The sequence below is a fragment of the Cryobacterium melibiosiphilum genome, assembly GCF_003602235.1.
Taxonomy (GTDB): domain Bacteria; phylum Actinomycetota; class Actinomycetes; order Actinomycetales; family Microbacteriaceae; genus Cryobacterium; species Cryobacterium melibiosiphilum.
Window position 1 is genome coordinate 1 of record NZ_QZVS01000086.1, and the last position, 57,671, is coordinate 57,671.

The following is a 57,671-nucleotide window of genomic DNA, read 5'->3' on the forward strand; positions in this document are numbered from 1 at the left end:
AGGTCGACCGCGCCGGCGGCCGCAGCACGACTCCCCAGCGCCCGGCCGGGCGCCTGCTCGGGCCGGCCCTGGCCGTGCTGCTGGTCGCCCCGGTCGCCGGAATCCTGGTGCCGGTGCTGGGACTGGGCAACCGGCTCGTCGAGGCGGCCACCTTGCGGGCCATCGACGTGCCGCGCCTGCTCGAGGCGATCGGCGCGACCCTCGCCCTGGCGCTCGGCGCTGCGCTGATCACCGCGTTGGTGGCCCTGCCGATTGCCGCGCTCGCTGCGCGGTACCGAGGCCGGCTGGTCGCCGCCATCGAAGCGGTCGGTTTTCTCGGCCACGCCCTCCCCGGCATCGTCGTGGGCCTCTCGCTCGTTTTCTTCGCCCTGGCCGCGGTGCCGGCGCTCTACCAAACCTCGGCCGTGCTGGTCTTCGCCTACGTCGTGCTGTTCATGCCCCGCGCGATCGGCAGCATGCGCAGCGGCATTGCCGCGGTGCCCGGCAGCCTCACCGACGTCTCGCGCATGCTCGGCTACTCGCCGCTCGCCACCTGGTTCAAGGTGACCGCACGCCTCGCGCTGCCCGGCATCGGCATCGGCACCCTGCTCGTGGCCATCTCGGTCATGAAAGAATTGCCCGCGACACTGTTGCTGCGCCCGACGGGCGTGTCCACGCTCGCCACCGAGCTGTGGAGCCGCACCGCGGTCTTCGAGTTCGGCGCCGCGGCGCCCTACGCGGCGGCCCTCGTGCTGCTCGCGGCCGTGCCCACGGTGCTGTTGTCGGGCATCCGCGGCGTGGCGAAAGAACAGCAGTGACGTCATCGATGCAAGGAGCGCCGTGAACACCCGAACCAGTGAGGGGCCCGCCGAGCGGGAGGCGGCATCCGTCGCCCGCAACGCCGCCGCCCGCGCTGTCGCCGCGCCGCCGGCCGCCGACTGGGTCACGATCGACGGCCTCGAGGTCTCCTACGGCGACACGACCGTGCTCGAAGGAGTCAGCTTCGGAATTCCGCGCGGCAGCCTGGTGGCCGTTCTCGGTCCGAGCGGATGCGGCAAAACGACCCTGCTGCGCGCGGTTGCCGGCCTGCTCCCCGCCTCAGCGGGAACCATCCGCGTGGGCACCCGGGTGGTGAGCTCAGCCTCGGTGCAGCTCGCCCCCGAAAAACGCGGCATGGGCTGGGTGCCGCAGGACGCCTCGCTCTTTCCGCACCTGTCCGTGGGGGAGAACATCGGCTTCGGCCTGCCGCGGGGCGGCCGAACCGGTGGAAAGGCCGCCCGGGCGGCGCGCATCGTGGACCTCGCCGAACTGGTTGGCTTGACCGGACTCGTCGACCGGTCGCCGGCGCAGCTCTCCGGCGGCCAGGCGCAGCGGGTGTCGCTGGCCCGCGCGCTCGCCGCCCGGCCCGACCTGATGCTGCTCGACGAGCCGTTCGCGGCCCTCGACCCGTTGCTGCGCGCGGCGCTGCGCATCGAGGTCGCCGCCCTGCTGCGCGACCAGAACAGCACCAGCCTGCTCGTCACCCACGACCAGGAAGAAGCGTTGTCGCTCGCCGACTACGTGGCGGTCATGCGCGGCGGGCGGCTGTTGCAGTGGGGCACCCCGGCCGAGGTCTACGAACACCCGGTCAGCCGCTGGGTCGCCGGGTTCGTGGGCGACACCGTCGAGCTCGACGGTCGCTGGGTCGGCGCGGGCACGGCGGTTGCGGCCGCGGCGACCGGCCGGGTCGAGTGTGCGCTCGGCGTGGTGCCGGCGCGCGCGTTCGACGGTGCGGCGCCCGTGGATGGCGCTGCCGTGCGCCTCATGCTGCGCCCGGAGTGGCTGCACCTCTCGCCCGCCATCACTCGGGTGATCGCGCCGGGCCCCGTGCAGCAGCCGGCCCGGCCCGTTTCGACCGCGGAGGGGGCTGCGACGCCGATCGCGCCGGCGTCTGCCGCTGCGGCGTCGGTCACGCTGGTCCAGTCGCGGCCGCGGGCCCGGCAGCTGCCCGGCCTCGGGCTGGCGCCCGCCGGAACCGAGCCCGTCGTCGCGCTCGTGACCGACATCGCCTACGCCGGCCACGATGCGCTGGTCAGCGTCGAGGTGGCTGACGGCACGGTCATCCGGGCCCGGGTCGCGGCCCCTGACCTGCCGCAGCGCGGCGACCGGGTGCGCGTGAGCATCCGTCGCCCGGCCCTCGCCTACCCCCTCGACTAGGCCGCCCGCCGCTTCCGTTCTCTCCCGCAGTCTCGAGGTCGGCTCGCGGGGTTTCGACCGCTCGTTCCTCGCGGCTCAACCAGCGGATTTCCGCTGGTTGAGCCTGCGCCCCAGCGGGGGCGGATCAGCGGGCGCCGACGACCATCCACGCGCTCGAGCGGGCGCGCAACGACAGCGTGACCGCGCGGGCCCCGAGGTAGCCGAGCGCGAACGCCGCCATCAGCCATGCGAGCCCGGCCGCGCCCTCCGGGGCGAACCAGTACACCGCGAGGGCGAGCGGCACGAACGCGGCCAGGTTCACGAGCCCGGTCAGCGCCAGATACCGGGCATCGCCGGCGCCGATCAGCACGCCATCGAGCACGAACACGAGCGCCCCCAGGGGAACGGATGCCCCGAGCACCACGAGCGTCGGCGGCAACAGCCGCAACACGGCCTCCGAACTCGTGAAGACCAGGGGGAGCACCCCGCTCGTGGCGATCACCAGCAGACCGAGCGGCACGCCGCCCAGAAACCCCCACTCGAGGCAGCGTCGCAGCACCTGCCGTACCTGCCCCACGTCGCTCGCGCCGAGTCCGCGCCCGACGAGGGCCTGCGCCGCGATCGCCAGGGCGTCGAGCGCGAAGGCCAGGGTGGCGAACAGCGTCATCGCGATCTGGAAGGCGGCGAGTTCGGGGGATCCCAGTCGGGTCGCGACGAACACCGCGAGCAGCATCGCCGCCCGCAGGCTCAGCGTGCGCAGAAACAACCAGCCGCCGCTCCGCGCCCCGAGCAGCACGCCGGCACGGTGCGGCCGCAGCGGCGCGTCATGCCGCCGCGCGTGCCGCACGACCACGACGAGGTAGACGGCGACCATGCCCCACTGCGCCACGACCGTGCCGAGCGCCGACCCCGCGATGCCGAGGTCGAGCCCGTAGATGAACACGAAGTTGAGCACGATGTTCAGCGCGAACCCCACGCCCGCAACATAAAGCGGAGTGCGGGTGTCCTGCAGGCCGCGCAGCAGCCCGGTCGCGGCGAACACGAGCAGCATGGCGGGTAGCCCGAACATCGACAGGCCGAGGTAGGTGACGGCCTGCACCGCGACATCCTCTTCGGCGCCGAACGCTGCGACGAGTGTCGGGGTGGCGAGAAAGCCGAGCACCGCGAGGCCCACCCCGAGCCCGAGCGCGAGCCAGAGCCCGTCGATGCCGACGCTGACCGCGCGACGGATGTCCCCCGCCCCGAGCCAGCGCGCCACCGCCGGGGTCGTACTGTAGGCCAAAAACACCATCAGGCCGATGATCGTCTGCAGCACCGCGCTCGCCAACCCCAGGCCGGCGAGCGGAATCGTGCCCAGGTGCCCGATCATGGCGGCGTCGGCGAGCAAAAACAACGGCTCGGCCACGAGCGCGCCGAGGGCCGGCAGCGCGAGCCGCCGAATGTCCCGGTCGATGGGCTGTGCCCGCAAAATGTTGATGGTTCGACTCTAGGACCGCCCCGGCGACGTGGATTCCGCGGCCCCGGTGGCGAATTCAGGAAAACCGGTCGCCGGCCTGGCTCGATCGGCCGGAACGGTGCGCGGCCATTCGGGCTGCCGCCCCGATTTTCTGGATTAGCCCCCGGCCGCCGCCGCAGCTGCGCCCACGATGGGGCAGCGCGGATGCCGCGCGGCATCCGCTAGTCTGTGTTCGATCCCGGGGGGGAAATTGGCCAGATCACCACAGTCTCTGCGGCCGCGGTGGCCGAGGTTGCCGGCCCTGACCCTGATCGGACTCCTGCTCGCGGGAGGTCCCGTCGCGGCCGCTTTCGCGGCCACCGGCAACGGCACTCTTGCGCTGACCGTGGCCGGGGTGGACCCACCCACCGGCAGCATCGACGTGTACGCCATCGATGGCGAGACGAGTGGGGCCTACGGCGTGGTGCTCGCCAATCTGGGCTCGGACCCCACCTGGGTGCGCAGCTACCCCGCCGACGTGGGCGCCGCCCTGAACGGCGGGCCGAGCGTCGGCGCCGAGGGCGCCCGCGCCTTTCCCGAAACGTCCTGGCTCGATTTCGACGCGCAAACCGACCCGCTCGGCGGCGACCAGCAGCTGCAGCGCGACTTCACTGTGACGGTTCCGCTCGAGACCCCGCGTGGAAAGTACATCGCCGCACTCGTGCTCGAGCAGACCGAGCCGCCGCTCGGGCGTGTCGCTGCGCCCGTCACCGAGCACCGGCCGGTCGTCTTCGTGAACATCCACGTCGGCGAAGGCGTCGAGCCGGCGTTCTCGTGGGCGGCTCCGGTCTACGCAGCGGACGCCGACGGCCCCTATCTAGAGTTCCAAGTCGCCAACACCGGCAGCTCGCACGTGAATCCGGCGGGAACCCTGACCGTGCGCGACGAGACCGATCAGTCTGTCGGCGATGTCGCGGCCCTGCTCGGAGAGGTCTACTCCCAACGCACCGCTCTGGCCCGGGTGAGCCTCGCCCAGAGCCTCGAACCCGGTGACTACACGCTGGCCGGCGAGCTGGCCGACCTGAACAGTGGAGTGACGGCCGTCGACACCGTCGCGTTCACGGTCACGGGCGATGTGCCGACGGATGTCCCGACGGCTCTCCCAACCGCGCGCCCTACGAGCCTCCCGCTGGCTCTTGTTTCGTCAGGGCCGGCCGAAGCGCCCGCCGACGGCGCTGCACCCGCCGGGCTCGCGGCATCCGCTGTCGCGCCGAGCGCAACACCGACCTCGACCCCGACGGCCAGGCCCACTCCGACGCCCACTCCGACTCCCACCGCGTCGCCCGCGCCCGCCCCGAATTCCACCCCGCCCCTCGCTGCCACCGACGACAGCAGCGCCTCGGCGTTCGAGTTCGACCTCGAGGTGCTGCTCGGCGCCACCTCGGCGACGGCGCGAGTGAGCGTCGACGGCTGGGGCCTCGAGCCCGGATCCGGCGTGCAGGTGTTCGCGTTCTCAACCCCGCAACTGGTCGCCGAAGGCTACGCGAGCGGTGACGGAACCTTCACCGCCAGCCAGAGCCTTCCGCTCGATCTGCCCGCAGGCGACCACACCCTGCTCGTGCTCGGCACCGGCGTGGCCGGGTCCGATGGCTCCGCCGGCGCCGCAATCGAGCAGCGCACCGGGTTCAGCATCTCCGCCGACGGCCGGGTGACGTCGGCGGCAGCGGATGCCCAGGCATCCGTCCCAGGCAGCATGCGCCGCATCAGGGTGCTCCCCTTCGCCGCCGTGACTCCCCTCGACAACCCGGCCGCGGTCATCGCGCTCACCGTCCCGGCGATGGCGCTGCTGTCGATGCTTGCCCTCGCCGGCGGAACCGTCTTCAACCGTCTGGGCCAGCGCTTGAACTCGCAGGACGCCTGGGAATCCGAGTCGACCCGGCGGATCGACGTGAAGTCGGGCAAGCTTCTGGCTTCGGATGCGGGCTGGGGCGACCGGCTGCCGATCTGGAACCGCCGGGCCTTCACCAGGTCCGACAGCGGTTTTCGCCGGGTCATCGCCGCCGCGGCCGGAAAATCGTCGCTCGCTGCTTCGGTGCTCGGCGACGCGAGTGCTCTGCGGGCCATGGCGGGCAGCCTCGCCCTCGTGCTGCCCCTTGCCGGAATACTGCTCGGGCTCGCGGCCGTCGTCGACGTCGACGGTCGCGCCATGCCGCCGGGGCTGGTGCTGTTCGCGCTCATCGTGGGCCTCGGCGCGATCGATGCGCTCGCCGGGGTGCTCGCGATGAGCGTGCTCTGGGCCGGCGTGCTGTTCTCGGGCGGCATCGTAGGCTCCGGCAGCGTGTTGACCCTGCTCGGCATGACGATCATCACCATCGTGCCGTCGCTGGTGGCGCAGTCGTTCCGCTCGATTCGGCGCCGGTCGCCGCGAACCCGGGCCGAGTGGTGGGAACGCGGTATCGACCTCGTCGTCGTACCCCTGGTCGGGGCGTGGGCGACGCAGAAGTTCGTCGGAGCGCTCGCCGGGCTCTCGGGCTACGACCTGCCGATCACGGCACACGCCGACAGCATCGCGATCCTGGTCGGCGGCATGCTCATGCTCAAGACCGTGGTCGAAGAGGTCGCCACCCGCTTTTTCCCGGGGCGGCTCGTGACAGTGGCGCCCCTGCACCTGCCGGCGGCGTCGCGGGCGCAGGTGGTGGCATCCGCTGTGCTGCAGTCCGGGCTCTTCGTGCTGGTGTCGAGCGCTTTCGTCGGGCTGGTGTGGCAGGTGCTGCTCGGGGCGCTCATGTTCGCCGCGGCGATCATCGCGCCGCTGTTCGAGACCCGTTTTCGCAATCGGCCGGCGGTCTGGCAGGCCCTGCCCACCGAGCTCGCCGTCGTGGCGATCAACCTGGTTTTCGGCATTCTCGTCACGTCCCTGCTGATCGACAGCTTCGGGGCCGGCGCCGACGTGGCCCGGATGGCGTTCGTGGTGCTGCCCCTCCCGATGATGGTGATCGCCGCGCTCAAGCTCACGGGGCGCGCGCCCGCGGTCGGTGAGCTCAAGTGGTTCCGGCGGCCCCACCTCGCGGCGGTCTACCGCCTGGGCGGGCTGGTGCTGCTCGCGGGCGCGGTCGGGCTGGCCGTCTCGACCTGAGTGCGGCGGCTGGCCCGGGCACCCGTGATTTATTGTCGAACACCTGCGGTCGGCGGCCGTAACCATAATTAATCTCAGAATTAATTGTATGCTGGCTCGGCAATGTGATTAATCCATAATTAAATCCAGGAACGACTGATGATTCATGTCGAGGAGTGTCTACCGTGACAATATTTGGCCTGACTCCCGTGCAGTCGGCCGTGCGGAGCGCGCTGGAAACGCTGCATGCGGGCAACCGGGTGGTCGAACGAAAGATCCTCGACCTCAAAGAGGAGTCCGGTCGGCGTGGTCCCGGCGGCCAGATTCTGGCGGGGCAGCCCACAAGTGATGCCGCCGTGGACAAACTGGCCCCGGAAGTGGCCTGCATGGCCAATACTCCCGGCGGCGGCGCGTTGCTGGTCGGAGTGGCCGATGACAGTACGATCATCGGCACCCAACTCGACGAGGAATGGCTGCGCGGCCGTCTCTACGACAAGCTCGATCGACGTGTCACGGTCGAGGCCTACCCGGTGGAGATTCGCGGGCAGCGGATCCTGGTGATCGTCATTCCCGAAGCCATCGAGCCGGTGCGTTACAACCACAAGCTCAACTGGCGGGTCAGCGATCGGTGCGTCGAGATCGACGCCTCGAGTTGGCACGAGCGCCGGCGCCGCCACCTGCAAGTCGACTGGTCTTCGCACGCGAGCACGCACTCGGCGGCGGATGCGCGGGCCGGCGCCGTCGAGGTGGCTCGCGATTTTCTCCGCGATTCGGCGGATTCGTCCGCCCAGGAGCTCGCCGACGTACCGACCGCTGATCTTCTGCGACGGCTCAACGCCGTGGATGGTGCGGGCATGCTCACCAACGCCGCTGCGCTACTCTTCGTGGGGAGGGCAGAGCCGGGCCTGGATTACCTCAGACGCGATGTCGCCGGCGGCGACAGCCTGGCCCGAGTTCGCCGGTCACACCGGTCGCTGCTCGAGCAGTTGCAGGAGGTGTTCACGACCTCGCGGGCGTACAACCCGATCACGCACGTCAACGGGGGGCTGGCCCAGGCTCAGGTGCGTCAGATACCCGAACGTGCGCTGCGCGAAGCGATCGTGAACGGCGTCGCCCACCGCGAATGGGCGATCACCGCGCCCACGGTGGTCGAGCACGTGGGTGGCCTGCTGCGGGTGACGAGCCCCGGCGGGTTCGTCTGGGGGGTGAGCCCGGAGAACATCATCAACCATCCCTCGTCGTCCCGCAACACGGCTCTGGTGGATCTCCTCGCCTCGCTGAGGGTGGCCGAACGGGAAGGGATCGGCATCGATCGCATGTTCGGCGACATGCTTCGCCTCGGCTACGGTCCACCGGACATTGCGGAGATCGACGGCCCCAGCGTGGTCACCCGCTTGATCGGCAACCACCCCAACACGGCATGGATCCAGTGGCTCAACCAACTCAGCAACCCGCTCGTCAGATCGGATCTGCGCTTGCTGATGAGCGTCTATTTTGCCGTCACCAACGGTTGGCTCGACGCCCGCGTGCTGGCACCGTATCTGCAGGTTTCCGAAGCTGAGGCGACAGACGCGATCACGACACTGGTCGATCTGACCATCGACGGTCATCCGGTGTTCGTCGAAGTCAGAGGTACGCCGGCCGGCACCCCCCGGGTCATGGCGCTGAGCGAGCAGGCCCGCACCTCTCTCACCGACCTCGAGCGAATTGCCAACATCCGTCGTTCGTGGCCCACCCGCGAGGACATCGCCCAGGCCTACGCTGCGGCCCGCGGTCGCATCAGCACGACCGAGCTGGGCGACCTCGTCGGCGCGCATGCCACGAACATCGGCTCGGTGCTCAACTCCCTCGCAGACCGGGGTGTTCTGGAGCCCTCACGAGAACGGCGCCGAGGGGCGGGCTTTCATTACCTCTACGTGCCCGACTAGCAGGCGCTCGCCTCGGCCCGCCCGACCGGTGTGGCACACTGGTCGCCGTGACCCCGCATCCTGAGCGCCGCATGCTGCTCGACACCGCCGGCCTGTATTTTCGCGCTTTCTACGGCGTTCCCGACACCGTGCGCGCCCCGAACGGCGAGCCGATCAACGCCGTGCGGGGCCTGCTCGACATGATCGCCCGGCTCGCCGCCGAGTTCGAGCCCACCGAGATCGTCGCCTGCTGGGACGACGACTGGCGCCCGCAGTGGCGCGTCGACCTGATTCCCACCTACAAGACCCACCGGGTCGCGGCCCCGGCGCCGACGGATGCCGGCCCCGACATCGAAGACGTTCCCGACTTCCTGAGTCCCCAGATCCCGATCATTCGCGCGGTGCTGGGCGGCCTCGTCATCCCCGTCGTCGGTGCCGCCCGGCACGAGGCCGACGACGTGATGGGTACCCTGGCCAGCCGCGCCGACATCCCCGTCGACGTCGTCACCGGCGACCGCGACCTGTTCCAGCTCGTCGACGACGCCCGCAGCGTGCGCGTGATCTACACCGGCCGCGGCATGAGCCACCTCGAGATTCTCACGGATGCCGCCCTCACCGCCAAGACCGGCGTCACCCCCGCGCAGTACGCGGACTTCGCCGCCCTGCGCGGTGACGCCTCCGACGGCCTGCCCGGGGTCGCCGGGGTCGGCGAGAAGACCGCCGCGACCCTGCTCGCCCAGTACGGGGATTTGCCCGGTATCGTCGCGGCCGCGGCCGACCCGGCCAGCCCGCTCGGGGCATCCGCTCGCACGAAGATTCTGGCCGCCGCCGACTACCTGCTGGTCGCCCCGACCGTGGTCAACGTGGTGCGCGACCTCGACCTGCCCGACGTCGACGCCCGCATCCGCGCCGAAACGCCGGACCGGGCCGCCGCGCTCGACGCGCTCGCGGCCGAGTGGGGCCTCGCCGGTTCGATGACCCGCGCCCGAGCCGCCCTCGCCGCCCGAGCCCGCCCGTAGTCGCTTGAACCCGGGCCCGAGGTCGGCTCACCCGGTCGATACGCGGGCGTACTTCGGCAGCCTCAGGCGCCCGCCCGCACGTGGTGTCGCCCGCTCGGCAGCACGAGCGGTTTGCCCGTCAGCGGATCCCCGATGACCCGGCTGTCGAGCCCGAACACCTCTTTCACCAGCACTTCGGTGATGACCTCTTCGGGGCTGCCGATCGCGTGTACCCGGCCGTTCAACACGGCGACGAGCTCGTCGGCGTAGCGGGCGGCGAGGTTGAGGTCGTGCAGCACCATCACGATCGTCGTGCCACGGTCCCGGTTGAGGTCGGTGAGCAGGTCGAGCACCTCGATCTGGTGGGCAACGTCGAGAAAGGTGGTCGGCTCGTCGAGCAGCAGAATATCGGTCTCCTGCGCGAGGGCCATCGCGATCCAGACGCGCTGCTGCTGCCCGCCCGACAGCTCGTCGACCGAGCGGTCGGCGAGGTCGGTGATCCCGGTCACGGCGAGGGCCTCCGCGACCGCTTCGTAGTCCTGCGGGCTCCAGCGGGCGAGCATGCGCTGGTGCGGGTGTCGTCCGCGTCCCACGAGATCGCTGACCGCGATGCCCTCCGGCGCCACCGGCCGCTGCGGCAGCAGCCCCAGCGTGCGGGCGATCTGCCTGGACGGCTGGTGCTGCAGCGAGGTGCCGTCGAGCATCACGCGGCCGGCCTTGGGCGGCAGCAGCCGGGCGAGGGCGCGCAGCAGTGTCGACTTGCCGCATCCATTCGCCCCGACAATCACGGTGATTCTGCCGGGCGCGAGGGCCAGGTCGAGCTGTTCGACCACGGTGCGGTCGCCGTAGGCGAGCGTGACCCCTTCGGCGGCGAGCTGGTGGGCGTGGGTCACAGGGAGCCTCCCGAGCGGTTCGATCGAACGAGCAGATACACGAGATAGGGGGCTCCGAGCACTCCGGTGATCACGCCGACCGGGTAGCGGTTGTCGAAGGCGAACTGGCCCACGAGGTCGGCGCAGAGCACGAGCAGCGCGCCGATGAGTCCGGCCGGCAGGGTGACGGATGCCCCGGGACCGACGATCCGAGCGGCAATCGGACCGGCCATGAAGGCGACGAAGGCGATCGGTCCGCTCGCGGCGGTGGCCACGGCGAGCAGCGCGACCGCGCCGACGATGAGCACGATGCGGGTGCGTTGCACGGGCACGCCGAGGGCCGCGGCCGAATCGTCGCCGAGGCGCAGCACACCGAGGTGACGTTCGTTGAGCAGCAGAACCGGAATCAGCACCGTGCAGACGAGGACGACCGGCACCACGCTGCGCCAGGTGGCGCCGTTCAGGCTGCCGGTGAGCCACTGCATCGCCATCTGCAGGTCCCACGACACCGCACGGGAGAGTACGTAGGACACCAGGCTGTCGAGCATTGCCGCCACGCCGATGCCGATCAAGATGAGTCGCGTGCCCGCGAAGCCGCGTCGGTTGGCGAGCAGGTAGATCGTGGCAGCGGCCAGCAGCGCGCCGCCGAGGGCGAGCAGAGAGACGACGGTCTCGGTGAATGAGAAGATCACCAGGCCGATCACCGCGGCGGCGCTGGCCCCCGAGCTGATGCCGATGATGTCGGGCGAGGCGAGCGGATTGCGCAGCATGGTCTGGAACGTGACGCCGGCGATGCCGAAGCAGAGTCCGCTGACCAGGCCGAGCGACGCGCGCGGCAGGCGTAGCTCGCCGACCGTAAAGGATGCCCCGGGAACCGTGTCGCCGAAGATGACCCTGACCACCGTGTCGAGGCCGTAGAAGGTGTTGCCGACCATGAGGGTGACCAGGAAGACGGCGATGACCGCGGATGCGAGCCCCGCGGTCAGCAGGGCTCGGCGCCGCATCCGCGCCCGGCGCCCGGCGATCAGGGTCGCGGTGCCCGCGGTCGTGGCGCGCAGGGTGGTGGCGTGCTCGGTCTGAGTGTTCACAGCTCACGCACCCTCTGGCGTCGCACGATCCAGATGAAGAAGGGCGCGCCGATGAAGGCCGTGATGATGCCGACCTCGATCTCGGACGGACGGGCGATGACGCGGCCCACGACATCCGCTGCCACCAGCAGGGCTGCGCCGACGACGGCCGAGAAGGGCAGCAGCCAGCGCAGGTCGGTGCCGACCAGCAGCCGGCAGAGGTGCGGAACGACGAGGCCGACGAAGCCGATCGGGCCGGCGATCGCGGTGGCGGCGCCGCAGAGCAGCACGGCGCCCGCCGCGGAGACCAGACGGGTGCGCAGCACGTTTTCGCCGAGGCCGGCAGCGAGGTCGTCGCCGAGGCCGAGCATGTTCATGCCGCGCGCGGCGAGCAGGCACACCAGAGCGCCGACGAGCAGAAATGGCAGGATCAGGCCGATCCGTTCCCAGGTTGCGCCGCCGACACCGCCGATCTGCCAGAACCGAAAGACGGTCAGCGCGTCAACGCGGGGGAGCAGGATCGCGCTGACGAGCGAGCTGAAGGTGGCCGAGATCGCGGCCCCGGCGAGGGCGAGTTTGAGCGGGGTCGCGCCGTCTCGGCCGAGGGAGCCGACGAAGTAGACGACCGCCGCGGCGACCGCCGCGCCGCCGATGGCGACCCAGATGTACCAGTAGGGGTCCGACATGCCGAAGAAAACGATGCCCGTCACGACGAAAAGGGCCGCTCCGCTCGAGACGCCGAGGATTCCCGGGTCGGCGAGCGGATTTCGCGTGACCGCCTGCATCGTGGTGCCGGAGACCGCGAGGGCCGCGCCGATCAGCATCGCGAGCACGGTGCGCGGAACACGTTTCACGACCGCGGCTTCGGCGATGCCGGCGGGGTCGCCGCTGAGCGCGCCGACGATCTCGGAGATCGACACGGCGCGGGCTCCGAACGAGATCGACAGGACGAACAACAGCGCGAGCACGACGAGGGCAGCGGCCAGCCAGAGCAGGCGCACCGTCGCCGAACGTCGCAGTCGGGCGACGTTCGGCGACGGCATGATCGTCAGTGAACGGCTCAACCGGCCGTCTGGAACGGCGCGGCCAGCAGGCCGAAGTACTCGTCGGCGCCCCATCCGATGGACAGCGGCGATGGGTTGGCGGAGGCCGCGAGCGGCGTCGCATCCTGCAGGATCACGATGGAGCCGTTCGCGATGGCAGGGATCTGCGACAGCAGCGGGTCGGCCTGCAGCTGGGCGATGATCGCGCCGTCGGAGTCGCCGTAGGTGACGAAGACGTCGACGTCGGCGAACCGGTCGGCTTCCTCCGAGCTGACCGAGACGTAGAACTCATCGGTGGCGGCGGACTCGTCTTCGACGATCGACGGCATCGGCAGGCCGTGGTCGGCGAGGAAGCCGGGACGAGTGTCGTGGCTCGTGTAGAAGCCGATCTGACTCAGGTCGGTGGGGTCCATGTAGGAGAACAGCACCTTCTTGCCGTCGAGTTCGGGGTTCTGCTCGAGTGCGGCATCGATCTCGGTCTCGAGGTCGGCGACCAGCTGCACACCCTCGTTCTCGAGGCCGATCGCCTTCGAGTTCATCAGGATCATGTCTTCGAGGGTCGTTCCCCACGCCACGTCGGGATAGGCGACGACCGGCGCGATCTTCGAGAGGGTGTCGTATTCTTCCTGGGTCAGGCCGGAGTAGGACGCGAGGATGACATCGGGCGCGGTGTCGGCGACGGCCTCGAAGTCGATACCGTCGGTCTCGTCGAAGAGCACCGGGGTCTCGGCGTCGAGGTCGGCGAGCGTGTCCTCGACCCAGGGCAGCACGCCGTTGTCGTTGTCGTCGCCCCAGGTGACCTTGCTCATACCCACGGGCACGATGCCGAGCGCGAGGGGAACCTCGTGGTTCGACCAGGCGACGGAGGCGACGCGTTCGGGCTGCGCCTCGATCGTCGTGGTGCCGAAGACGTGCTCGATCGTCACGGGGAACGCGCCGTCGCTGGCGACGGTTTCTGAGTCGTCGGCGGCCGGTGAACACGCGGTGAGGGAGAGGGCGACTGCGGCAACGGCGATAACACCGAGGGTGCGTAGGGGCTTCAAGCTGGTCCTTTTGTCGAGTGCTTAGTTATGTAAGGCTAACCTAACACTCTGAGCCAGAAGCGGATGCCATCAGTGCCGAGCCGGGAGCCCGCACGAACTCGGTCGGCGCGGCTATGCCCCAGGCCTGCGGTCGCACGGTGCCGAACCGTTCACGCGTCGAGAGCCTTCTTCAGCCTCAGCAGGTGGTCGCCGTCTTCCTTCTTCAATACCGCGGTCACGACCGGCAGCATCAGCCGTTTCGCTCCACTGGTGGTGACCGTGCAGACCAGGTCGACGCGTGTCCCGGTGGCTTCGGCGCGAAATGCGTAGTCGTAGACGGTGTCGAATCCCTCGGTCACATTCTTCACCGCGTACCGCCGATGCGGTTCGTAGCCGACGACCTCGAGCTCGGCGCGCTCCTCCTTGCCCCGCATCAGGCGGGTTTCTCGGTAGCGCGTGCCCACACGCAGGGGCCCCTCCGTGAGAGCGACCATGCTCTGCACGGATTCCATGACCTTCGGCGCGTTGTTCGGGTTGGTGATGAAGTCGAACACCTCGTTCGGCGCTCGAGCAATCCATTCACTCGTGCTGAATCCGGCCATGATTGCTCCCCTGTGTGGAAAACGGATGCTGCGCGGCGGCATCCGCTTCATTCTTATGGATATTTGTGCGATGTCAACGACGGACACCGTAGGTCAAGCTTCAGTCGCCCGCCGGCTACAGCGCCACGATCTGCACCATATGGGCGACCAACTCGAAGTCCTTCACGTTGTGTGTTGCCAGCCCGACCCCGAGCGAATAGGCGTGCCCGGCGATCATGATGTCCTTGTACCGGATCTATGCGCTTCTGGGCCTGGTCAAGGGCGAATAAGTCTCCCTCGAAGACGTCCACGATGCATGGTCCGTGTGGATGTCAGACATCAATCCGCAGCACCCGGCGCTCGTCCCGTTCGGCACCCTCGACGAGGAACAGCGGGAGCAGGATCGCCCTTACCGTGATGCCATCGCGCGCGCGGTCCAGAGCTCGATTCCAGCCGTGGCGCAACGTTAGTGGACCGCGCGCTTTTCAGATGACACGAGCCGGTTTGGAACGAATTGGCCTCGATCGGGAGCGGATAACGCCGCACCTTAAGCGCGGCATCTCAGTCGTCGAGGTCCCTAATCTCTTCGCCCGCGAGTGCCGGCTCCGAACCGGGGTCGCTGCTGGCAGGGCTCTTCGGTGTGCGGGCCTCCACTCACGGCTTCTCTACAGCGGACCGTACCAGGGATGACTGACATCGCGCAGAGCGTTGTGTAGACCTCAGCCCCGAACATCCGTTGCCGTGCAGGTGCGCGCTCCATGACCGCGCCCCAAACGGGCGCACGCTACGGCCGCTACCGTAGCGGGCACCCATATCGGCCGCGGTCGCGCGCCCGACCCGACCGCGGCATCCGCTCACCGAGACGGCCCGCAGCCATTCCTGTCAGCCCTCCCGGATAGGCTGGAGCCATGACTGACTCGGTGAGCGCATCCGGCATTAACCAAGACGAGCTCGACCCGGAGGTACGCCCGCAAGACGACCTCTTTCGGCACGTGAACGGCAAGTGGATCGCCCGCACCGAGATCCCGGCCGACAAAGCCCGCTGGGGCTCCTTCACGCTTCTCGCCGAAGAATCCGAGAAGGCCGTGCGCGACATCATCCTCGAGTCGCAGGCCGCCGAGCCGGGCACGCAGGAGCGCAAGGTGGGCGACCTCTACGCGAGCTTCCTCGACGAAGAGCGCATCGAAGCCCTCGGCGCCACGCCGCTGGCCGCCGACCTCGCCACGGTCGACACCATCACCAGCATCCCCGAACTGCTCAGCACCCTCGGCCGCCTCGAGCGCGCCGGGGTCAGCGGCGCCTTCGGCCTCTTCGTCGACAACGACCCGGGAAACCCCGAACGCTACCTCGTCATGCTGCAGCAGGGCGGCCTCAGCCTGCCCGACGAGTCGTACTACCGCGACGAGAAATTCGCCGACATTCGCGTCGCCTACCTGGCCTTTCTCGAGCGGATGTTCACCCTCGCCGGCCAGGACGACGCACCCGGGCGCGCACAGCGGGTCTTCGACCTCGAGACCGAGCTCGCCACCCACCACTGGGACAAGGTCGCCAGCCGCGACAGCGAGAAGTCGTACAACCTGCGCACCTGGGGGCAGGTATCCGCTCTCGCAGCCGGCGCCGACCTCGACCTGTGGCTCGACGCGCTCGACGTGCCGGCCGGTTCCTTCGACGAGGTCGTCGTGCGGCAGCCGAGCTTCATCGCGGGACTGGCCGAGTCCCTGACCGAGGACGCGCTCGAGTCGTGGACGGACTGGCTGCGCTGGCAGATCATTCGCTCGTCGTCGTCGTACCTGTCGGGCGAATTCGTAGAGGCCAACTTCGACTTCTACGGCCGCACCCTCAGCGGCACCCCGCAGCTGCGCGAGCGTTGGAAGCGCGGCGTCTCGCTCGTCGAGTCCGCGCTCGGCGAGGCCGTCGGCCGCATCTACGTGGAACGCCACTTCAAGCCCACCGCGAAGGAGAGCATGGACGTGCTCGTCGGCCACCTCGTCGAGGCCTACCGGCAGAGCATCCACGAGCTCGACTGGATGACCGAAGAGACCCGCGGCCGCGCCCTCGAGAAGCTGGAGAAGTTCACGCCGAAGATCGGCTACCCGGTGAAATGGCGCGACTACTCGTCGCTGCCGATCGTCGCCGACGACCTGCTCGCCAACGTGCAGGCCACCAACGACTACGAGTTCCACCGCGAACTCGGCAAGATCGGCAAGCCGCTCGACCGCGACGAGTGGTTCATGACCCCGCAGACCATCAACGCCTATTACAACCCCGGCTTCAACGAGATCGTGTTTCCCGCCGCGATCCTGCAGTTTCCGTTCTTCGACGAAGACCGCGACGCCGCCGCCAACTACGGCGCGATCGGCGCGGTCATCGGCCACGAGATCGGCCACGGCTTCGACGATCAGGGCTCGAAGTACGACGGCGACGGCCGCCTGCTCGACTGGTGGACCGAGGCCGACAAGACCGCGTTCGAAGAGCGCACCAAGGCCCTGATCGAGCAGTACAACGCGCTCCGCCCGGCGCAGATCCCCGACCACACCGTGAACGGCGCGCTCACGATCGGCGAGAACATCGGCGACCTCGGCGGGCTCTCCATCGCGTGGAAGGCGTACCTGCTCTCGCTGAACGGCGTGGAGCCGGCGGTCATCGACGGGCTCACCGGCGCCCAGCGATTCTTCTACAGCTGGGCGCAGGCGTGGCAGATGAAGCTGCGCGACGAGGAAGCCATCCGCCTGATCGCGATCGACCCGCACTCGCCGAACGAGTTCCGCTGCAACCAGATCGTGCGCAACATCGACGCCTTCTACACCGCCTTCGGCGTCACCGAAGCGGATGCCCTCTGGCTCGCCCCGGAACAGCGCGTCACCATCTGGTAGCACCGCTCGCTATGACCGCCCAGGATTCGCAGCGTCGCTCCCGCCATGTGGCGGCCCCGGTGGGCAAGCACCGGGGCACGGATGCGCCCGAAACCTTCGCGCGCGGATTCCACGCCCTCGGCGAACTCGCCATCGCCGGCGTGCAGGTGTCGGCGCGGGCGACCGACCTGGCGACGGGGCGGGTGCTGCTCTCGATCGACGACCACGTCGTGATGCCCACCGCGGGTGTCGGCACGGTGTTGCTGCTGGTCGAGGTTGCCGCGAAGCTGCGCGAGGCGGATTTCGGGGCGTACCCGATCCTCGACCGCAGCAACGATGACGCCGTCGGCCGGTCGGGAATCTGGCAGCACCTGCAGGCGCCGTCGCTGCCGGCGGCCGACCTCGCCGCCCTCGTGGGCGCGGGCAACGACAACCTCGCCACGAACGTGCTCATTCGAGCGGTCGGGCTCGCGGCGGTGCGCGCCCGCGCGGAGTCGCTGGGCCTGACCCGCAGCGGCCTGCTCGACCGGGTGCGCGACCACCGCGGCCCCGACGACGCCCCGCAGCTCTCGGTCGGCAGCGCGAAAGAGCTGACCTGGCTGCTGACCGCGCTGGCCCGCGGCGAGATCGTGGACGCCGACGTCAGCGCCCGGGTGCTCGGCTGGCTCTCACTCGGCACCGACCTGTCCTTGGTGGCCAGTGCCTTCGGACTCGACCCGCTCTCGCACCGGGAGCCCGACCACGGGCTGCTGCTCGTGAACAAGACGGGGGCGGATGCCGGCGTCCGCAGCGAGATCGGCCTGCTGCGCGGGCCCCGCGCCGGGGTGACCTATGCGGTCTCGATGTACTTCAGCGACACCACCCTGCACGCCCGCCTCGCGGTCGCCGACGGCTTCCGAGCCGTCGGCCTCGACCTGCTCGAGTACGTGCACTGACCCCGTTTCCCCATCCGCTGGTTGAGTAGCGGGCACGCCCCACGCCCGCGTATCGAAACCGGGCCGACCTCCAGACCGCGGGAGCGGCGGCACAGCACATCGCGGCACTCGTTCGGTCACGCGGCACTGGTTCTATCGAGTGCCGGCTCACGCAACGAGTGCCGTGACGGCCGACCCGCGGCATCCGCTGCCCGAAGAGCGCTAGTGCGGGTCGACCGGATGCTCCACGTAGCGCGGGCTCTTCGGGTTCATGACCGAATTGCGGCGGCCGTAGGCGAAGTAGATGACCAGGCCGATCACGAGCCAGATGCCGAAGCGCAGCCAGGTCTCCGGGTGAAGCTGCGTGATGAGAAAGAACGACGACAGCACGCCGAACGCGGGGATCCACGGCATCAGCGGCAGCCGGAACGTGCGCGGCACGTCGGGCCGGGTGCGGCGCAGCACGATCACGGCGACGCAGACCACGACGAACGCCGCGAGGATGCCGATGTTGGTGAGGTCGGCGATCAGCCGGATCGGAAAGACCCCGGCGAGGGCCGCGGCAGCGAGGCCGGCGATCCACGTGACGCGCGCCGGTGTGCCTTTCTTGTCGGTGCCCGAGAACCACGTGGGCAGCAGGCCGTCACGGCTCATCGAGAACCAGACCCGGCTGACGCCGAGCAAGAAGGTGAGCATCACGGTGAGGATCGAGATGACGGCGAACGCCGACAGCACGGTCGCGACCACCGGCAGCCCGACCGACTGGAACGCCACCGCGAAGGCCGCGGTCGGGTCGATGTCCTGCCAGTTCTGCATGCCCGTGAGCACGAGCGTCGCGAGCACGTAGAGCACCATGGCGATCGCGAGCGAGAGCAGAATCGCCTTGGGCATGTGCTTCTTGCCGTCTTTCGCCTCTTCGGCGGCGGTGCTCATGGCGTCGTAGCCGAACACCGCGAAGAAGACCGTGGCGGCGCCGGTGAAGACCGCGCCGAAGCCGTTCGGCAAGAACGGCACGTAGTTCTGGGTGTTGATGTAGAAGAAGCCCAGCACGATGATCGCGAGAATCAGAAACACCTTGAGCCCCACGGCGACGAGCTCGAAGCGGCCGAAGGTCTGGGTTCCGCGGCTCAAAATGAACGTGACGAGCACGCAGACCACGATCGCGGGCAGGTTGATCAGGCCGCCGTCGAGGGTGTCGGGGGTGCCCTGCATCCAGATCGGAACCTCGATGCCGATGCCGCCCATGAACTCGGTGAAGTAGCCCGAGATGCCGATCGCGACCACGGCGACGATCGCGATGTACTCGAGCAGCAGGTCCCAGCCGATGAACCAGCCCACGATTTCGCCGAGCGCGACATAGCCGTAGGTGTACGCCGAGCCGGCCCGCGGGATCATGCCCGCGAACTCGGCGTACGACAGGGCGGCGGCCGCGCTCGCGAGGCCGGCGATCAAAAACGAGATCAGCACGGCCGGCCCGGCACCCTCGCCGTCGGGTCCGCCGTTTGCCACGAGGCCGGCGAGGGTGAAGATACCGATTCCGATAATGCCGCCGACGCCGATTGCGGTCAGCTGCCAGAGTCCGAGGCTCTTGAACAGGCCGTTCTTGGTGGTTTCATCGCCGATATCGGTGATGGGCTTGCGCCGCATGATCGAAAACGGGCTGCGCTGTGCCGGGCCGTTGGCGGGTGTTGTGCGCTCTGACATCGTGCCTCCATCGGCAGCTTTCGACTCGAGGCCGAACCAATGGCCCTCAGGCGGGGGTCATGCATCGAGGGTGCCACAGAACCGCGATTTTGGGAACGAGCGGATGCGGGGGTGTCGGCCCTCGGGCATCCGCTCGCCCGCCGTCGCTAGGCTGAGAACACTGATGGGGAGGAGCTCGCTAGCCATGAATCGCGCGCGGCTGGCCGGCATCGCGGCGATCACGGTGACGTCGATCCTGTGGGGGACGACCGGAACGGCCGCGACCTTTGCGCCCGGCGTCGGGCCCCTCGCGATCGGTGCGGCCGCGCTCGGCGTCGGCGGACTGCTGCAGGCGGCCATCGCGGTGCCGGCGCTGAGGGCCGCGCGGCCGGCGTTGCGGGCGAACCGGGGCCTGATTGTGCTCGGCGCGGCGGCGGTGGCCATTTACCCGCTGGCGTTCTACAGCTCGATGCATCTCGCAGGGGTGGCGGTCGGTTCGGTCGTTTCCCTCGCGAGCGCGCCGCTGGCCTCAGGACTGCTGGAGCGCATCGTCGAGCGCCGGCGCTTGAGCCGCTGGTGGATGCTCGCGGCAGGCCTGGGCACGATCGGCGCCACCCTGCTGTGTCTCTCGAAACTGGCCGGGGGCGCCGGCACGGGCACGAGTGCGCTGTGGGGGATCGCCCTCGGGCTGGTCGCCGGAATCACCTATGCGTCCTACTCCTGGGTTGCCCACCGGCTGATCAACCGGGGAATCGACCGGGCGGCGTCGATGGGATCCGTCTTCGGACTCGGCGGCGCCCTGTTGCTGCCGGTGCTGGCCCTGACCGGCGCCCCGCTGCTCGCCTCGCCGGAGGCATTCGCGGTCGCGGCCTACATGGCGCTCGTGCCGATGTTCCTCGGCTACCTCTTATTCGGCTACGGGCTGACGACGGTGTCGGCCAGCACCGCGACCACGATCACCCTGACGGAGCCGGCGATCGCGACCGTGCTGGCCGTGCTGATCGTGGGCGAGCGACTCTCCGGCCTCGGCTGGATCGGGCTCGCTGTCATCGCGCTGGTGCTGGCCATTCTCGCGGTCGCGCCGAGCAACGACGACCGGCTGAGGCCCGCCCCACGCCTGTAGTTCGGCCGCGCGCGTGGCGAAAGGAGGACGCTGTGTCTGAAACCGGCCCAATCGTCCTCCCTACACCGACAGGGGAGTAAATCGTCCTCCCGTCGCCACGCGGCGCCACGGGCGGCTACGGGCGGCGCGGGCCGGTCCACTGGTTGGCGCGCTCGCCGGCCGCGGCCCGGGTTGCCGTCTCGAGAACGCGCTTCGCCCGGGTCGCCGGGGTCTTGGCCTGCACGATCCACTCGAGGATGCCGCGCCGCGCCGACCGCGGAAAGCCATCCCACCGGGCACGCGACCCGGGAAAGTCCTCGAAGGCCGCGGCCAGGTCGGGCGGCACGATCAGCTTCTCGACGTCGTCGAGAAGGGTCCACGACCCGTCGGCGACGGCGGCGGCGATGACCGCCTCGCCGGCCGGCATCATGAGGCCGGCCGCGCGCATCCGCTCGATGCGCAGCTTGTTCGGGGCGCTCCAGGCGCTGCCCCGCTTGCGGCGGGCGAAGTACAGCATGGTGCGGTTCTCGTCGATCTTGCCGCCCTTGCTGTCGACCCAGCCGAACGCGAGGGCCTCAGCGACGGCGTCATCGTAGCTGAGCATCGGCTTGCCGGCCGCTTTGCGCCACGTCACCAGCCAGACGGATGCCGCCACCTCGTGATTCTCGAGCAGCCACGCCCGCCAGGCGGCGCGGTCCTCGGGGTGCACCCGCTCAGCCTCCTCGCTCATGCCGCCGAGAATACCGCGCCGCGCGGTTCTAGGCTGAGGACATGGCCGAAACCTGCGTCTCCCGTGTGCCCGTCTTCTCCGGACTGTCTGCACACGACCAGGAACGGGTGGCCGGGGTGGCGCGCCCGACCCAGCTGCAGCGGGGCGAGGCCGCCTATGCCGCCGCCGACGATGTGGCGCAGCTGATCGTCGTGCACACCGGCCGGCTCAAGGTCTTTCGGGTCTCGGCTGACGGCTCGGAGCAACTCATCCGCGTTCTCGGCCCGGGCGATTTCACCGGCGAGACCTCGGTTTTCACGGGACAGCGGCCCGACGATTACGCCACCGCGCTCGAGGACTGCCGGCTCTGCGTGTTCCACCATGACGACCTGGAAGTCCTGATGATCACGCACCCTGGGATCGGCCTGCGGCTGCTCGCGACCGTGAGCGCACGCCTCGCCGACACGGAACACCGACTGAACGCGCTGACCTCGCGCGGGGTCGAAAGCCGCCTGGTCGACTACCTGCTCGGCCTGCCGAGCACCCGGCGCAGCGGCATCGCCACGGTGACCCTGCCGCTGGCCAAGAAAGACGTGGCCTCGCTGCTCGACACAACCCCCGAGAGCTTCAGTCGGGCCCTGAAAAGTCTCGCTGATCAGGGGCTGATTGAGATTGGTTCGGGCCGCGCGCTGTCGATCAGGCAACCCGGCCGGCTGCAGGATCTGGCCGACCCGGCCTGAGGCCTCGAACCCGGCCCGGGCCGAACAGGTGCCGGATGATGACCATGTCAATGCGCGCAGCCGAGACGAAGGGCTCGTCCCAGACCCGGGAGTCATCGGAGCCATTCGGGTTGTCGCCGGCCATGAAGTAGCCCTCGGCGGGCACGCGCCAGGTCTGGGTGTAGGCACCATGCAGCCGGGGGCATCCGTCGACGGACTGGCCGTTGACGAACAGGCGGCCGGCCTCGACCTCGACGAGGTCGCCCGGCACGCCGACCGCCCGTTTGATCAGCCGCAGCCCGCCATGGCGGAACACCGCGACGTCACCGCGCCGCACCCGTCCCGGGCTGACCGGTCGGGCGAGCAGCAGGTCCGAGTCGCGGTAGGTCGGGCTCATCGACTCACCGGCGACCCGCACCAGGCGGAACATGCCTCGGCCTAGTGTTCGTGGTGCGCGTGCTCGTGGTCTTCGCCCTCGGCGTAGGTGAAGAAGTCGACGTACGCGGCCAGGTAGCGACGGCCGGCGATCACGTCGTTCACGTCGAAGTCCTTCACGGCCAGCGCGGCCTGAAAGCGGGCGTCGAGTTCGGCGCGGCGCTCTTCGGGCGCCAGCGGCAGCAGGTGGGCGTCGGAGTTCAGCGCGAGGGCCTCGTCGGCGGCCGTGACAACCGGGTCGATCGCGGTGCCGACCGGCTGGATGCCGGTGAAACCGACGCCCTCACCCATACGGTGGATGCGCACGAGCGTCTCGAGAAAGTGTTGGTCGGCCAGGGCTGCGGCATCGGCCCCGAGGGTGCGCACGGTCAACGCCTGGGCGAAAACGCCCCGCAACTCGGCTTCACCCTCGGCGGGAATCCACTTGAGGGCGTAGTTGACGTTGCCCGTTTCGAGGGCCGTGCGGCCGTCTTTGACGGCCGGGCCGCCCGCGGTATCGCAGTGGGCCTCGGCGGTGACGGGGGCGAGTGCGGCCAGCTGTGCGGCGACGCGGGCGAGGATGCGGTTGATGAACAAGGTGTTCTCCTTTGCTTGAGTGGTTCCCAAGCTACGAGCATCCCGGCCCGACGTCCTTGACGCAGATCAAGTCGCGCCGAACAGGGCGAACTACGCGGGTGACGGATGCCCCGGGCCGGCCTGCACGGGCCGGCCCGGGGCATCCGTCGCAATGGTCAGACGATGACGAGTTCGGGGCCGGCGGCGCTCAGCCGGCGGGCCTGCCGCGGGTCGATGCCGCTGTCGGTGATGATCAGGTCGAACTCGTTCGCGTCGGCGACGTGGCAGAACGAGTTGGAGCCGATCTTGGTCGAGGTGATGGCGAGCACGCGGCGGCGTCCGCTGAGCATCATGGCGCGTTTCACCTCGGCCTCGTCGGGGATCGTGGTGGTGAGCCCGGCCTCGGCGGTCAGGCCGTTGCCGCCGACGAAGGCGACGTCGACGTTGAGCTGGCTGATGCGGGCGCGGGTCCACTCGTCGACGGCGCCCTGGGTGAGGCTGCGCACCCGGCCGGGCAGGGCGAGCACGGTCAGGCGGGGTTTCTGGCTGAGCAGGCGCACGGCCGGCAGGTTGTTGGTGACGACCATGAGCGAGCGGTCCTCGGGAAACATCGCGGCGATCACGAGGGTGAGCGCGCCCGAGTCGAGCAGCACGACGCCGTCGGCGGGAAGTTCTTCGAGCACGCGGCGGGCGATGCGCTGCTTCTCGGGGGCATCCTCGAGGCGGCGCTGGGCGAGGGCGATCTCGAACGGAGTGCTCTGGGTGAGCCGGGCGCCGCCGTGCTGGCGGCGAATCAGGCCCTGGCGTTCGAGCACGGCGAGGTCGCGGCGGATGGTTTCGCTCGTCACCTGCAGGGCCTCACTCGCGGCCGCGACGGCGATCTCACCGGTGCCGTGCTGCGCGAGCTTGATGATCGCGGCCTGGCGCTCTGCTGGGTACATCGATGTCTCCCGGGGGTCGGCGCTGCTGTGCGCTGACCCGAGACTATCAATTGCATGGGCCCGCGTGTGGGTTTGGCGGCCCAAAACCGACCATTCGGGCAAATTTGGTCACGCAAACATCACAAAGTCACAATTTGGGTTGCATAAACCACAGGTTCGGTTGATACTCGGTAAATACCAGTCCACAAGGACGTGTCGACGATGATGAGGTTTGAGATGACGAAGTCTTATTCCATGAAGAAGCGGGTACTGCTCAGCGCAGTGGCGTTCTCTTCGGTGGGTGTGCTTTTGGCCGGCTGTAGCGGAGCGGGCGCCGGCGGCGGCTCCGGACAAGCGGATGGCCCGGTCACTCTGACCCTCGCCACCGTGAACAACCCGCAGATGAAAGACATGGAGGAGCTCAAGGGCGCCTTCGAAGAATCCCACCCCGACATCACCGTCGACTTCGTGGCGATGGAAGAGAACGACCTGCGCGACGCCGTCACCAAAGACGTCGCCACCCAGGGCGGACAGTACGACATCGTGACCGTGGGCAGCTACGAAGTTCCGATCTGGGGCCAGAACGACTGGCTCGTCGACCTGGGCCCGCTCGCCGAGGCCGACGAAGCCTACGACGTCGACGACCTGCTGCCGCCCGTGCGCGAAGCGCTCACCGTCGATGACAGCCTCTACGCCGTTCCCTTCTATGGCGAGTCCTCCTTCCTCATGTACAACAAGGAGATGTTCGACGCGGCCGGCCTCACCATGCCGACCGAACCCACCTGGGACGAAGTTGCCGGCTTCGCCCGCACCCTCAAGACCGACGACGTCGCCGGCATCTGCCTGCGTGGCAAGCCCGGCTGGGGCGAGCTCTTCGCCCCGCTGACCACCGTGGTGCAGACCTTCGGCGGCAGCTGGTTCGACGAGGACTGGAACGCCACCGTCAACAGCCCCGAATTCACTGAGGCCGTCACCTTCTACACCGACCTGGTCGCGGATGCCGGCGAAGCCGACCCCGTCTCGACCGGCTTCACCGAGTGCCTCAACCTGTTCTCGCAGGGCAACGCGGCCATGTGGTACGACGCCACGAGCGCCGCCGGCCCCATCGAAGCGGATGATTCCGCTGTCGCCGGCAAGGTCGGCTACGTGCACGCCCCGGTGAAAGAAACCGAAGAGTCCGGCTGGCTCTGGGCCTGGAACCTCGCCATCCCGAACACCAGCACGCAGCAGGACGCCGCGTGGGAGTTCGTGAGCTGGGCCACCAGCACCGAGTACATCGACCTCGTCGGCACCACCCTCGGCTGGGAGCGCGTGCCCCCGGGATCGCGCATCTCGACCTACGAGAACGAAGAGTACCTCGCCGCGGCATCCGCTTTCGCGCCGATCACACAGGACATCATGCTCGCCGTCAACCCGACCCAGCCCGGCGTGAACCCGCAGCCGTGGGTCGGCATCCAGTACGTCACCGTTCCGGAGTTCCAGGACCTGGGTAACCAGGTCTCGCAGGACATCGCCGACGTCTTCGCCGGCCGCGACACGGTCGAGAGCGTGCTCGACAAGGGCCAGGAGCTGGCCACCGAGGTCGGCGACGCCCAGAAGTAGCTCCCGCACCTCGCACCTCCCGCACCACCAGCTCGACCCCGAGAGGGCCGTTCCCCCTGGCAACCCAACGGGAAACCAGGCGGAACGGCCCCTCCTCCCATCAGCATCGAGACGCTCCCATCAGCGTCATGAAAGTGACTTGAGACATGACCGCGACTGTGGCCCCATCCACAACGCCCCCGGGGGCTGAAGAGTCCACCCGGGCGATCCTCACCCGAAACGGCGGCACACGCGGCGGCGGCCGTCGCGGCCCGAAGCCCGAGCTCACCCCCGGCCAGAAGAAGGCCCTCAAGCTCGCCCGCGCGCTGGTCTGGCCCGCGATCGTCGTCGCGATCCTCGTGACGCAGATCCCGTTCCTGGTCACCATCTACTACTCGTTCCAGAACTGGAACCTGATGCGCCCCGGATCCCGCGGATTCGCCGGGTTCGACAACTACGTGACCGTCTTCACCGGCGGCGAGTTTCTGCAGTCACTGTCGGCCACCGTCGTCATCACGGGCTCCTCGATCGTGCTGTCGGTCATCTTCGGCCTCGGTATCGCCCTGCTGCTGAACCGCAAGTTCATCGGCCAGGGCCTGGCCCGCACGCTCGTGATCACCCCGTTCCTGATGATGCCGGCCGCGGCCGCGCTGATCTGGAAATGGTCCATGCTCGACGCCAACGTCGGCATGGTCAACTGGGGCCTCTCGGTCATCGGCATCGACCCCGTGCAGTGGAACACCGACAATCCGGCCCTGACCGTGATCATGGTGCTCACCTGGCAGTACACGCCGTTCATGATGCTGATCCTGCTGGCCGGGCTGCAAAGCCAGAGCCAGGAGACACTCGAGGCCGCATCCGTCGACGGAGCCGGCCCGATCCGCAGCTTCATCCACATGACCCTGCCGCACCTGCGCCAGTACATCGAACTGGCCGTGCTGCTCGGCGGCATCATGCTGCTGCAGGTCTTCGACCCGATCGCCATCATGACCCGCGGCACCGGCGGCACCAAGACCCTGTCCTACCTGCTCTACGAGCGGGCCTTCGTCGGCCTTGAAATCGGTGAGGCTGCCGCCTACGGCGTCGTCACCGTTCTGCTGACCATCATCGTCGCGAGCGTCGCCCTGCGCCTGCTCTTCAAGATCTTCTCCAGTGAAGGGGCCAAGTCATGACTTCTGCCACCGCTACCGCCACGCGCACCGTGCCCGCCCGCCGCCGCAACCGGCGCCTGCGCCACCGCGCCACGAGCACCGCCCTGACCGTCTTCACCTGGGTCGTCACCCTCGGCTTCTTTTTTCCCGTCGCGTGGATGGTCTTCACCGCCTTCAAGACCGAAGCGGCCGCGGCCACCAAGACCCCGACGATCTTCACGTCGCTCTCCTTCGACCGCTTCGCGGAGGTGCTCGACCGCGGCTTCGGTGTCTACCTGCTCAACTCCCTCACCGCGAGTGTCATGTCGACCGTCATCGTGCTGCTGCTCGCCATCCCGGCGGCTTACGGCCTGTCGATCCGCCCGATCATCAAGTCCCAAGACGCACTGTTCTTCTTCATCAGCACCCGCTTCATGCCGATTGCGGCCGCGATCATCCCGATCTACCTGCTGCTGCAGAACTTCGGCCTGCTCGACAACATCTCGGCGCTGAGCGTGCTCTATGTGGGCATGAACCTGCCGCTCGCGGTGTGGATGATGCGATCCTTCTTCAGCGAGGTGCCGCTCGAGATCGTGGAGGCCGCGCAGATCGACGGCGCGAACTTCTTCACCGAGCTCGTGCGGGTCGTGCTGCCGATCGTCGCCCCCGGCATCGCCGCGGCCGCGCTGATCTGCTTCATCTTCGCCTGGAACGAGTACTTCCTCGCCAACCTGCTCACCTCGACGATGGCCCGCACCACGCCGCCGTTCCTCGGCAGCTTCGTCGACGGCCGCGGACAGTTCCTCGCCGTGCTCTCGGCGGCCTCGACCCTCGCGGTGCTGCCGGTCGTGCTCGCTGGCTGGCTCGCCCAGAAGCGCCTCGTCACCGGCCTCGCCATGGGTGCTATCAAGTAGCACCCATCAGGCAACGCGCAATCCGCGCCATGATGAAGCAGCGCTGTGAACGCAGATGACGCAGGCAGGGGAGCCATGATGAGCAGAACTACAGAGGGCGAGCCGGTCGCCGGCGGGGCAGCGCCGGGCCGCCAGGCGCAGACCCGGCACGACCAGATCCTGGGCGTGCTCGCCCTCGCCGGTCGGGTCGACGTGCACGACCTGTCCGAATCCCTCGGCGTGGCCGAAGAAACGATTCGGCGCGACCTGCGCGTGCTCGAAGAGGCGGGGCACCTGCGCCGCGCCCATGGCGGGGCAATCCGGGCGGCAGACCCGGTGACGGACCCGTCGTTCATCACCGATCCCGAGCCATCCGCTCACCCGGTGGCCACCCTCGCCGCCCGGCTGCTGCCCGAACGAGGGGTGATCTTTCTCGACTCGGGGGAGATCGCCGAGGCACTCGCCGCCCTCGTGCCCGACGACGCCGAGCTCCAGCTCGTGACGCCGTCAATTCCGGTGGCGCTCATCGCCAGTCGCAATGGCGCACTCGTCGTCTACAACCTCGGCGGCACCGTCGACCCGGCCGACGATTCGCAGAGCGGGCAGTGGGCCCGGGAATCGCTCGAGCACATCCGCATCGATGTGGCCTTCATCACCGTGACCGGGGTGACGCGCGACGGCCACCTGTTGGCCGCCAATCCGAAGGCCGCGATCGTGAAGAGCGCGGCGATCGCGGCCGCCGAGCGCGTGGTGCTGATCGCCGACCGAGAGCACCTGGCCAGCATGGGGCTCGTGAAGTTCGCCCGGCTCGCCGATCTCGACCACGTCGTGGTCGACGACCGCACGACCGAGGCCGTGCTGGCCCTGGTAGCGGATGCCGGGGTGCCCGTGCTCATCGCCGCCAGCGCCGATCCTCACCACCTGAACGAGAACGACCAGCACCCGAACGACCTGCACCACACGGTGGACCCGACGCTCGTGGTCGACCTCAACCCGATGAACCCCTCGCTCGACTTCCCCAGCCCCGCCCACCAGAACCCCGCCCACCAGAAAGTGTGACCGCCATGACCGAGACGACCGAGACGACCGGCACGACCGCCGCTCCCCGCACGCTGAGCACCCTCGGCAACGAGACGCTCGCGGCCCTCGCGCCCGCCGCGCCCGAGGTGGCGCTGCCGGCCTACGACCGGGTCGGCCTGTCCGCCGGAATCGTGCACTTCGGCGTCGGCGGCTTCCACCGCGCGCACCAGGCCCTCATGATCGACGACCTGCTCGCGCAGGGCCTCGCCCGCGACTGGGCCATCTGCGGCGTCGGCGTCATGCCGAGCGACGTGCGCATGCGCGACGCGCTGCTCGATCAAGACGGGCTCTACACGCTCGTGGTCAAGCATCCCGATGGCCGCCTCGAGGCCCGCGTGATCGGCTCGATCATCGACTACATGTACGCGCCCGACGACGTGGAGGCCGTGATCGAACGCCTCGCCAGCCGCGAAGTGAAGATCGTCTCCCTCACCGTGACCGAGGGCGGCTACAACATTCACCCGGTCACCGGAGAATTCGAGCTCGACAGCCCGGCCGTCGCCGCCGACCTCGCGGCCGACGCCGTGCCGGCCACCGTGTTCGGCATCGTCGTCGAGGCCCTGCGCCGCCGACGCGCCCGCGGCGTCGTGCCGTTCACGATCATGTCCTGCGACAACCTGCAGGACAACGGCGGCGTCGCCCGCCGCGCCTTCGTCGCCTTCGCCACCGCGAAAGACGCCGACCTCGGCCTCTGGATCTCCGTCGCCGTGAGCTTTCCGAGCTCGATGGTCGACCGCATCACCCCCGTCACCACCGACAACGACCGCGCCCAGATCGCCGACACCTTCGGCCTCTCCGACCGCTGGCCCGTCGTCTGCGAACCGTTTTTGCAGTGGGTGCTCGAAGACCACTTCACCGATGGCCGGCCGCCCTACGAAAAGACGGCCGTGCAGCTCGTCGCGGATGTCGAACCCTACGAACTCATGAAGCTGCGGCTGCTCAACGCGAGCCACCAGGGGCTGTGCTACTTCGCACACTTGATGGGCTACCGGCTCGTGCACGACGCGGCCGCTGACCCGCTGATCGCCACCTTCCTGCGCGCCTACATGGACCGCGAGGGAACCCCCACCCTCAAGCCGGTGCCCGGCATCGACGTGGAGGACTACAAGACCCAGCTCATCGAGCGGTTCTCCAACCCCGGCGTGCGCGACACCGTCGCGCGGCTCTGCGCGGAGTCGTCGGACCGCATCCCGAAGTGGCTGCTGCCGGTGGTGCGCGAGCAGTCCGCCCGCGGCGGCGAGGTCGCCCTGTCGGCGGCCATCGTGGCCAGCTGGGCCCGCTACGCGGAGGGAACAGATGAACAGGGTCAGCCCATCGAGGTCGTCGATCGCATCAAGGACCGTGTCATGGCCAGTGCCGACGGCTACAGTAGCGACCCGCACTCCTTCCTGCGCGACGAGGATCTCTTCGGAGATTTGCTGAACGATGCCGCATTCGTGGCGGCCTACGATCGGGCGCTCGAGCTGCTGCACACGGTCGGCGCCCGGGCGACACTCGAAGAGCTCCTCAAGCCGTTAAACTGACCCGACAGTAGGGCGTCCACCAGCACGGGTTTCAAAGGGGAAAACAATGGCACCGAAGCGTCGAATCGTGGCGGGTGTCGACTCGTCGACCCAGAGCTGCAAGATCGTGACCGTGGACGCAGACTCGGGCGAGCTGCTGCAGCTGCGCAGCGCCCCGCATCCGGATGGCACGAGCGTCGATCCCGCCCACTGGTGGGACGCCTTCGTGGCCGCCGGCGGCACCGAGCTGGGCGACGCCCAGGCGCTCGGCGTCAGCGCGCAGCAGCACGGCATGGTCGCCCTCGACGAATCGGGCACCGCCGTGCACGATGCCCTGCTCTGGAACGACGTGCGCAGCGCCCCGCAGGCCGCCGCTCTGGTGAAGCAGTACGGCGCCGAGATGTGGGCCGACGAAATCGGCGTCGTGCCGGTCGCGTCGTTCACCATCACGAAGCTCGCGTGGCTGCACGAGAACCGGCCCGAACTCGCCGCGCGGGTCGAGCAGGTGCTGCTGCCGCACGACTGGCTGACCTGGAACATCCTCGGCCGCCCCTCCGAGGCCGTCACCGACCGCAGCGATGCTTCCGGCACCGGCTACTTCTCCGCCCACACCAACGAGTACCGGCCCGACCTGCTGCGCGCGGCGCTCGGCCGTGATGCCCGCCTGCCGCGGGTGCTGGCCCCGAACGAGCGTGCTGGTGTGACCCCGCAGGGCGTCATCGTCTCGGCCGGCGCCGGCGACAACGCCTCCGCCGCCCTCGGCCTGGGCATCGGCGAAGGCGACGTGGTCGTCTCGATCGGCACCAGCGGCACGGTCTTCGCGAGCACCGCCGCCCGCATCAGCGATCCGAGCGGCGCGGTCGCCGGTTTCGCGGATGCCGCCGGCGGCCAGCTCCCGCTGCTCGCCACCATCAACGGTGCGCGCACCCTCGTCGCGACCGCGCGCATGCTCGGGGTGGACATCGAGCGCTTCGGTGAGCTCGCCCTCGCGGCGCCGATCGACGCCGACGGCCTACTCATGCTGCCCTACCTCGACGGCGAGCGCACCCCGAACCTGCCCGACGCGACCGGGTCACTGACCGGCATGCGCCGGTCGACGATGACGCCGGAACACCTGGCGCAGGCATCCGTGCTCGGCTTGGTCTGCAGCCTCGCCGACGCGCTGGATTCCCTGCGCGGCCAGGGCGTCAGCGTGCAGCGCGTGATTTTGATCGGCGGCGGCTCGCAGTCGCCCGCCGTGCAGAAGATCGCCGCCGACGTGTTCGGCGTGCCCGTCGTGCTGCCGAAGCCCGGGGAGTACGTGGCGCTCGGCGCCGCTCGCCAGGCGGCCTGGGCGCTCGACGGCAGCCCCGACTTTCCGGCCTGGCCGCTCGAGATCGCCCGCGAACTCGAGCCCGCCGCCGGCGCCGCCGGGTCCGGCGGAGCAGACTGGGCCCTCGCCGTGCGCGCCAACTATGCCTCGAGCCGCGCCCACCTCTACGGCGTCTGACCCGCGCGAGCGGCGCCGCCGCGGGCGCAGCGTGCTCCTGTGACTAGACAGCCTCGCTAACTAGTGACACTATGTAGTGCATGGGAAGCACACCGAGATGACCGCGAAGCAATGGTCGAGTGACTGGATGCGCGCCGCCCTCGGGCTGTGCGTGCTGCGCACTCTCGCCGCTGGCCCGACCTACGGTTACGCCATCGCGGCCGCGCTCGAAGAGAGCGGGTTCGGCCAGGTCAAGGGGGGCACGCTGTATCCGCTGCTGACGCGCTTCGAAACAGCCGGCTGGATCGCCGTCGACTGGCGCGTCGGGGCGGGCGGCCCGGAGCGCAAATACCTGTCGCTGACGGATGCCGGACGCCGCGAATTCGAGGCCCAAACCATCGCCTGGCGTGATTTCACGGGCACGGTCTTCGCGCACCTTGACAGCATTGACCTGCCCAGCACCGCAGCACCGAAGGGGACGGACGAATCATGACCACTACCATCCGCGAGAACGAGAAGTGGCTCGAGATCCTCACCATCGAGCTGCGCCTCCTCGACGTCAATGGCACCCGCATCGGCGATGCCGTCGCGACGGCCCGGGAGTTTCTCGACGACTCGGGGGAGCGTGCCGAAGACTCTTTGGGCAGCCCGCAACACTATGCCGCTGAGCTGAACCTCCCCGCAACACCGGAGGCTGCGCAGGGCGTGCGCCGCGCCCTCGTGCGCAGCGGGTTCGGTGTGTTGGGTATGTTCGCGCTGGTCGAGTCGGTCGTTCCCCTCATGAACGATGAACCGGTCACTCTGGGCCCGGTGGTGCTCGCCATCTATCTAGTCGCACTGATCCTGATCGCGCTCCTGCCGAGCCTCGTCCCCGTCATGGCGAGGATGCGGCGGCGCGGCGTGATCATCGGAATCGTGACTGCGGCGCTGCTGGGCGGCACGATCCCCGCCCTGCTGGCGCTCTGGGCGGGCGATCGGGTGCTGCTCAGCCTGCCCGCCCTGCCGGTGGCGATCGTCGGCGCCGTGCTGCTGGTCGCGCCGGCCCTCTGGGGCCAGCTGCGGCACTCCGTCACCGATGACCCGATCATCGCCCCGGGCTCCACGCCGTCGCCACGCGCCGCGTTTCGCGCGCGGCTCTTCCTCGTCGTCACCAACTGGCTGCTCGTGCTCGGCGCCGTCGGGCTCTGTGCCATGCGGCTCCTGCTGGAGACGCTGACCCGCTGAGCCCACACCTGCAGAGCACCGTATGACCGAATGGAACGGACGAATCATGACCACCAACACCCGCGAAGCAGCGAACGAGGAGTGGCTGGAGAGCCTCATCATCGAGCTGCGCCTGCAGGGCGTCAACGGCACGCGCATCGGCGACGCGATCGCGAGTGCCCGGGAGTTCCTGGTCGACTCCGGGGCGGTCGCCGAAGACGCCTTCGGCAGCCCGAAGCAGTACGCCGCTGAGTTGAACCTTCCCGTCGAACCCGATGCCGACCAGGGCGGGCGTGGCGCCCTCGTGCGCGGCGCCATCGGCATGCTCGGCATGTTCTCGGTGGTCCAGGCGGTGATTCCGCTCGTCTACGGCGAAACGCTGACGGTCATCGCGCCGGTGCTCGCCATCATGGTCGTCGCGTTCATCGCCATCGCGTGCCTGCCGAGGCTCATGCCCGCCATGGCGCGGATGCGCAAGCGCAGCGTGTTCGTGACCTTCCTGCTGGGGGCGGCGCTGGGCCTGGTCACGACCGTTCCCGGTGTTCTGTTTGTGGTGTGGGCGGGCGACCGGATGGCCCTCAGCCTGCCGGCGCTTCCGGTCTTCATCGTCGGCGTCGTGTGCCTGATCGCCCCGGCGTTGTGGGGTCAGCTGCGGCACTCCATCACGGACGACCCGATCGTCGTGCCGGGTGTCACGCCGTCCGCCCGCAGCGCGCGCCGCACTCGCCTGTTCCTGGTTGTCATCAACTGGCTCCTCGTGCCCGTCACCGTCGCCCTGTGCGCGGTGGCCCTGTTGATGGACTCCTTCTCCCGCTGAGCGCGCCCAGTGAACCGGTTCAGCAGCAGCGACTCTGCGGGTTCCTGTCCTGGCGGTCGGTCTGGTCGCGCCAGAACTCCTTCTCGGTCATGACCTCATGGGCAGCGCACGACGGGTCGGCCGCGCGCGCGGCGTGGTGGGCGGCGTACTTCTCGTACGCATCCTCCCCGAGCATGCCCTTGAGATACCAGGCCACGCTCCGGGCGCCGCGCCGCACCGCGCCCACCACGCCGCTATTCATCAGTGCCCGGCCCGGGTGTACTTCTTCTCGGCCGGCAACGCGTCCCACTCGGCCTGCAGCTTCTTCTCCGGCGGGGTCACGAGGAGCCCGGCCGGCGCGAAGATCTGCGACTGCACCGCGGGGTCCTCGCTCGAGGAGTTCGCGTTGGTGCGATACGCCTTCCACGTCGCCTGAATCGCGGTGAAGATCACGATGATCGCGAGCGTGACGAACACGATCGAGAGCACGCCCTGCACCATCGTGTTGCGCACCACGGCTTCCATCGCCAAGACGGATGTCGCGGTGCCGAAGCTCGTCTCGCCCGCTTCGAGCGCCCCCGAGAAGGCCCGGTTCTGGGCGAAGTAGCCCACCGCGGGAACCGTGGAGAAGATCTTCAGGAACGAGGCCGAGATTGTGACGACGGCCGCGAACGCGAGCGGAAGCGCCACTACCCAGAGGTATCTGAACAGTCCACGCTTGGCGACGATCGCCATGCACACGGCCAGCGCGATTGCGGCGAGCAGCTGGTTGGCGATGCCGAACAGCGGGAAGAGCGTGTTGATGCCGCCGAGCGGGTCGGTGACGCCCATCAGCAGTACTGCGCCCCAGGCCGCGACCATGATCGCGGTGGCCGACCAGGCGCCGGGGCGCCACGAGGTGTTTTTGAACTTCGGGAAGAAGTTGCCGAGGCTGTCCTGCAGCATGAAACGAGCGACGCGGGTGCCGGCATCCACTGCCGTGAGAATGAAGAGTGCCTCGAACATGATCGCGAAGTGGTACCAGAAGCTCATCATCGCGGTGCCGCCGATGAGCTGCTGCATGATGTGGGCGAGGCCCACCGCGAGGGTCGGAGCGCCGCCGGTGCGCGAGACGATCGACTCTTCGCCGACGTCCTTCGCGGTCTGGGCGAGCAGGTCGGGCGTGATGTTGATGCCGGTCATGCCGAGCCCGTTGACGAAGGCCACGGCACCTTCGATGGTGCCGCCGGTCAGGGCGGGCGAAGAGTTCATGGCGAAGTAGAGGCCGCGGTCGATCGACAGCGCGGCGACCAGCGCCATGATCGCGACGAACGATTCCATGAGCATGCCGCCGTAGCCGATGAAGCGGGTCTGGCGTTCCTTTTCGATGAGTTTGGGGGTGGTGCCCGAGGCGATCAGGGCGTGGAAGCCCGAGAGAGCGCCACAGGCGATCGTGACGAAGAGGAACGGGAACAGCGTGCCGCTGACAACCGGACCGGTGCCGCTGGAGGCGAACTCGCTGACCGCCGGGGCACTGATCTCGGGACGAATGATGATGATGGCGACCGCGAGCATGCCGATCGTGCCGATCTTCATGAACGTCGAAAGGTAGTCGCGGGGGGCCAGCAACAGCCACACGGGCAGGATCGCGGCGATGAAACCGTAGATGATGATGCCCCAGGCGATGGTGACCTTGTCGAGCAGAAAGAAGGTCGAGCCCCACTCGGTGTCGGCGATCATGCCGCCGCCGATGATCGCGGCGATCAGCAACACGAAGCCGATGATCGAGATCTCGGTGATCTTGCCGGGCCGGAAGAAGCGCAGGTAGCAGCCCATGAACAGGGCGATCGGGATCGTCATGCCGACCGAGAAGACACCCCACGGGCTCTCGGCGAGGGCGTTCACGACGACGAGGGCGAGGATCGCGACGATGATGATCATGATCACGAGGGTCGCGATGAGGGCGGCGGTGCCGCCGACCACGCCGAGCTCGTCGCGGGCCATCTGGCCCAGCGACCGGCCGCCGCGGCGCATCGAGAAGTAGAGCACGAGGTAGTCCTGCACCGCGCCGGCGAGCACGACGCCGACGATGATCCAGATCGTGCCGGGCAGGTAACCCATCTGGGCGGCGAGCACGGGGCCGACGAGGGGGCCGGCGCCGGCAATCGCGGCGAAGTGGTGGCCGAACAGCACCCGGCGGTCGGTCGCGGCGAAGTCCTTGCCGTCGGCCTTGTACTCCGCGGGGGTCGCCCGGCGGTCGTCGGGCTTCAGCAGGTGCTTCTCGATGTAGTTCGAGTAGAAGCGGTAGCCGATGAGGTAGGTACAGATCGCGGCGAAGACGAACCAGATCGCGTTGACGGTCTCACCGCGCACGACGGCGAGCATGACCCAGCTGAGACCGCCGAGCAGCGAGATTCCCGCCCAGATCGCGATCTTCAGCGGGGTCCACTTACGGTCGTGGGCCTCGGTCTCGGCCGGGTCGACGGCGACCGCCAAGTCCCGAGGAATCTGCTTCAATACCAGTGAATCTCCGGTCGAACCTGTCGACCGATTGGACGTCGCGCCCATGTCTCCCCCTTGAGTGACCACGCAGTGCGGCCCTATTCCTGAGCCAACGTTAGTCCCGTGCCGCGGCGTGTGGGGGTTCGGGCGCGAATTCGTGACCGGGCAAGCGCGTAAAATAGAGAATCGCCATCCGGGCACTCGCCCTTCTCCCCTTCGACCATTGGAGCCACCGTGGCCGCGCCCACTCATCTTGATTCCGTCATCGCCCTCGCCCGCCACCGCGGCTTCGTCTTCCAGGCCGGTGAGATCTACGGCGGCTCGCGTTCCGCCTGGGACTACGGCCCCCTCGGCGTCGAACTCAAGGAAAACATCAAGAAGCAGTGGTGGCGCTCCATGGTCACCGGCCGCGACGACGTCGTCGGCCTGGACTCGAGCGTGATCCTGCCCCGCCAGGTCTGGGAAGCATCCGGTCACGTCGAGGTCTTCAGCGACCCGCTGATCGAGTGCACCAACTGCCACAAGCGTTTTCGCGCCGACCACCTCGAAGAAGAATATGAGGAGAAGAAGGGCCGCGCCCCCGAGAACGGCCTCGACGACATCGCCTGCCCCAACTGCGGCAACCGGCACACCTGGACCGAACCGCGCGCGTTCTCGGGCCTCTTGAAGACCTACCTCGGCCCGGTCGACGACGAGGCCGGCATGCACTACCTGCGCCCTGAAACCGCGCAGGGAATCTTCGTCAACTTCGCCAACGTGCTGCAGGCGTCGCGCTCGAAGCCCCCGTTCGGCATCGGCCAGATCGGCAAGAGCTTCCGCAACGAGATCACCCCCGGCAACTTCATCTTCCGCACCCGCGAGTTCGAGCAGATGGAGATGGAATTCTTCGTCGAACCGGGAACGGATGAGACGTGGCACCAGTACTGGATCGACACCCGCCTCGCCTGGTACACCGACCTCGGCATCAACCCCGAGAACCTGCGCCTCTTCGAACACCCGAAAGAGAAGCTGTCCCACTACTCCAAGCGCACCGTCGACATCGAGTACCGCTTCGGCTTCGCCGGCGGCGCCTTCGGCGAACTCGAAGGAGTGGCCAACCGCGGCGACTTCGACCTGTCGACGCACGCCAAAGCATCCGGTAAGGACCTGTCCTACTTCGACCAGACCAAGAACGAGCGCTGGGTGCCCTGGGTCATCGAGCCCGCAGCCGGCCTCACCCGCTCGCTGATGGCGTTCCTCGTCGACGCGTACCACGAAGAAGAAGTGCCCAACGCGAAGGGCGGCGTCGACAAGCGCACCGTGCTGAAGCTCGACCCGCGCCTCGCGCCGGTAAAGGCCGCCATTCTGCCGCTGTCGCGCAACGAGAAGCTGTCGCCGATGGCCCGTGAACTCGCAGCCCGCCTGCGCCAGTCGTGGAACGTGGACTTCGACGACGCCGGCGCCATCGGTCGCCGCTACCGCCGCCAAGACGAGATCGGCACCCCGTACTGCATCACGGTCGACTTCGACTCCCTCGATGACCAGGCCGTCACCGTGCGCGACCGCGACACCATGCTGCAGGAGCGCGTGCCGCTCGCCGAGCTCGACGCGTACCTCGCGGTGCGCCTGCGTGGCGCGTAGCCCGCTCTGAGTTACGGACAAAGCACCTTCATTGCGAGAATGAGGGTGCTTTTTCCGTACCTCAGCCGCCGGGCTTAGAGCGTCAGGTCGATCAGGGTCACGCCGCGGGGCGGCACGGCGGCGCTCATTCCGGCCAGGGCCTCGGGGGCGTCTTCCAGACGGATGCGCCGGGTCACCAGATCCTGCGGCCGCAGGGCCCCGCTCTGCACCAGGGCGAGAAGTTCGGGGTAGTCGTGGGCCGGCATCCCGTGGCTGCCGAGAATGGCCAGCTCGCCGGCGATGACGGCGCCGAGCGGAAGGCGGGGGTCTTCGGCGAGCAACCCGATCTGCACGTGCCGGCCGCGGGCCGCCAGCGACCTGATTGCGATGGCGACCGTGCTCTCCCGGCCGAGGGCTTCAACGCTCACCTGCGCGCCCGAACCTCCGGATGTCAGGGCCCGAACCTGCGCGATCACCTCGGCGTCGGTCAGCCCGGCCGAGTTGACGGTGTGTGCCGCACCGACCTTCGCCGCGGTTGCCAGGGCCTCGCCGCTGATGTCCACCGCGATCACGGTCCCGCCGAGCGCCGCCCCGATCATCACCGCGCTCAGGCCCACCCCGCCACAGCCGATCACCACGAGCGTTTCGCCGGCGGCGAGGTGCGCCTGGTGCACGAGCCCCCGGTAGGAGGTCGCGAATCGGCAGTCGAGCAGCGCGGCGGCCCCGGCGTCGAGGTCCTCGCCGATCGCGATCAGGTTCACGTCGGCGTTGTGCAGGGCGACTTTTTCGGCGTAGGAGCCCCAGTGGGTGAACCCGGGCTGGGTCTGGTTGCGGCAGACCTGCCCGTTGCCGCTCTCGCACTCCGGGCAGGCACCGCAGGCGCAGACGAAGGGCACGGTCACCCGCTGCCCGACACGAAAGCGGCGGACCTGTGCCCCCACCGACTCGATCACGCCAACCAGCTCGTGCCCGGGCACGTGCGGCAGGGCGATGTCTGAGTCGTGGCCCAGCCAGCCGTGCCAGTCGCTGCGGCAGAGCCCGGTCGCCTCGACCCGCACCACGACCCCCGCGGCACTCGCGACCGGGTCGGGCACTTCGCGCACAGTGGGGAGCACTCCGAACTCGTCAAACCAGACAGCCTTCATGGTCCCAGTCTGCCCGACCCGCGAGCGGCCCCACTCCGCGCGTCATGCTCTCGGCCTGAGGTGCGGACTTCGTGCCCTCCGCCCGTCAACGAGGGCACGTTTTCCGTACCTGAAATGGGGTGGCGGCTGTGCGTCAGCGGATGTCCAGGCTCAGCCTTGCTGAGGTACGGACTTCGTGCCTTCATCCCGCCAGCGAGGGCACGTTCTCCGCACCTCAGGCCTGAGCGGGCCGCGGGGCGCTGGGTTAGGAGGCGGCGGAACCTTCGCGGCCCGCGGCATCCGTTGCCGACGACGTGGACGCGCCGGCGGCCGGCAGCTCCACGTCGAGGTCGAACAGGGCCGACAGCCCCGTCAAAAAGTCGTCTTGGTCACCGCGGCGGGCAAGCTCGCGGGCCCGCACCATCGGGGTGTGCAGCAGCACGCCGGTCAGGTGGCGCAGGGCCGCTTCGGTGGCTTCGCTCGAGTCGCCGCGGCTGCGGGCCCGGGCGATCTCGGCGTCGCGCAGCTCGAACATGTAGTTGCGCAGCGCCACGACGGCCGGGGCGAGGCTCTGCTCTTCGGCGACGGCGCTGAACTTACGGGCCGCGCGTCCCACGATCTCGCGGGCCTCATCGTGCGCGTTGAGCTCTTCGAGTGGGGCATGGATGCTGATGGTCTCGAGGTCGAGCAGCTCGACTCCCGGCACCTCGATCACGTCGGGAGCCACGTTGCGGGGCAGGCCGAGGTCGATGATGAGCTGCGGCGGGGCCTCGGGGGAGGCATCCGCGGGGCAGAGCTTGGCGGCGGCGAGGCCGAGCGTCGTTTCGGGGGCGTCGGGGTTCAGACCGACCTGGGCGCGGCCGGCGCGGATGATGGCGGCGTCGATGACGTGGTCTTCGCGCAGCGTGCAGGTGACCACAACGTTGGCGCTCGCGACGGCGGCCGCGAACCCGTCGACGGGTACGGCCTGGATCCCGTGCGAGGCGGCGAAGCCGAGGGCGCGTCCCGAGGGGGAGTACACGCGCACGTTTTCGGCGCCGCGGTCGCGCAGGGCCGCGAGCGACGCGCCGGCGTAGCGGCCGGTGCCCACGAGCAGGATCTCGGCCTTCGACCAGTCGATGACCCGGCTTTCGGCCAGTTCGAGGGCGAGGCGCACGATCGAGCGCCCGGCGGAGCCGATGCCGGTGCGGTTCTTCACGCCTCGGGAGGTCTGCGAGGCCCGCTGGAAGAGACGCTCGAGTTCGGGGCTCGTGGTGCCGTCGGCGCGGGCCTGTTCGAGGGCGCGCCGCACCTGGCCGGCGATTTCGCCCTCACCGACGACGACGGATTCGAGGCCGCTCGTGACGGCGAAGAGGTGTTCGGCGACGTGGTTGCCGTGCACGAGCTCGAGGTTGTCGCGCAGGGTGTCGGCGCCGACGCCGGTGTTCGCGCTCACGGCGTCGATCGCGGCGAAGACGGCGGGCAGCGGCGACACGCCGAAGGGCTCATCGAGGTCGAGGTAAGCCTCAAAACGGTTGCAGGTGGCGACGATCACGGCGCCGCTCAGGCGGGCGTGCTCCTCAACCATGCGTGCGGCGGTGGCGCCGGCGCCCACAGAAAGCTTCTCCAGCACATCGAAGGTGGAGTTCTTGTGGCTCGCGGACAGACAAATCAGCACCATTCGATTCTACGACCCGTAGAGCCACCGATCGAGCCGATGCATCGGTGAACGTCGATGCAGTGCGGCGAATTCACCGCGAATCGTCGCATTCAGGGAAGTTTGGCAGAATCAAGCACGTGAACCTTGATGCGCAGCACCCCCTCAATACCGGACTCACCGCCGACTCCCGCCTCATTCAGGCCTACCAGGGCACGCGCCCCGCGGTCACCCCGGTCTGGTTCATGCGCCAGGCCGGTCGCAGCCTGCCCGAGTACCGCGACCTGCGCGTCGGCACCCGCATGCTCGACGTCTGCCTCGACCCCGAGCTCGCGGCCGAGATCACCCTGCAGCCCGTGCGACGCCACCACGTCGACGCCGGCATTTTCTTCAGCGACATCGTCGTTCCCCTGAAACTCGTCGGCGTCGACGTAGAGATCGTGCCGGGCAAGGGTCCCGTTCTCGGCAAGGCCGTGCGCACCGCAGCGGATGTCGCCGAACTCACCGCCCTCGACCCGGCCCAGCTCGACACCGCCCTCGCGCCGATCACCCTCGCGGTCAGGCGTGCGGTCGCCGAACTCGGCAGCACCCCGCTGATCGGCTTCGCCGGGGCCCCCTTCACCCTCGCTGCCTACCTCGTCGAGGGTGGCCCGTCGAAGGATCACATCCACGCCCGCACGCTCATGCAGGCCGATCCCGACGCCTGGGATGCCCTGATGAGCTGGACTGCCGACGTCACCGGCCGATTCCTGCGCGCCCAGGTCATGGCTGGCGCGAGCGCGGCGCAGCTCTTCGACTCCTGGGCCGGCGCGCTCTCGCTGCAGGACTATTCCCGCTTCGTCGCCCCCGCCTCGACCAAGGCGATCGCCCACGTGCGCGACCTCAGCTACGGCCTCGCGCCGGCAGCCGATGCGGCGACGGATGCCCCCCTCACCCACCGCAACGTGCCCATCGTGCACTTTGGCGTGGGCACCGGCGAAATCTTGAAAGAGATGCACAACATCGGCGCTGACGTCGTGGGCGTGGACTACCGCGTGCCCCTCGACGAGGCCAACCGTCGTCTCGGCGGAACGGTGCCGATCCAGGGCAACGTCGACCCGGCCCTGCTCGCCGCCCCCTGGCCCGTGCTCGAGGCCCACGTGCGCGATGTCATGAAGCGGGGCGAGTCCGCGCCCTCCCACGTCGTCAACCTCGGTCACGGCGTGCCGCCGGAGACCGATCCCGACGTGCTCGGCCGCATCGTCGAGCTCGTGCACACGGTCAGCGCCGGCGAATAGCCCATGTCTTCCTCCTTTTCGACCGGTGCCCGCGAAGGCCGCGGTATAACTCCTGCAGATTTTGGCGCGTCGGCGAAACGGCCGCGTCCTCGCGGGGGAGTCGTGGCCGACAAGATTTTTCTGCAGGAGTTATGCCGCCGACCCCGAGTTGAACGGGCAGGAAACCTCTCGTGACGACCCCTCCGGTTGACGTCATCGTGATCGGTGGCGGCGTCGCCGGCCTCGTCGCGGCCCGCGAATGCGCTCACGTCGGCCTCAGCGTCACCGTCATCGAGGCGACGGATGCCCTCGGCGGCCCGGTCGCCGGCCACGAGCTGGCCGGCCTCCACCTCGACAGCGGTGCCGAGAGTTTCGCCGTGCGCGGCGGAACCGTCAGCGCCTTCGTCGACGGCCTCGGCCTGACCGACCAGATCGTCGCCCCGAACCCGGCCGGAGCCTGGCTGCACCTGCCCTCCACCCCCTACTGCAAGGGCCCCACGACCGGCCCGGCCGCCGGGTCGGTGAGCGTGCCACTGCCCAAGGCCGGCGTGCTCGGCATCCCCGGCTCCCCGCTCGCCGACGACGTGCGCCGCGTGATCGGCTGGCGCGGAGCCCTCACGGCCTACCTCGACCGCATCAAGCCGGTGCTCACCATCGGCCGCGAGCACAGCCTCGGTGAACTCGTGCTCAAACGCATGGGCCCGCGGGTGCTCGAGCGCCTCGTCGAACCGGTCGCCTCCGGGGTCTACACGGCCTCGTCGAACGACCTCGACATCGATGTCGTCGCACCCGGCCTCAACAACGCGCTCACCACCGCCGGCTCGCTCTCCGGTGCCGTCTCGATGCTGCGCGGCGGCGCGGCCGCCGGATCCTCGGTCGGCGGCCTGCTCGGCGGCATGTCGACCCTTGTCGCGGCCCTCCGCGCCGACCTCGAGCTTTACGGCGTGGAGATCCTTACCGGAACCCGCGTCGAGCACCTCGCCCGCATCGACCCGGCAGCGTCTGCCACGACTGCGGCACCGGCCGCCGACCCGGCAGCGGTGTCCGCATCACCCGTGGCCTGGACCGTGACGCTCGCGGCCCCGGCCGCCGCCGGGGAGCCGGCCGGGGCATCCGTCGACGTCGCCTCTGCTGACGCCACCGACGCGGCCGGCCCCCCGGCCGCGCGCACCGCCCGCTACGTGATCGTGGCAACACAGGGCGCTCAGGCCCTGAAACTCATTGCCCCGCTCGACGGCGCGCACGCGGCGCTCAGCGACCTGGATTGGCCCGCCCCCACCGCCGTCACCCTGACGAGCCTCGTGCTCGACGCGCCCGCTCTCGACGCGCATCCGCGCGGCACCGGCGTGCTCGTCGCCGTTGATGCCCCCGGCGTCACGGCCAAAGCCCTCACCCACGTCACCGCGAAGTGGCCGTGGGTCGCGGCGGCCGCCGGCCCCGGAGTGCACGTCGTGCGCCTCTCCTATGGCCGTGCCGACGAGCCCAACCCCACCGACAATCTCGACGACGAGACCCTGCAGGCCCTCGCCCTGACAGACGCCGCGACGCTGCTCGGCGTTACCCTCGAGGCCGGCCAGGTGCGCGGTTTCGCCCGCACCGAGTGGCGCGACGCGCTCTCCCCGGCCACGATCGGCGCGCGCGAACGGGCCTTCCGGGTGCGCGAGGTCGTCAACGCCGCGCCCGACCTGGCAATCGCGGGTGCCTGGCTGTCGGGCACTGGGCTGGCGTCGGTGATACCGGATGCGATGGCTGCGGCCGCGCGCATCCGTCACGCCGCCCTCGGACTCGCCTAAACCCGCGCAAAGGGCCGGTCGGGGCGCATTCCATATAGCGCATATTCATGACAGTTACGTCGTGCGCCTTCAGGTGGTTCGGGGCTACTCTGTGGAGACGTGAACTCGAGGAATGGAGTGACAATGCGGGGAAAGCTTCTCTTTATCACCGGCGGACTTGTCGGCTACGTGCTCGGAGCTCGCGCCGGGCGCAAGCGTTACGAGCAGATCGCCTCCACCGCGAACAGCGTGTGGAACGCCCAGCCCGTGCAGCGCCGGGTCAACGAGGTGCGCGACTTCGCCCTCGAACTCGTCGGCGACGTGCCCTCGGTGCTCCTGACGGCGGGCAAGAAAGTCGTCAACAAGGCCACGAGTCCCAAGGCCGCGGCGACCAAGCCCGCAAAGCCGGCCACGCCCGACAAGGCGCCGCGCCCCACCCCCACGACCTCGTTCCCGGCGGCGCAGTTTCCGCCCGACGAGGCCGACCTGCCCAGCACGAACTAACCCGGGTTCGACCGAGTTACGCAGTCAGATCAACCCGCCACCGTATCGACGACACCGGAAGGGGAATCCGTGACTGGATTCAACCCCAAGAGCAGGCAATCCCTGTTTGCCCTGATCGGGGAGCTGCCCGGCCAGATCAGCGACCTTGTCAAGGCCGAACTCGACGCCTTCAAGGCCGAGTTCGCCAGCAAGGCGAAAAACATCGGCCTCGGCGCGGGGCTGTTCATCGTGGCTGGCGTGTTCGCGTTCTTCGCGACCGGCGTGTTCCTGGCCCTCGCGATTATCCTGCTCGCACTCGTGCTGCCGCTGTGGCTGGCCACCCTCATCGTGCTGGTGGTGCTCCTGCTGCTCGCGGCGGTGCTCGTGCTGGTCGGGGTCAACCGGGTGAAGGCGGCGACCGCACCCGACCCGGGCGGCGTGCACGCCAGCATCCGTCACGATGTCGACGCTTTTAAGGGAGTGGGCGAATATGAAAAATAGCAAAGCGGTAACACGCCGCACCGACGGTGTCGACCAGGTGCAGAGCTACACGAGCGGCGACGAGTCGCACTCGAGCAAGGCCGAGCTGCGGGCGAAGTCCGTCGAAGCCCGGGCCGCGCTGGCGAGCACGCTCGACGCGATCGAGTACAAGTTCAACATTCCCAAACAGCTGCGCATCACGCGCCGTCGACTCAGCCGATCCCTGCACGAGCTCGGCGAAGAGAACGGACTGGCCCTGATCGGCATCGCCCTGACGGCCGCAACGGTCGTCGGCACGGTCGTCTGGTTCGGCGCCAACGCCATCGTCACGGCCCGCGAGAAATAGCCTGTAAAACTGCCGCGAAACAGCCCCTTTCCACCCCCGGACGGGTCGAAACGCGGCCCGTATTTTGGTGCGCGGGCCAAATCGGAGCAGACTAGGGATTATGACTCACCCGGCTGCCGGAGAGGCAGTAAACACCATTCAGCCCGCCACCCCCATCGATAGCGAGACTCCCGAGGTTTCGCCGCAGGGATTCACCCTGTTCACCGTGTTACGCAAGGATCCGCGCAATCCCGACGACCTGGATGGCCGGGATGTCCCGCACGCGGTCAACGAACTTGATGATGTCATTGCCCTCATCGAGGCGGAAGGTGTCACGGTTCGTGGCTTCTACGACGTCTCCGGCCTGAAGGCCGATGCCGACGTCATGATCTGGACCCACGCCGACAACGCCGAGACCCTGCAGTGGGCCAACCGCGAGCTGCGCCGCAGCCGCTTGCTCAAGAGCCTGCTGCCCACGTGGAACGCCATGGGCGTGCACCGCGAAGCCGAGTTCAACAAACACCACGTGCCCGGATTCCTGCGCGGCGTCGAGCCCAAGGCCTGGCTGACCATCTACCCCTTCGTGCGCAGCTATGAGTGGTACCTGCTGCCGGAGGCCGAGCGCAGCACCATGCTCGCCGACCACGGCCGCAAGGGTGCCGCGTATAAGGGCGCCATCGCGAACACCGTGTCGTCGTTCGCCCTCGGCGACTACGAGTGGCTGCTGCCGATCGAGAGCGACGAACTCACCGAGCTCGTCGACCTCATGCGGGGCCTGCGCGACACCGAGGCCCGCCGCCACGTGCGCGAAGAGGTACCGTTCTTCACCGGCCGTCGCATCACGACCGCCGAACTGGTCGAGGTGCTGCAGTAATGGCCGAGTACGACGCAATCCTGCTCGCCGGTTTCGGAGGCCCTGAGGGCCAGGACGACGTGATTCCGTTCCTCCGCAACGTCACCGGTGGCCGCGGAATCCCCGAGGCCCGCCTCGAAGAGGTCGCCACCCACTACCGCCACTTCGGCGGCGTGAGCCCGATCAACGACCAGAACCGCGTGCTCAAGGCCGCGCTGCAGGTCGAACTCGACCGCCGCGGCATCAATCTGCCCGTGATCTGGGGCAACCGCAACTGGGCCCCGTACCTGCGCGACACGATCAGTGACGCCCACGACGCTGGCCAGGACCGCCTGCTCGCCATCGCCACGAGCGCCTACAGCTCCTACAGCGGATGCCGCCAGTACCGCGAAGACTTCGCCGCGGCACTGACCGACAAGGGACTGAACGATGTTGTGCACATCGACAAGATCCGCCAGTTTTTCGACCACCCCGGCTTCGTCACGCCCTTCATCACCGGTGTCACCCAAGGGCTGAAGGATGTCGCCGCGGCGATGCCCGGCATCGACGTCGACACCGAGGTCGAGATCCTGTTCTCGACCCACTCGATCCCGATGACCGACGCCAACAAGAGCGGCCCCGCCGAGCGCGGGTTCGGCGAGGGTGGCGCCTACGAGGCCCAGCACCGCGCCGTCGCCCAGGTCGTCATGGACGCCTTGGTCGAGCCCGGTGATTCGACGGCTCCCCTCAAGACGCAGTGGCAGCTGGTCTATCAGTCCCGCAGCGGCCCCCCGAGCATGCCGTGGCTCGAGCCCGACATCAACGATGCGATCGCCCTGCTGCCGGCCCGGGGCATCCGTGCCGTCATCATCGTGCCGCTCGGTTTCGTGAGCGACCACATGGAGGTCATGTGGGACCTCGACAACGAGGCGATGGAGACGAGCGAGAAGTTCGGCATCCACGCCGTGCGCGTGCCGACCCCCGGAGTCTCGCCCGACTTCGTGAACGGCCTCGTCGACCTGATCGAGGAACGTCTGAACGACACCCCCGACGCCGACCGCCCGCGGGCAACGAACCTCGGGCCGTGGTACGACGTGTGCCGCCCCGGCTGCTGTGAGAATGTGCGCCTCGGCTTCAAGCCCGCGCTCGCGGGGATGGCCCCGTGAGCGTAATCCGAGTGGGCACGCGCGGAAGCGCTCTCGCCCTTGCCCAGACCCAGACCATCGCCAACCGCATCGCGGCCTCCGCGGGCGTCGAGGTCGAGATCGTGCCGATCGAGACCCACGGCGACGTCTCGACCGAGTCGCTGGCAAGCCTGGGTGGCACCGGGGTCTTCGCGAGTGCCCTGCGCGAAGCCCTCGTGCGCGGCGATTGCGACGTCGTCGTGCACTCCCTGAAAGACCTGCCGACCGACCCTTTCCCGGGTCTCGTCATCGGGGCCACGCCCAAGCGAGCGGATGCCCGCGACGCGCTCTGCGCGCGCGCCGGCTTCACGCTCGAGTCGCTTCCCGACGGCGCCCGCGTGGGCACCGGCTCGCCGCGCCGCATGGCGCAGCTGCGCAAGGCCCGCCCCGACCTCGAGATCGTCGACCTGCGCGGAAACATCGACACCCGCCTCGGCCGCGTCGCGGAGGGTGACCTCGATGCCGTTGTGCTCGCCGCCGCCGGCCTCGGCCGGTTGGGACGCCTCGACGACGCGTCGACCGAGCTGCTCTCGCTCTCGGACTGGCCGACCGCACCCGGGCAGGGCGCGCTCGCCCTCGAGGTACGCGACGAAAAACTCGATCGCCTGCTGCACACGGCCCTCGCCGCGATCAACCACGGCACCACCGAGGGCGCCACGACCGCCGAACGGCTGGTGCTCGCGCACCTCGAAGCCGGCTGCGCCGCCCCCATCGGGGCGACCGCGGTCATCGACGACGGACTGCTCTTTCTCACGGCGACGGTCTACAGCCCCGATGGGCTGCGGTCCGTCACGAGTTCGCACGCCGCGACACCCGATTCCCATTCCGCGCTCCATCTCGTCGAGGCCGCGCGTGACGTGGCCGGGCGAGTCGCCACCGATCTTCTGGCCGGTGGCGCCGCCGAATTCGCACCGCTGAAGGTAAGTAAGTGACCGCTCGATTGCAGCCCAAAACCGTTCTCGCCAAGCCGCTCGCCGGCTGGAAAGTACTCGTGCCGCGCGGTGGTCCCTGGGGAGACCAGGTCGCCGCCAACCTGCGCGCCCGCGGCGCACAGCCGATCGTGGCCCCGATGATCAATTTTGCGCCCACGGATGATGCCCCCGCCCTTGAAGCGGCCCTCGCCCGGCTTGCGGCCGGCGACTTCGACTGGATGACCGTGACCAGCGCCACCACCGTCGACGTGCTGCAGTCGCACCGCGCGGTCGTCGCCCCCGGAACCCGCATCGCCGCGGTCGGCGAGACCACCGCCGCCGCACTCATCGCGGCCGGCTACCACGTGGACATCGTGCCGAGCGAGGACAACTCGGCCCGCGGCCTGCTGCTCGAGTGGGAGACCGCCACCCAGGGCGTCATCCCGCTCCGCGTGCTGACACTGCGCAGCGAGATTGCCAAGCCGCTGCTCAGCGAGGGCCTGCGCCGCGTCGGCCACGAGGTCGAATCCGTCGTCGCCTACCGCACCGTGGGCGTGGCCGTCAGCGACACCGTGATCGCCAACGTGAAGGCCGGCCTCGTACAGGCCGTGCTCGTCACGTCCGGCAGCGTCGCTCAGCAGGTCTTCGACCAGCTCGGCCCCATTCCCGAGCAGACCCTGGTGGCCTGCATCGGCCCGCGCACCGCGAAGGACGCGCGAGCGATCGGCCTGCGCGTCGACGTGATCGCCGACGAGCGCAGCGCCGAGTCCCTCATCGAATCGCTCGTGACCGCCGCGGAGGCGCACGCGCTCGCCGACCTCAGCTAGCAGGTGCGGGCATCCGCCTGTTCAAGCGGATTCCCGCGAAGCCGACTGACAGCCGCGCCCCAGCCACCGGGAGTATTTTGCGGGGATGACCGAGCAGCAGCCCTACCGTGTTGTGCGCGAATTCGACGATTTCGAGCTCCGCGAGTACCCCGCGCACCTGTTGGCCGAGGTCGTGACGGATGGCCCGTTCACGGACGCCGGCAACCGCGCCTTCCGACCGCTCTTCGCGTACATCAGCGGGCAAAACCAGTCCAGCCAGAAAGTCGCCATGACGGCGCCGGTGGTTCAGGCGGATGTGGCGGGTGGCTCCGAGAAGATCGCGATGACCGCACCCGTTGTTCAGCAGGCCGTGCAGAATGCGGCGGATGCGGCATCCGCTGAACGATACCGGGTCGCGTTCGTGCTGCCCGAGGGCATGACGATCGACACGGCGCCGCGCCCGACCGGCCCCGAGGTCACCCTGCGCACGGTGCCCGCGAGCACCGTGGGTGCGATCCGCTTCAGCGGCCGATGGACCGAGACCAGCTTCCAGGAGCACCTCGACCGATTGGCCGCGGCTGTCGGTGCGGCCGGGTTCACGATTGTCGGGCCACCGCGGTATGCCCGCTTCGACCCGCCGTTCAAGCCCTGGTTCCTGCGCCGCAACGAGGTGCTGCTCGACGTCGAGCCCGCCGACTGACCGGGAGTCACACGGGGGTGAGGTGCGGACTTCGTGCCCTCGCGGAGCGGACGAGGGCACGAAGTCCGTGCCTCAGGGCTGGCACTCGGGACAGCCGCACAGCCGCGCGGCGTAGTCTCTGAGAGTGACGAATCCCGTAATTCGCCCGCGACGACTGCGCACCACACCCGCGCTGCGTCGCCTGGCGAGCGAAACCCGTGTCCACCCGTCCGAGCTGGTTCTGCCGATGTTCGTGCGGGAGGGCAGCGAGACGGTTGCGATCACCTCGATGCCCGGCGTGGTGCAGCACAGCATCGACAGCGCGCGTCGCGCGGTCGTCGAAGCGGCCGAGGCCGGCATCGGCGGGGTCATGCTCTTCGGCGTGCCCGACGTGCGCGACGCGATCGGCTCCGGCGCGACCGACCCGAACGGCATCCTGAACCTCGCCGCCCGGGCCCTCGTCGACGAGGTCGGCGGCGCCCTGACGGTGCAGACCGACCTGTGCCTCGACGAATTCACCGACCACGGCCACTGTGGTGTGCTCGCCGCCGACGGCCGCATCGACAACGATGCCACCCTCATCCGCTACCAGGACATGGCCCTCGCCCAGGCCCGCGCCGGCTCCGACCTGCTCGGCCTGAGCGGCATGATGGACGGCCAGGTCGCCGCCGTGCGCAGCGCCCTCGACGCCGAAGGCTTCCAAGACGCCGCCGTGCTCAGCTACTCGGCCAAGTACGCCTCCGCTTTCTACGGCCCGTTCCGCGAAGCCGTGGCCAGCACCCTGGTCGGCAACCGCCGCACCTACCAGCTCGACCCCGCCAACGGCCGCGAGGGTGTGCGCGAAAGCCGCCTCGACATCGCCGAGGGCGCCGACATCGTCATGGTCAAGCCCGCCGGCAGCTACCTCGACGTGCTCGCCGCGGTCGCCGCCATGAGCGAGGTTCCCGTCTGGGCGTACCAGGTCAGCGGTGAATACGCCATGATCGAGGCCGCCGCCGCGCAGGGCTGGATCGACCGCCGCCGCGCCGTCGAAGAGTCGGTGCTCGGCATCCGTCGCGCCGGCGCCGACGCCGTGCTCACCTACTGGGCCGTCGAGCTCGCCACCTGGCTGAAAGAGGACCGCGCATGACCCCCACGCTCACCCACAACGACGAACTCTTCGACCGCGCCCAGCGCTCGATTCCGGGCGGCGTGAACTCGCCCGTGCGGGCCTTCCGCTCGGTCGGGGGCACCCCGCTGTTCCTGGTGAAGGCCCAGGGCGCCTACGTAACGGATGCCGACGGCCGCGACTACGTGGACCTCGTCAGTTCCTGGGGCCCCGCGATCCTCGGCCACGCCCACCCCGGTGTCGTCAAGGCCGTGCAGGACGCCGCCGCCCTCGGCCTGTCGTTCGGTGCGTCGACGCCCGGCGAGACCGTACTCGCCGAGCTCGTCAAGGGCCGCGTCGCTGCGGTCGAGAAGCTGCGCCTGGTCTCGACCGGCACCGAGGCGACGATGACCGCCATCCGCCTCGCCCGCGGCTTCACCGGTCGTGAGCTGCTGATCAAGTTCGCCGGCCATTACCACGGACACTCCGACGGCCTGCTGGCCCAGGCCGGATCGGGCCTGGCGACCCTCGCCCTGCCCGGATCGGCCGGCGTCACCGCCGCGACCGCCGCGCAGACCCTCGTGCTGCCCTACAACGATCTCGCCGCCGTTCAGGCCGCCTTCGACAAGCACCCCGGCCAGATCGCCGCCGTCATCACCGAGGCCGCCGCCGCCAACATGGGCGTCGTCGCTCCCGACCCGGGCTTCAACGCGGGCCTTGCCGCACTCGTGCACGCCGAGGGCGCGCTGCTCATCATGGACGAGGTGCTCACCGGCTTCCGCGTCAACCCCGGTGGCTACTGGGGGCTCGAGACGGAGGCCGGCGAGACCTACCGCCCCGACCTGCTCACCTACGGCAAGATCATCGGCGGTGGCCTGCCTGTGGCCGCCCTCGGCGGTCGCGCCGACGTGATGGACTACCTCGCGCCGCTCGGCCCGGTGTACCAGGCCGGAACCCTCTCGGGAAACCCGGTCGCCGTCGCCGCGGGCATCGCAACGCTGAACGCGCTCGACGCGGCCGTGTACGCGCACGTGGATGCGACATCCGCCCTGCTCTCCAACGCCGTGTCCGAAGCGTTGACGGCCGAGGGCGTGGCGCACAGCGTGCAGCGTGCCGGCAGCCTGTTCAGCTTCGTCTTCGGCCCGGAGGCGGCCGCGCAGGCGCCCCGCACCTACGCCGAGGTGCAGCGCCAGGAGGCCTTTCGCTACGGGCCGTTCTTCCACGCCATGCTCGACGCCGGGGTGTCGCTGCCGCCGTCGGTCTTCGAGGCCTGGTTCGTCTCGAACGCGCACGACGAAGAGGCCGTCGGCCGCATTCTCGAGGCTGTGCCGGGCGCCGCACGGGCCGCAGCCCGGGCCACGGCCGACTGATTCCCCCGGCGGTTCGCTCGTCGGAGCCCGCACCCTGCACGACTTCCACACCCGGGTCGTTACGGCTTTGTGAGGTTCCGACGAGCGGAAAGTCGGGCGACCGGGCAGACTAGAAGAATGGCTTCCCTGAGCGTGCACTCCGATCGGCTCGAGATCCGCCTGACGCGCGCCGAAAGGGCGTTATCGCGTCGCAAAGAGGACATCGTCGTCAATCGTGAGAACATCCGATCGGTGATCATCACGGAAGATCCGTGGATCTGGCTGCGCGGCATCCGCGCCCCCGGATCGATCGTGCCGGGTGTCGTCGCGGCCGGAACCTGGTCGTTCCACGGCGGCAAGGACTTCGTCGCCATCAAGCGCCAGCGCATGGCGGTGGTCATCGACCTCGCCGACGAAGAATTCTCGAGGGTCATCCTGACCAGCCAGTACGCGCCCGACCTGATCGCCTCGTTGAAACTCGAGCCGCGCGAAACCGCGTAAGGCAGGCCCGGCTAGGCGCGCACGTCGACGATGGTGCGGCCGTGGTGCTGGCCGGCCAGGATCTGCTGGGCCGCCAAGAGCGAATCGCCCAACGGTAGGGTCGTGGTCAGCCCGTCGAGCACGTCGAGGTCGAGGTCGCGGGCGAGTCGCGCCCAGGCCTGCTCGCGCAGCTCGCGTGACGCATCGACCGAGTTGATCCCGATCAGGCTCACGCCCCGCAGAATGAAGGGCATCACCGAGGTTGGCAGGTCGGCGCCCTGTGCCAGGCCGCAGGCGGCAACCACGCCGTTGGCGTGCATCTGCGCCAGGACGGATGCGAGGGAGCTGCTTCCCAGCGAATCGATCGCCCCGGCCCAACGCTGCTTCTGCAGGGGCCGTCCGGTGGTGGCGAGCACGCGGCGCTCGACGATCTCGGTCGCGCCGAGGCCGTGCAGGTAGGCGCCGAGCGCTTCGGGGCGCCCGGTGGTGGCGTGCACCTCGTAGCCGAGCCGGGCGAGCAGGCTGATGGCGATGCTGCCGACCCCGCCGGTGCCCCCGGTGACCAGCACCGGGCCGCTCGCGGGGGTCAGGCCGTTTGCGGGGGTCAGGCCGCCGTGTTCGAGGGCGAGCACCGCGAGCTGGGCCGTGAATCCGGCGGTGCCGATGGCGGCGGCCTGCACAGCGCTCAGACTGTCGGGCAGGCGCACGAGCGCGTCGCCGGCGACCCGGGCACGCTCGGCGAGGCCGCCGTGGTGGTTCTCGCCACTGCCGGCGCCGGTCAGGATCACCCGGTCACCCGGATTCCAGCGCACGTCGGCGCTGGCCTCGACGGTGCCGACGAGGTCGACGCCGGCGATCAGCGGCCAGACCCGGGCCACGCCCGGGCGCCCCATCAGGGCGAGGGCGTCCTTGTAGTTGAGGCTGGAATACTCCACGGCGATCGTCACGTCGCCCGGCATCAGGAAACCGTCACCGACCACGCGCAGTGCGGCGGTCTGCCGGGCGTTGCCCGCGGCATCCGTTGCCTTGTCGACGACGATGGCTCGAAATTGCGTCTCTGCACCCATGCCCCGTAGCCTACGGGCTGAGCCGCCTCGACAAAAGGCTAGGTCACGTCTCGTTTCCAGCTGGCGAAGTAGCCGCCGAGGGTCGCGACGAGGGCGTAGGCGAGCAGCACCAGGCCGCCCTGCCACCAGTCGAGGGCCGCCGCGGCGCCGCCGGTCGGGGAGGCCATGGTGAACACGCTCGCGCCGACGAGGGCGTCACTGGCCGCGCCCGGCAGAAAATTGCCGATGCGCGCGGTGACCTCGAGAAAGCTGGCCGCGAGCCGCAGCAGGGGTTCGACGAACTGGGTGAAGGCGAGCACGATCACGATCGAGGCGACCTGATTCGGCACGAGCACGCCGAGGCCGACGCCGATGATCGCCCACAGCCCCATCGCCAGCACCGTGCGGGCGATCAGGGCCCAGGTGGCGCTGTCGGTGAGCAGCGGGTCGACGTCGAAGGCGTTCATCACCGGGGCGCCGAGGCCGACGGATGCCGCGAGCGCCACGATCCCGAACACCGCGCCGACCACGAACAGCGCGATGACCTTCGCGCCGAGCACCTGGCCCCGCCGGGGTGAGGCGAGGAAGGTGGGGGTGAGGGTCTGGTGGCGAAACTCGCCGGTGGTGGCGAGGGCGCCGATCAGCACGGGGAACACGTAGCCGACCGAGCTCGCGAAGCTGTAGATGAGCGGGGGCAGGGTGCCGAAATCGGGAAGGCCGCCGCTGCCGCTCGAGCCGGCGGCGTCGGGGCTGATCGCGCCGGACGAGATGCCGGCGAAGAGCGCCGCGAGGCCGCCGGCGAGCAGGCCGATGTAGCCGAAGAGCACGAGCGCGAGAATCCACCACAGACGGGTGGTCAGCAGCTTGGCGAATTCGGCGGCGATGGTGTTGCCCAGGGTCGTCACAGCGTGTGTCCTTCCCCGACGAGGGCGAGGAACGAGTCTTCGAGGCCCGCCTTCTGCCGGTGCAGCGCGCTGACTTCGACTCCGGCGGCAAAAGCGAGGTGCCCGACCGAGCCAGGGTCGGCTGCGGCCACGAGCAGCCCGGTCCGGCCCACGCTGTAGGTGAGGCCCGCCGCGGTCAGCGCGGCGCCGAGGGCCTCGCGATCGGGGGAGTCCACGACGATCTGGGGGGCGGCATCCGTTTCGAGGCTCGCGAGCGGTCCGAGGTGCACGAGCGCGCCACGGGCGATGATGACGACGTCGTCCACGCTCTGCTGCACCTCGCTGAGCAGGTGCGAGCTGACCAGCACGGTGCGGCCCTCGGCGGCCATGGCCCGCAGAAAGCCGCGGATCCACTTGATGCCTTCGGGGTCGAGGCCGTTGATCGGTTCGTCCAGAACGAGAACGCCCGGGTCGCCGAGCAGGGCGTAGGCCAGGCCGAGGCGCTGGCGCATGCCGAGCGAATACCCGCCGACTCGCTGGTCGGCGTGGGCACCGAGGCCGACCTGCTCGAGCACCGCCATCACCCGGGTGCGCGGCAGACCGGCGGCGGTCGTGTACACGCCGAGGTGGTTGCGCGCCGAACGCCCGGGGTGAAAGCTGGCCGCTTCGAGGGCGGCGCCCACGGTGTGCAGCGGCTGCGGCAGGTCACGGTAGCGGATGCCGCCGAACGTCGCGGTTCCGCTCGTCGGCGCGACGAGGCCCAGCAGCATGCGCAGGCTCGTGGTCTTGCCGGCGCCGTTCGGGCCGAGGAACCCGGTCACCCGCCCCGGTTCCACCGTGAACGACAGGTCATTGACGGCGGTGGTCGCGCCGAAACTCTTGTGGATGTGGCTGAACTCGATGGTCGTGCCGGTGGGCATGCGGTCCCCTCTCGCCGAACCCCAGCCTATTGCTGGCAATGTCGGTGGCGCGAACTAGCATGTGCGGCATGACACGCACACGAGGCGCAGCAGTGGGGCGGGCGACTGGGCCCGCCCGCACGCGGGCACCGGGGCGGCCGGATTCCGGACCGGCGCCGCCGGACAAAGTCGCGGCAGCGGGTATCCGGGTGTCGTCGTCGACCGCGCTCGACGGGTTCTTCTTCGTCTTCGCGGGGTTGGCCGCGCTGTGGCTCGCGGTGCTGCTGCTCACCGAGAACTTCGTCTGGGGGTGGGGCACGATCTGGTTCGCGGTGGTCTTCTGGCTGCTGCTGGCCTACCTCGTACTGCCGCGCCTGCACCGCATCCTGACCTACATCTACGTTCCCGACTACTTCATCGGGCGGGCCCGCACGAGCGACGGACTGCTCGGCGACCCGGTCAACCTCGCGGTCAACGGCCCCGAACGTCAACTCCACGCGGTGATGACCGCGGCCGGGTGGATTCGCGCCGACGATGTGACGCTCCGCTCCGGCGTGAACATCGTGCGGGCAACGCTGACCCGCCGCAGCTATGCGCGCGCCCCGGTCAGCCCGCTGCTGTTGTTCGGCCGGGTGCAGGACTTCGCCTACCAGCAGGAGGTCGCGGACAACCCCGCCAAACGGCACCACGTGCGGTTCTGGCGCTGCCCCGACGGCTGGTTGCTGCCCGGCGGTCACGGCGTCGACTGGCTCGCCGCGGGCACGTTCGACCGCTCGGTCGGGTTTTCCCTGTTCACGTTCCAGATCACCCACAAGATCGACGCCAACACCGACATCGAGCGCGACCACATCGTCGCCACGGTGCGTGCGGGCAGCCCCGAGACCCGGGTCGAGCTCATCCGGGATTTCTCCACCGGCTACCACTCCCGCAACGGCGGCGGTGACAGCATCGAAACGGATGGCGACCTGCCGGTGCTGAGCCTGCCCGGCGCACGTCGACGGCGTGCCGGCCGAAGCCGCACGGGTCGAAGCCGTGTAGACCAACGCCGTGCAGGTCGGAGGCGGGCTGGCCGCCACCCCGCTGATCCGGGCGGTGTCGGTCGCCGCCGGGGCGGGGAGCAGTCCCGGCGCAGCCGCCGCGGCCCCCGCCCGCCCGCGATCATCGGCGGGGCGTTGCTGATTCTCACCCGGGTCGCGGCGGGCGTATTCACGATCGTCACCCTGCGACCCCAGAGTCTCACCGTTGACACCGGCCCGGACCCGCGGGCGGCCGAGGCGGTGCTGATCGTGTTCCTGAGCGGATACGGGGCGGTGCTGCAGGTTCAGCTGCTGTGTGTCTGGCTGGTGCTGCGCGGCACGAACTGGGCTCGGGTGCTGGCGATGGTCACGGCCACTCTGAGCATCGGGGCGTCGTTTCTGGACTACTGGAACGATGGCGCCCCGATCACTCTGGCAACGTCCCTCCCCGCGGTGACCGTGGACATCCTGATCCTCCTGGCCCTGTCGAGCACCGCCGCGCGCCGGTATGCGCGCCCCGATTCCGCGTGGACGGATGTCGGTGGCACGACGTAACATTTCGTAACAGAGGAACTTCTCGTTTTCGAGTCGGGACATCCGGCGGCGGGAAATCCGGGACGGATGCACCGAAATGATGAGCATGACCGCGAAAATGATGGACACCTCCATGACCATGAAGGGCATGCAGGCAATGGATGCCCCGGCCATGGGCGCCCTGGTCGAGGCCTGTTCTGCCTGTGAACAGGCCTGTACCATCTGTGCCGACAGCATGATGTCGATGGACATGATGGGCGCCGACATGATGCAGTGCCTGTCGATGTGCCTGGACTGCGCCGACATGAGCAACACGATGATGCGCCTGATGCTGCGGCCGTCGGGTTATGACATGCCGAGCATGATGGCCATGATGACGGCCTGCAAGACCATGGCCACCGCCTGCGCCGACTGCTGCACGATGCACGCCGAGATGAGCGAACAGTGCGCCCTGTGCGCCCAGGCGTGCATGCAGCTGGCCGAGGCATGCGAGGGCATGATGACCGCCATGAAGGCGATGTCCTGACCCGGCCGAGGGCCCACAGCTGAGCTGGCGGGCCCGGCGCCCGTCAGTCGATCGAGGGGTGGCCGGTGGCCACCAGAACGTTGAGGCGACCGGTCCCGCGGGCAAGCACGTGGTACACCCCGTGCACGGCCACGGGATCGCCTGCGCTCAGCACCTCGGCGAGGTCCTCGTGGTGCCAGACCCAGAGGGCGACGTCATCCTCGAGGGTGCGCAGGGCGACCCAGCCGTCGTGCGTGACATGCTCGACCAGCGCGTCGCGCCACTGGCTCGGCGTCGCGGCCGCGACCCGCTCCTGCAGAAAGCTGATGGCGTGGCCGGGCGCGGCCACGGCACAGGGCATGCCCGGTGCGTGGTCGCACTGGATCTGGCTCTGTGTGGTGGTGTTCAGCTCGGTCATCACATTCTCCGTGTTCGTCGTCTCGGGCGTCCGGTGTCGGGCATCCGCCGTGAATTTTCCTCAGCCTAGGTCGGTCGTGCGCCGATCGACAGGGAGCCTGTCACGCAAGGAAACATAGCCGGGCGTTCTCTTACGCCATGTTGCGGTGC

53 protein-coding genes and 1 pseudogene are annotated in these 57,671 nt (G+C 69.2%); 35 read left to right on the top strand and 19 right to left on the bottom strand.

From position 1 onward, the window contains the following. Together D6T64_RS12270 and D6T64_RS12275 are read left to right on the top strand one after the other, a co-directional pair. Positions 1-797, top strand: a 797-nt coding sequence (locus D6T64_RS12270; protein WP_147364552.1) for an ABC transporter permease, incomplete at its 5' end; no start/stop codon positions are given. Positions 798-819: 22 nt separating this feature from the next. Then, positions 820-2,175, top strand: coding sequence for an ABC transporter ATP-binding protein (locus D6T64_RS12275; RefSeq protein ID WP_119974972.1), 1,356 nt, complete (start codon positions 820-822; stop codon positions 2,173-2,175). 124 nt (positions 2,176-2,299) lie between these two features. On the opposite strand, the gene D6T64_RS12280 is transcribed toward D6T64_RS12275, so the two are convergent. After that, positions 2,300-3,622: an MATE family efflux transporter gene (locus D6T64_RS12280; protein ID WP_119974973.1), complete on the bottom strand. Its 1,323-nt coding sequence runs from the start codon at positions 3,620-3,622 to the stop codon at positions 2,300-2,302. A 280-nt stretch (positions 3,623-3,902) separates the two neighbouring features. Between D6T64_RS12280 and D6T64_RS12285 the strand changes: the two genes are divergently transcribed. The 3 genes from D6T64_RS12285 (at position 3,903) to D6T64_RS12295 (ending at position 9,630) form a co-directional block, all read left to right on the top strand. Next, positions 3,903-6,725: a hypothetical protein gene (locus D6T64_RS12285; protein ID WP_119974974.1), complete on the top strand. Its 2,823-nt coding sequence runs from the start codon at positions 3,903-3,905 to the stop codon at positions 6,723-6,725. 164 nt (positions 6,726-6,889) lie between these two features. Next, positions 6,890-8,632, top strand: coding sequence for an RNA-binding domain-containing protein (locus tag D6T64_RS12290; RefSeq protein WP_147364553.1), 1,743 nt, complete (start codon positions 6,890-6,892; stop codon positions 8,630-8,632). A gap of 71 nt (positions 8,633-8,703) precedes the next feature. Continuing rightward, on the top strand, positions 8,704-9,630 hold the full coding sequence (locus D6T64_RS12295; protein ID WP_119974976.1) for a 5'-3' exonuclease: 927 nt from the start codon (positions 8,704-8,706) through the stop codon (positions 9,628-9,630). A gap of 62 nt (positions 9,631-9,692) precedes the next feature. Here the strand turns inward: D6T64_RS12295 and D6T64_RS12300 are convergent, their stop codons facing one another. The 5 genes from D6T64_RS12300 to D6T64_RS12320 all read right to left on the bottom strand — a co-directional run bounded on the left by D6T64_RS12300 (position 9,693) and on the right by D6T64_RS12320 (position 14,215). Beyond that, positions 9,693-10,502, bottom strand: a complete 810-nt coding sequence (locus tag D6T64_RS12300; RefSeq protein ID WP_119974977.1) for an ABC transporter ATP-binding protein — start codon at positions 10,500-10,502, stop codon at positions 9,693-9,695. Next, the gene (locus D6T64_RS12305; protein WP_377011257.1) at positions 10,499-11,569 is read right to left on the bottom strand and encodes a FecCD family ABC transporter permease; all 1,071 of its coding nucleotides are present in this window, start codon (positions 11,567-11,569) and stop codon (positions 10,499-10,501) included. The genes D6T64_RS12300 and D6T64_RS12305 overlap by 4 nt, the downstream gene beginning before the upstream one ends. Further along, the gene (locus D6T64_RS12310) at positions 11,566-12,591 is read right to left on the bottom strand and encodes a FecCD family ABC transporter permease (protein WP_119975068.1); all 1,026 of its coding nucleotides are present in this window, start codon (positions 12,589-12,591) and stop codon (positions 11,566-11,568) included. The genes D6T64_RS12305 and D6T64_RS12310 overlap by 4 nt, the downstream gene beginning before the upstream one ends. Positions 12,592-12,608: 17 nt before the next feature. Next, positions 12,609-13,634 carry an iron-siderophore ABC transporter substrate-binding protein gene (locus D6T64_RS12315; RefSeq protein ID WP_119974978.1) on the bottom strand — a complete coding sequence of 342 codons (1,026 nt, stop codon included), beginning with the start codon at positions 13,632-13,634 and terminating at the stop codon, positions 12,609-12,611. A gap of 149 nt (positions 13,635-13,783) precedes the next feature. After that, the gene (locus D6T64_RS12320; RefSeq protein ID WP_158594880.1) at positions 13,784-14,215 is read right to left on the bottom strand and encodes an SRPBCC family protein; all 432 of its coding nucleotides are present in this window, start codon (positions 14,213-14,215) and stop codon (positions 13,784-13,786) included. 281 nt (positions 14,216-14,496) lie between these two features. On the opposite strand from D6T64_RS12320, the pseudogene D6T64_RS22660 reads away from it, so the two are divergent. The 3 genes and pseudogenes from D6T64_RS22660 to D6T64_RS12335 all read left to right on the top strand — a co-directional run. Next, positions 14,497-14,664: pseudogene (locus D6T64_RS22660) on the top strand (DUF7701 domain-containing protein); the annotation flags it as partial. Between the two features lie 438 nt (positions 14,665-15,102). Continuing rightward, complete coding sequence (locus tag D6T64_RS12330; protein WP_119974981.1) at positions 15,103-17,067, top strand: M13 family metallopeptidase; 1,965 nt, start codon at positions 15,103-15,105, stop codon at positions 17,065-17,067. Between the two features lie 11 nt (positions 17,068-17,078). Next, positions 17,079-17,981, top strand: a complete 903-nt coding sequence (locus D6T64_RS12335) for a serine hydrolase (protein WP_119974982.1) — start codon at positions 17,079-17,081, stop codon at positions 17,979-17,981. Positions 17,982-18,182: 201 nt separating this feature from the next. Here the strand turns inward: D6T64_RS12335 and D6T64_RS12340 are convergent, their stop codons facing one another. Then, on the bottom strand, positions 18,183-19,664 hold the full coding sequence (locus D6T64_RS12340) for an amino acid permease (RefSeq protein WP_119974983.1): 1,482 nt from the start codon (positions 19,662-19,664) through the stop codon (positions 18,183-18,185). A gap of 184 nt (positions 19,665-19,848) precedes the next feature. Here D6T64_RS12340 and D6T64_RS12345 point away from each other — a divergent pair, with 184 nt between their 5' ends. After that, a complete protein-coding gene (locus D6T64_RS12345; RefSeq protein WP_119974984.1) occupies positions 19,849-20,766 on the top strand; it encodes a DMT family transporter in 918 nt (305 codons plus the stop codon). 115 nt (positions 20,767-20,881) lie between these two features. Here D6T64_RS12345 and D6T64_RS12350 read toward each other — a convergent pair whose 3' ends face one another. Beyond that, complete coding sequence (locus D6T64_RS12350; RefSeq protein ID WP_119974985.1) at positions 20,882-21,475, bottom strand: YdeI/OmpD-associated family protein; 594 nt, start codon at positions 21,473-21,475, stop codon at positions 20,882-20,884. 41 nt (positions 21,476-21,516) lie between these two features. Between D6T64_RS12350 and D6T64_RS12355 the strand changes: the two genes are divergently transcribed. Further along, on the top strand, positions 21,517-22,194 hold the full coding sequence (locus D6T64_RS12355; protein ID WP_119974986.1) for a Crp/Fnr family transcriptional regulator: 678 nt from the start codon (positions 21,517-21,519) through the stop codon (positions 22,192-22,194). Here the strand turns inward: D6T64_RS12355 and lepB are convergent. The 3 genes from lepB to D6T64_RS12370 form a co-directional block, all read right to left on the bottom strand. Then, entirely contained in the window at positions 22,151-22,603 is a 453-nt protein-coding gene (lepB, locus tag D6T64_RS12360; RefSeq protein ID WP_119974987.1) for a signal peptidase I, read from the bottom strand. The genes D6T64_RS12355 and lepB overlap by 44 nt on opposite strands. Before the next feature lie 8 nt (positions 22,604-22,611). Beyond that, positions 22,612-23,184 (bottom strand): DUF6448 family protein, encoded by a 573-nt coding sequence (locus tag D6T64_RS12365; RefSeq protein ID WP_119974988.1) that lies wholly within the window; start codon positions 23,182-23,184, stop codon positions 22,612-22,614. 155 nt (positions 23,185-23,339) lie between these two features. Beyond that, positions 23,340-24,104: a DeoR/GlpR family DNA-binding transcription regulator gene (locus D6T64_RS12370; RefSeq protein WP_119974989.1), complete on the bottom strand. Its 765-nt coding sequence runs from the start codon at positions 24,102-24,104 to the stop codon at positions 23,340-23,342. Between the two features lie 216 nt (positions 24,105-24,320). Between D6T64_RS12370 and D6T64_RS12375 the strand changes: the two genes are divergently transcribed. The 9 genes from D6T64_RS12375 (at position 24,321) to D6T64_RS12415 (ending at position 33,757) form a co-directional block, all read left to right on the top strand. Beyond that, positions 24,321-25,685, top strand: coding sequence for an ABC transporter substrate-binding protein (locus D6T64_RS12375; protein ID WP_119974990.1), 1,365 nt, complete (start codon positions 24,321-24,323; stop codon positions 25,683-25,685). 146 nt (positions 25,686-25,831) lie between these two features. Then, a complete protein-coding gene (locus D6T64_RS12380) occupies positions 25,832-26,836 on the top strand; it encodes a carbohydrate ABC transporter permease (RefSeq protein ID WP_119974991.1) in 1,005 nt (334 codons plus the stop codon). Then, positions 26,833-27,708: a carbohydrate ABC transporter permease gene (locus D6T64_RS12385; protein ID WP_119974992.1), complete on the top strand. Its 876-nt coding sequence runs from the start codon at positions 26,833-26,835 to the stop codon at positions 27,706-27,708. Before D6T64_RS12380 ends, D6T64_RS12385 begins: the two co-directional genes overlap by 4 nt. 78 nt (positions 27,709-27,786) lie before the next feature. Further along, on the top strand, positions 27,787-28,746 hold the full coding sequence (locus D6T64_RS12390) for a DeoR/GlpR family DNA-binding transcription regulator (protein ID WP_158594882.1): 960 nt from the start codon (positions 27,787-27,789) through the stop codon (positions 28,744-28,746). A gap of 5 nt (positions 28,747-28,751) precedes the next feature. Continuing rightward, positions 28,752-30,290: a mannitol dehydrogenase family protein gene (locus tag D6T64_RS12395; RefSeq protein WP_119975069.1), complete on the top strand. Its 1,539-nt coding sequence runs from the start codon at positions 28,752-28,754 to the stop codon at positions 30,288-30,290. A 46-nt stretch (positions 30,291-30,336) separates the two neighbouring features. Further along, on the top strand, positions 30,337-31,758 hold the full coding sequence (xylB, locus tag D6T64_RS12400) for a xylulokinase (protein ID WP_119974994.1): 1,422 nt from the start codon (positions 30,337-30,339) through the stop codon (positions 31,756-31,758). 97 nt (positions 31,759-31,855) lie between these two features. Then, positions 31,856-32,230: a PadR family transcriptional regulator gene (locus D6T64_RS12405; protein ID WP_119974995.1), complete on the top strand. Its 375-nt coding sequence runs from the start codon at positions 31,856-31,858 to the stop codon at positions 32,228-32,230. Next, positions 32,227-32,961: a hypothetical protein gene (locus tag D6T64_RS12410; protein WP_119974996.1), complete on the top strand. Its 735-nt coding sequence runs from the start codon at positions 32,227-32,229 to the stop codon at positions 32,959-32,961. Before D6T64_RS12405 ends, D6T64_RS12410 begins: the two co-directional genes overlap by 4 nt. Before the next feature lie 46 nt (positions 32,962-33,007). After that, positions 33,008-33,757: a DUF1129 family protein gene (locus D6T64_RS12415; RefSeq protein WP_158594883.1), complete on the top strand. Its 750-nt coding sequence runs from the start codon at positions 33,008-33,010 to the stop codon at positions 33,755-33,757. A 19-nt stretch (positions 33,758-33,776) separates the two neighbouring features. Here D6T64_RS12415 and D6T64_RS12420 read toward each other — a convergent pair whose 3' ends face one another. Both D6T64_RS12420 and D6T64_RS12425 read right to left on the bottom strand, forming a co-directional pair. Then, on the bottom strand, positions 33,777-33,998 hold the full coding sequence (locus D6T64_RS12420; RefSeq protein ID WP_119974998.1) for a CstA-like transporter-associated (seleno)protein: 222 nt from the start codon (positions 33,996-33,998) through the stop codon (positions 33,777-33,779). Then, positions 33,998-36,283: a carbon starvation CstA family protein gene (locus D6T64_RS12425; protein ID WP_119974999.1), complete on the bottom strand. Its 2,286-nt coding sequence runs from the start codon at positions 36,281-36,283 to the stop codon at positions 33,998-34,000. Before D6T64_RS12425 ends, D6T64_RS12420 begins: the two co-directional genes overlap by 1 nt. A gap of 168 nt (positions 36,284-36,451) precedes the next feature. Here D6T64_RS12425 and D6T64_RS12430 point away from each other — a divergent pair, with 168 nt between their 5' ends. Then, complete coding sequence (locus D6T64_RS12430; RefSeq protein WP_119975000.1) at positions 36,452-37,837, top strand: glycine--tRNA ligase; 1,386 nt, start codon at positions 36,452-36,454, stop codon at positions 37,835-37,837. A 74-nt stretch (positions 37,838-37,911) separates the two neighbouring features. Here the strand turns inward: D6T64_RS12430 and D6T64_RS12435 are convergent, their stop codons facing one another. Together D6T64_RS12435 and D6T64_RS12440 are read right to left on the bottom strand one after the other, a co-directional pair. Then, positions 37,912-38,961, bottom strand: a complete 1,050-nt coding sequence (locus D6T64_RS12435) for a zinc-dependent alcohol dehydrogenase family protein (RefSeq protein WP_119975001.1) — start codon at positions 38,959-38,961, stop codon at positions 37,912-37,914. Between the two features lie 244 nt (positions 38,962-39,205). After that, entirely contained in the window at positions 39,206-40,597 is a 1,392-nt protein-coding gene (locus tag D6T64_RS12440) for a glutamyl-tRNA reductase (protein ID WP_119975070.1), read from the bottom strand. Between the two features lie 119 nt (positions 40,598-40,716). On the opposite strand from D6T64_RS12440, the gene hemE reads away from it, so the two are divergent. From hemE to D6T64_RS12505, 13 genes are all read left to right on the top strand, one after another. After that, entirely contained in the window at positions 40,717-41,853 is a 1,137-nt protein-coding gene (gene hemE, locus D6T64_RS12445; protein WP_119975002.1) for a uroporphyrinogen decarboxylase, read from the top strand. A 170-nt stretch (positions 41,854-42,023) separates the two neighbouring features. Further along, complete coding sequence (locus tag D6T64_RS12450) at positions 42,024-43,625, top strand: protoporphyrinogen/coproporphyrinogen oxidase (protein WP_233551115.1); 1,602 nt, start codon at positions 42,024-42,026, stop codon at positions 43,623-43,625. A gap of 123 nt (positions 43,626-43,748) precedes the next feature. Next, positions 43,749-44,108: a YtxH domain-containing protein gene (locus D6T64_RS12455; protein WP_119975003.1), complete on the top strand. Its 360-nt coding sequence runs from the start codon at positions 43,749-43,751 to the stop codon at positions 44,106-44,108. Positions 44,109-44,177: 69 nt separating this feature from the next. Beyond that, positions 44,178-44,588 carry a phage holin family protein gene (locus D6T64_RS12460; protein WP_119975004.1) on the top strand — a complete coding sequence of 137 codons (411 nt, stop codon included), beginning with the start codon at positions 44,178-44,180 and terminating at the stop codon, positions 44,586-44,588. Continuing rightward, the gene (locus D6T64_RS12465; RefSeq protein WP_119975005.1) at positions 44,578-44,913 is read left to right on the top strand and encodes a hypothetical protein; all 336 of its coding nucleotides are present in this window, start codon (positions 44,578-44,580) and stop codon (positions 44,911-44,913) included. Before D6T64_RS12460 ends, D6T64_RS12465 begins: the two co-directional genes overlap by 11 nt. A gap of 100 nt (positions 44,914-45,013) precedes the next feature. Further along, positions 45,014-45,766, top strand: coding sequence for a hydrogen peroxide-dependent heme synthase (gene hemQ, locus D6T64_RS12470; RefSeq protein ID WP_119975006.1), 753 nt, complete (start codon positions 45,014-45,016; stop codon positions 45,764-45,766). Then, positions 45,766-46,890: a ferrochelatase gene (locus tag D6T64_RS12475; RefSeq protein ID WP_119975007.1), complete on the top strand. Its 1,125-nt coding sequence runs from the start codon at positions 45,766-45,768 to the stop codon at positions 46,888-46,890. The genes hemQ and D6T64_RS12475 overlap by 1 nt, the downstream gene beginning before the upstream one ends. Beyond that, entirely contained in the window at positions 46,887-47,840 is a 954-nt protein-coding gene (hemC, locus tag D6T64_RS12480) for a hydroxymethylbilane synthase (protein WP_119975008.1), read from the top strand. The genes D6T64_RS12475 and hemC overlap by 4 nt, the downstream gene beginning before the upstream one ends. Continuing rightward, complete coding sequence (locus tag D6T64_RS12485) at positions 47,837-48,646, top strand: uroporphyrinogen-III synthase (protein WP_233551116.1); 810 nt, start codon at positions 47,837-47,839, stop codon at positions 48,644-48,646. Before hemC ends, D6T64_RS12485 begins: the two co-directional genes overlap by 4 nt. A gap of 85 nt (positions 48,647-48,731) precedes the next feature. After that, positions 48,732-49,325 (top strand): SOUL family heme-binding protein, encoded by a 594-nt coding sequence (locus D6T64_RS12490; RefSeq protein ID WP_119975009.1) that lies wholly within the window; start codon positions 48,732-48,734, stop codon positions 49,323-49,325. Between the two features lie 124 nt (positions 49,326-49,449). Continuing rightward, positions 49,450-50,433, top strand: coding sequence for a porphobilinogen synthase (hemB, locus tag D6T64_RS12495; protein ID WP_119975010.1), 984 nt, complete (start codon positions 49,450-49,452; stop codon positions 50,431-50,433). Beyond that, the gene (gene hemL / locus D6T64_RS12500) at positions 50,430-51,761 is read left to right on the top strand and encodes a glutamate-1-semialdehyde 2,1-aminomutase (protein ID WP_119975011.1); all 1,332 of its coding nucleotides are present in this window, start codon (positions 50,430-50,432) and stop codon (positions 51,759-51,761) included. Before hemB ends, hemL begins: the two co-directional genes overlap by 4 nt. A gap of 117 nt (positions 51,762-51,878) precedes the next feature. Further along, the gene (locus D6T64_RS12505; RefSeq protein ID WP_119975012.1) at positions 51,879-52,241 is read left to right on the top strand and encodes a hypothetical protein; all 363 of its coding nucleotides are present in this window, start codon (positions 51,879-51,881) and stop codon (positions 52,239-52,241) included. Positions 52,242-52,252: 11 nt separating this feature from the next. Here D6T64_RS12505 and D6T64_RS12510 read toward each other — a convergent pair whose 3' ends face one another. From D6T64_RS12510 to D6T64_RS12520, 3 genes are read right to left on the bottom strand one after another with little or no spacing between them, the layout of a single operon-like run. Then, entirely contained in the window at positions 52,253-53,287 is a 1,035-nt protein-coding gene (locus D6T64_RS12510) for an MDR family oxidoreductase (RefSeq protein ID WP_119975013.1), read from the bottom strand. A gap of 38 nt (positions 53,288-53,325) precedes the next feature. Next, positions 53,326-54,171 carry an ABC transporter permease gene (locus tag D6T64_RS12515; RefSeq protein ID WP_233551117.1) on the bottom strand — a complete coding sequence of 282 codons (846 nt, stop codon included), beginning with the start codon at positions 54,169-54,171 and terminating at the stop codon, positions 53,326-53,328. Further along, positions 54,168-55,070: an ATP-binding cassette domain-containing protein gene (locus D6T64_RS12520; RefSeq protein WP_119975014.1), complete on the bottom strand. Its 903-nt coding sequence runs from the start codon at positions 55,068-55,070 to the stop codon at positions 54,168-54,170. Before D6T64_RS12520 ends, D6T64_RS12515 begins: the two co-directional genes overlap by 4 nt. 68 nt (positions 55,071-55,138) lie before the next feature. Here D6T64_RS12520 and D6T64_RS12525 point away from each other — a divergent pair, with 68 nt between their 5' ends. Continuing rightward, a complete protein-coding gene (locus D6T64_RS12525) occupies positions 55,139-56,620 on the top strand; it encodes an LssY C-terminal domain-containing protein (RefSeq protein ID WP_119975015.1) in 1,482 nt (493 codons plus the stop codon). Between the two features lie 76 nt (positions 56,621-56,696). Next, complete coding sequence (locus D6T64_RS12530; RefSeq protein ID WP_233551118.1) at positions 56,697-57,125, top strand: hypothetical protein; 429 nt, start codon at positions 56,697-56,699, stop codon at positions 57,123-57,125. A gap of 43 nt (positions 57,126-57,168) precedes the next feature. Here D6T64_RS12530 and D6T64_RS12535 read toward each other — a convergent pair whose 3' ends face one another. After that, a complete protein-coding gene (locus D6T64_RS12535; protein WP_119975016.1) occupies positions 57,169-57,522 on the bottom strand; it encodes a hypothetical protein in 354 nt (117 codons plus the stop codon). Positions 57,523-57,671: the final 149 nt, after the last annotated feature.

Coding starts and splice junctions, on each gene's coding strand:
- D6T64_RS12295 (WP_119974976.1), top strand. CDS start 8,704: ATGCTGCTCGACACCGCCGGCCTGTATTTTCGCGCTTTCTACGGCGTT.
- D6T64_RS12310 (WP_119975068.1), bottom strand. CDS start 12,591: ATGCCGTCGCCGAACGTCGCCCGACTGCGACGTTCGGCGACGGTGCGC.
- D6T64_RS12320 (WP_158594880.1), bottom strand. CDS start 14,215: ATGGCCGGATTCAGCACGAGTGAATGGATTGCTCGAGCGCCGAACGAG.
- D6T64_RS12330 (WP_119974981.1), top strand. CDS start 15,103: ATGACTGACTCGGTGAGCGCATCCGGCATTAACCAAGACGAGCTCGAC.
- D6T64_RS12335 (WP_119974982.1), top strand. CDS start 17,079: ATGACCGCCCAGGATTCGCAGCGTCGCTCCCGCCATGTGGCGGCCCCG.
- D6T64_RS12340 (WP_119974983.1), bottom strand. CDS start 19,664: ATGTCAGAGCGCACAACACCCGCCAACGGCCCGGCACAGCGCAGCCCG.
- D6T64_RS12345 (WP_119974984.1), top strand. CDS start 19,849: ATGAATCGCGCGCGGCTGGCCGGCATCGCGGCGATCACGGTGACGTCG.
- D6T64_RS12350 (WP_119974985.1), bottom strand. CDS start 21,475: ATGAGCGAGGAGGCTGAGCGGGTGCACCCCGAGGACCGCGCCGCCTGG.
- D6T64_RS12355 (WP_119974986.1), top strand. CDS start 21,517: ATGGCCGAAACCTGCGTCTCCCGTGTGCCCGTCTTCTCCGGACTGTCT.
- lepB (WP_119974987.1), bottom strand. CDS start 22,603: ATGTTCCGCCTGGTGCGGGTCGCCGGTGAGTCGATGAGCCCGACCTAC.
- D6T64_RS12370 (WP_119974989.1), bottom strand. CDS start 24,104: ATGTACCCAGCAGAGCGCCAGGCCGCGATCATCAAGCTCGCGCAGCAC.
- D6T64_RS12375 (WP_119974990.1), top strand. CDS start 24,321: ATGACGAAGTCTTATTCCATGAAGAAGCGGGTACTGCTCAGCGCAGTG.
- D6T64_RS12380 (WP_119974991.1), top strand. CDS start 25,832: ATGACCGCGACTGTGGCCCCATCCACAACGCCCCCGGGGGCTGAAGAG.
- D6T64_RS12385 (WP_119974992.1), top strand. CDS start 26,833: ATGACTTCTGCCACCGCTACCGCCACGCGCACCGTGCCCGCCCGCCGC.
- D6T64_RS12390 (WP_158594882.1), top strand. CDS start 27,787: ATGAGCAGAACTACAGAGGGCGAGCCGGTCGCCGGCGGGGCAGCGCCG.
- D6T64_RS12395 (WP_119975069.1), top strand. CDS start 28,752: ATGACCGAGACGACCGAGACGACCGGCACGACCGCCGCTCCCCGCACG.
- xylB (WP_119974994.1), top strand. CDS start 30,337: ATGGCACCGAAGCGTCGAATCGTGGCGGGTGTCGACTCGTCGACCCAG.
- D6T64_RS12405 (WP_119974995.1), top strand. CDS start 31,856: ATGACCGCGAAGCAATGGTCGAGTGACTGGATGCGCGCCGCCCTCGGG.
- D6T64_RS12410 (WP_119974996.1), top strand. CDS start 32,227: ATGACCACTACCATCCGCGAGAACGAGAAGTGGCTCGAGATCCTCACC.
- D6T64_RS12415 (WP_158594883.1), top strand. CDS start 33,008: ATGACCACCAACACCCGCGAAGCAGCGAACGAGGAGTGGCTGGAGAGC.
- D6T64_RS12420 (WP_119974998.1), bottom strand. CDS start 33,998: ATGAATAGCGGCGTGGTGGGCGCGGTGCGGCGCGGCGCCCGGAGCGTG.
- D6T64_RS12425 (WP_119974999.1), bottom strand. CDS start 36,283: ATGGGCGCGACGTCCAATCGGTCGACAGGTTCGACCGGAGATTCACTG.
- D6T64_RS12435 (WP_119975001.1), bottom strand. CDS start 38,961: ATGAAGGCTGTCTGGTTTGACGAGTTCGGAGTGCTCCCCACTGTGCGC.
- D6T64_RS12455 (WP_119975003.1), top strand. CDS start 43,749: ATGCGGGGAAAGCTTCTCTTTATCACCGGCGGACTTGTCGGCTACGTG.
- D6T64_RS12465 (WP_119975005.1), top strand. CDS start 44,578: ATGAAAAATAGCAAAGCGGTAACACGCCGCACCGACGGTGTCGACCAG.
- hemQ (WP_119975006.1), top strand. CDS start 45,014: ATGACTCACCCGGCTGCCGGAGAGGCAGTAAACACCATTCAGCCCGCC.
- D6T64_RS12475 (WP_119975007.1), top strand. CDS start 45,766: ATGGCCGAGTACGACGCAATCCTGCTCGCCGGTTTCGGAGGCCCTGAG.
- D6T64_RS12490 (WP_119975009.1), top strand. CDS start 48,732: ATGACCGAGCAGCAGCCCTACCGTGTTGTGCGCGAATTCGACGATTTC.
- hemL (WP_119975011.1), top strand. CDS start 50,430: ATGACCCCCACGCTCACCCACAACGACGAACTCTTCGACCGCGCCCAG.
- D6T64_RS12505 (WP_119975012.1), top strand. CDS start 51,879: ATGGCTTCCCTGAGCGTGCACTCCGATCGGCTCGAGATCCGCCTGACG.
- D6T64_RS12510 (WP_119975013.1), bottom strand. CDS start 53,287: ATGGGTGCAGAGACGCAATTTCGAGCCATCGTCGTCGACAAGGCAACG.
- D6T64_RS12520 (WP_119975014.1), bottom strand. CDS start 55,070: ATGCCCACCGGCACGACCATCGAGTTCAGCCACATCCACAAGAGTTTC.
- D6T64_RS12525 (WP_119975015.1), top strand. CDS start 55,139: ATGACACGCACACGAGGCGCAGCAGTGGGGCGGGCGACTGGGCCCGCC.
- D6T64_RS12530 (WP_233551118.1), top strand. CDS start 56,697: ATGATGAGCATGACCGCGAAAATGATGGACACCTCCATGACCATGAAG.
- D6T64_RS12535 (WP_119975016.1), bottom strand. CDS start 57,522: ATGACCGAGCTGAACACCACCACACAGAGCCAGATCCAGTGCGACCAC.